Below are 40,698 nucleotides of genomic sequence, written 5' to 3' on the forward strand. Positions count from 1 at the left end.
CAGTGGCAGCAGTATAAGAGGTAGAAATAAGATTCATAAAATGGCCAACAAAGACCTAAAGAAATTATTGCACATGGGAGCGAGATCGGTTGCAACTAATAACGCTGAATTCCGTAACTATTACGAACGCAAAAAAGCCGAAGGCAAACACGATCTGACTATAATTAATGCAATCAGGAATAAAATGGTGCTAAGGGTCGTTGCTGTCATCAAGAATCAAAGAAAATATGTGAATAACTATCAAAAAGCAGCATAAAAAGTATTTCGTTAAGTCATAGCAATCATTGCGAGGACGACACAGGAGGACGTCGCAACCTGATTTCGCGCTGAGCAAATCCGCTTTAAGCATTCCAGCCGGAACATTCAAACTCAGATCACAAAAAATATAGTCCGCCGTGAAATCAGATCCCTACGTCGTCGCACCTCGGGACAACCATGGGATTCTTCGAGAAAAAATGACCAGCAACAGGAATCGCAGATTTAAGCGAAACTGTCCCGAATTTATGGGCGCTTCAATATTTTACGTATAGTTTTAAAGCAATTGCTTATTTTTTCGGCGTGAATCCCCGTAACTAAATGAACAATAACGATATTATCTACACCGTCGTCTTTGCAGCACTGGCAATTTTGCTACTGATTGCCGGCGTTATCATCACCATTTTTATTGCGCACCGGCAAAAAACGAAACAGGAAATTGAAATGGCTCAGATGCAACTGAGTTATGAAAAGGAGATCCGTACGGTAGAACAGGAGGTGCAGGAACAAGTACTGGCCAACTTTTCTTCGGAACTCCACGATAATATCGGGCAATTGCTCACGCTGCTGCGTTTGCAGATTGAACAGGAAAAACTGGATAATCCTAACGATACGAAATTTGCAGGTATGGACGATACGCTGGAAATGACGATCAACCAGGTGCGCATGATGAGTCGTTCGCTCAATAGTGATTTTATTATGCAGGCCGGTCTGGTGAAAGCGCTTGATATTGAGATCAACCGTCTCAAGCAAATCAACTCGATACAGATTCATTGGGACAGTGATCATTCGGAACCGCATTTATCCAAAGACCAGCGCCTGATGGCTTTCCGCATTTTCCAGGAAATGCTGAATAATACACTGAAACACGCTAAGGCGAAGAATATTTACATTACGATGAAGGGAGATAAACAGCAATTCATGCTCTCGGTAAAAGACGATGGAATTGGTTTTGATCTGAACAGCGTCATGAACAACGGCGCAAATGGCTTGAAAAATATCGTAAAACGTGCCGGTCTGGCGCAGCTCAACTGTGATATTCTCACACAAAAAGGTGGGGGTTGCCAGTATGTAATCAAGAATTTTTGATAATATTGCGACATGAGCAATCCCCTGAAACTATGTTTAATTGACGATCACGTAATTGTACGGAATGCGCTGAAAGGTCTGATTGAGAAATTGGGGAATTATAAGGTTTCACACCAATTCAATAATGGCAAAGAATTAACGGAAGCACTGCCATTTGCCGACGAACCTGATCTGCTGATTATGGATCTGAACATGCCTGAGATGGATGGCAAAACCACCATGCAATGGATGAAGACCAACAATGTAAAGTACCCGGTACTGATCCTTACTTTAGATACTACTGATAAAACAATTATTGAATTGTTTCGCCTCGGTGTGCGCGGTTATCTGCCCAAACACACGACTTCTGACCTGCTGAAAAAGGCGATTGACGATATTCTTACGTCTGGCTATCATCACAACGAACTGCTGACAAAAGCATTAATCACTGATCAGCAAAATGTAAATGATGATCAGAAGAAAGTGCTGGAAAAAATCACGGACCGCGAAATCCTTTTCCTGCAGCTGGTTTGCGATGAAGCGGAATACACGTATGATAAGATTGCAGAGAAGATGAATGTGCACCGCCGTACAGTAGATGGTTACCGTGAATCGTTGTTTGAAAAATTCAATCTGAAATCAAAAACCGGCCTGGTTCTTTTCGCGATTAAATATCAGATTCACACGATTTCCTAAGCGGTGATTTTTCAACTGAGCTATCGGTGTCATAGTGAGGCAAACTATATATCATTTCTAACGGTCCGACGGCTCCAAAGTCATCGGACCGTTTTCTTTTAGCAACAAAGGGAGATTCGAGCCACACACCATGCTTCGACTGCACTTGGCACAACAACGCTGTCGCAAATCAGACATCGGAAATCAGCCATCAGCGATTCAATAACGGGTCCGGATTTTTTACTGCCGTATACCAGGCGACGCTGCTGGCAAACCAGGTCCAGACGAGCAGTGGCGCGTAATTAGCTGCTAATTTTTTGTCTTTACGAATGGCAATAACGAAACTAGCCAAGGCTAAAAGCGCATCAGTCTGCGTCCAGACAGCGCCCAATACCGGACTGCGTTTTTTAAAGAACACATAACCGAAACTGAAAAAACAAACCCAGATAGCGGCCTGCATACCGAGCAGTTTTTTACGATCTTCTACATCGGCTTCTTTGTCCATCAACCTAAATAAGGCGCGGATCAGAAATAGATTATTAAACGTCCACGCAGGCCCGAAAAGCCAGCCCGGCGGTGCCCAAACGGGCGTCTTCAATTTTTTGTTGTAATATTTTTCTGTCTTTGTCCGCTTGCCGGAACTAAGCATTCCCAAAACGGAAACGGCTGCTGTAAGTAAGGAAATCTTCAGCCAAAGGAATTTTTCTTCTCGTCTCATGATATCAGATTTTCGGAATCGCCGTTATCAATCATCAACCAAAAGCAGGCGAAAACCAATCAGCGACATCTAGAGAACGTCAATATCATGCCAATGGAGGCTGTAACTTCGGGATTTGTATGTCCAACAAGTTGTAACTTGAAAAGTTTATCTATTTGACCTTTGACCTTTGACTATCAGCGATAAAAACGAACACCGGCTGTCCCCCAGAAAGACGAAAGACTACCAGCGAGAAAACGAATCTGCTCCGGGGCATTTACGATATTGTCATCGAGCATAGAAGAATACATCAATGAACCATAAACCGATACGCGTTTATTCAGCCTGCCCATCATGCCTAGTTCAAAGAATCCACGCAATTGCAGCCGCTTAAAATCAGAAGCATTGCTTCCCTGCGCTACATCTGTGGCATTGTATACATTTTGGCGATCAAATTGCGCAGCCACACAGTAATCAACAGCTATGCCAGCAGCTGCGAAAGGCGACAGCCATTTCTTTTTACCAAGCGAACAAATGGGATATTGCAGCCCGAAAGGCAGAGAAATATATTCTTGTTTCTGATGATTGAGTTGAAGGCCGTTTTTGCGATAGCACATATAATAGTCATAATACACCACCCGCAGCCCTGTTATTAGTTCAATCTTCTTATTAGTAATGTACCCGCCAGAAAAACCGCCATTGATGGCAAAACCCTTCCGGAGGTTGTTAATTTTACCGGTATTGTAGTTACCCGTAACGCCGTATGCACCCGAAACGCCCATATACCAGCGCCCCGACTGTGCAAAATCTGAGCAGGAAATAAGTAAACAAAAAATCAATAGAAGGATTCTAGGATAACTCATGAAACATCTGACGTTTTAATAACGGACGTCATGAAAATAATTCGACTTGGGTCGTCTTCTCTGATCACGTCCGATGCGAAGATCCGACAGATGATATTCATATCCAAGTTGCATGGCCATTGTAGTATGCGAATTACCCGATGGTGCGCTCATAACATGGTAAGTATCGCCCAGCATTGTAGATAATTGCCATCCGATAACAATTGCAGCATTTGCGCCGGCATTGATATGGAAACCCCAGCCCAAAGAAGGTTTTACATTAACAGCCGTACAATCTCCGCGGTTATCTTTGGTTGGATAGGCATAAGGAGACTGGGAATTACTGCTGAAATGAGCAGCAACAAGCACACAAACGGAAATCGCCGGTTCTATATAAAATTTAGCGCCACGTGCAGGGCCAGCCAACACTTTCATTCCAATTGGCAGTTCAAGAAAATCCAAAGACTGCGTGCCATCTTCACCATGATAACCCGCGCCATATTTAAAATGTGTGTATTGAATACCTGTAAACCCACCCACAATCCCGTTGGGACCGTAGTACCCTACTTTACATCCTGAAGTTGTAGAGAACTCCCCACCAGGGAAATATGCTTGCGGATTATACATTAATCCGGGATTTACATTAACGCCGAAATAAAGGCCATCGCTAAGCGACTGAGCAAAATTTAAGACAGGCAGCAATAAAAGAATCAGGGTTTGCAGCAGGTTACGATTCATAAGGAAGATTTATTACAATACGCAGGATCGTCATCAAACCCCTACGCAAAAAACATCTGATGTTTAATGTGGTCCGCGATAATGATTGGGTGGTGCGTCCTTTCCTCTTCGAATATCTTTCAGGTGGTATTCAAAAGCTAACTGCAATGCGCCTGTAAGATGCGAATTTTGTTCAGGCACATATTCACTCGGTTTGTAGGTATTGGTGACGGTTGCAGACACTTGCACACCAATATTGATCGCACAATGCGCACCCGCACTAAAATGGAAGCCTGCACCCAGTGATGGTTTCACAACAACAGGAGCACATTCGCTTTTATTATTTCCACTTGGGTAAAAGTCAGGCCGGTTAGAATAATTATCAAAACTTGCAGCGGTCACAAAACATAATGATACTGCCGGTTCAATATAGAATTTGGTTCGACGATATGGACCGGCTAAAATTTCCGCGCCAAAGGGAATTTCAAGATAACTTAACTTTTGAATGGCTCCATGCTCGGAGCCCATGTAATAATTGTAGCGTGTAGATTGAATTCCGGAAAAAAAGCCAATAATATGCGTTGGCGTAAAGTAACCTGCCTTCACGCCAGCGGTAAACGTTTTGGACCCAAATGGAGCCTCCGATGGGTTGAACATCCGGCCAGGATTTACATTAGCGCTAAAATAAAGTCCGCTACTAAAGGTCTGCGCGAAACTTAGGACAGATAGCAATAAAAGAACCAGGGTTTGTAGCAGGTTGCGAATCATAAGGGAGGTTTATTACAATACGCAGCATCGTCGTCAAACCCCTACATTTCAAACAAAACAAGAAAAACAATTTTACAAATTACCAGAAAACAACCCATCAGCAACGAAACATCTGATGTTTACCAATTAACATCATAATAGTCACTTGAACCCGAACCAGAACGCGATCTGTATTTTGATTTTGGAATAACGGTTTCATAAAGGCTGCCTAAATGATATTCGAAACCCAACTGCATCGTTACCGCCGACAAATGCGTGCTAGCCGGGCGAGGCAATGATTCTTTGTAAAGGCTACTGATATTAGTCGCCATCTGCCAGCCGAGATTAATTGCTAAATGTTCACTTGCTTTAAAATGAAAACCCCAGCCAAGAGACGGCCTCAATATCACCTGTTTGCAGTCCGCTTTGTTGTCTCCGGGCGCATACTTAAAAGCACCATCCTTATAGGCACCTTGAAATTCCGCATTCCCCAGAAAGCAAATAGATAATGCCGGTTCAAAATACATCTTGACTTTAGAAGCCCCACCACCGACGATTCTAAGACCTACAGGCACCTCCAGAAAATCTGCGATCTGCGTGCCGCCATATTCCCGATCGACACTATACTTGTAATGCGCATACTGAAGACCTGTAAATACCGAAACATTCGCACCCGGAATTGTATATCCCGCTTTAATTCCAGAAGTAGTGGTTAGTGCTGCATAAGGGAAATAACTACCCGGATCATACACCAGACCAGCGTTAAAATTTACGCCAAAGTAAAGGCCATCAGTGAAGGGTTTAGCAAAACCGGAAATAGAAACAATTAAAAGGAGAAGGGTCCGTAATAGGTGGCGGATCATAAATGATTGTTTATCTGAATACGCAAAATCAACAGCAAACCCCTACGCTGCTTTCGAAAAATATCGGAGAAGTAATATCAAACGGCAATCAGAAAAACAGAACAAAACATCTGACGTTTACTCACTGAATCCTTTATACTTTGATTACAGGAACACCGAAAAATCATTGTACGACGACCCGACAAAGCCCAAGGCTGGAAATAATAAAAACAATGGGGGCTTTAACACGAAACTTATCTGTTCGGCGAATGATTGAAATAAAACAACATGCCAATTTTCAGCGCAGCGACTGTCATCGTGCATTTATTTGTTCCTACCGGAACGGAATTTGTTTTGTGTACATCATTGAGCGCCGACGAAAGGTGCCAGCCGACTGAAAAGAAAGCATTATCACTAAGCCGGTGCAACCAACCTATATCGAGAAATGGCTTGGGGACGGTCAATACAAAATCCTGCGTGTTTGTTCCCGAAACATAGTAGCCATTGGGACCTTCGGCACTGGCAGAAAACTTGGCATAAGTACGGATTGAGAAAATAATGCCGGCATTGAAGAAAAGTGAACTCGGCTTGCTGAGCTTTAAAACATAACGAAAAGCAATTGGCAGCTCGAGATAGTAAAGCGTTTGCGTTCCGGGCAGATAACTTACTTTTTCATTGAGCCGATAAGCGTAGCCATGATATTGTAAACCGGTGTAGATTCCGTAACTGCTGTCGTTCATATACACCGCGTCCAGGCCTACATTCATCGTACCGCCAATGCGAGGACCATCGTATGCATTTTGATTGTCCATAATTCCGGGTGTAAGTTCAGCACCAAGGCAAAAACCCTTTTGCTGCGCTTTTACACAAAAATGCAGCAAACAAAAAGAAAAGAACAGGAGTAAAAAACGGGCCATAGAAATTGGTAAAATTGAAAAACGGAAATAGGGTAATTTTAGTATGTATGAGTTATAAGTTGTACGTTATAAGTTGTATTTTGGAAAGTTTATCTGTTTTGACCTTTGACGTTTGCCATTCGACTCCGCTCAGGCTGACAAAAGGAATTTTTGACTTTTGACTTTTGACCATTGACCCTAAGCCTCAACAATATAATTTTCCAGAATCTGATCGAGAACGGACTCCAACTCAGACAACTGATCGGTTGAAACAAGTTTGGTGCGATAATCTTTAATATGTGACAAACCTTTGAGATAATTAGAATAATGCCTTCTCATTTCCAGGATACCCAATTTTTCGCCTTTCCATTTTATAGAACCGTGCAAATGTTTGCGACAAGCATCGATTCGCTCTTCAATAGTTGGCGGCGGTAAAATTTCACCTGTAGCGAAATAATGTTTGATCTCACGGAAAATCCAGGGATACCCGATCGCCGCACGACCAATCATAATACCATCCACTCCGTAACGGTTGCGGTATTCCAAAGCTTTTTCGGGGCTATCGATATCTCCATTGCCAAAAATAGGAATCTGGATACGCGGATTATTGCGCACCTTAGAAATCAAAGTCCAGTCAGCATCACCTTTATACATTTGTGAGCGCGTACGTCCGTGAATGGTGAGCGCTTTAATGCCTACATCCTGCAAACGTTCCGCTACTTCTTCAATATTTTTAGAATCGTCATCCCAGCCAAGACGCGTTTTGACCGTCACGGGCAGTTTTGTATTGTCTACAACCGCTTTCGTAAGGCGAACCATCAGGTCGATATCCTTCAATACACCGGCACCAGCACCTTTACAAACCACTTTTTTCACCGGACAACCAAAGTTGATATCCAGCAGATCCGGGTTAGTTGCGTCCACAATCCGGGCAGAAAGTGCCATTGCTTCTTCATCACCACCAAAGATCTGGATACCCACAGGCCGTTCATATTCAAATATATCCAGCTTCTGACGGCTTTTGATCGCATCACGGATCAGTCCCTCAGAAGAGATAAATTCTGTATACATAAGATCTGCACCATGTTCTTTACACACTGCACGGAAAGGTGGATCGCTCACGTCTTCCATTGGAGCCAGCAGTAAAGGAAATTTTCCCAGTTCTATATTCCCGATTTTCACCATCGCGCGGCAAAGTTACGCTTCTTGGTCAATATGTTAATAGGTTAAAAAGTTAATGCGTCGACAGAAGTTATAAGTCGTAAGTTTTAAGTTATAGTAGTCATAGCAGTGAGAATCAATTTGACCGGTAACGCGAAAACTTAAAACTTTTCACTTATAACTTAAAAATGATAAATCTGCATTAACTTTGCGGCGCTAAAAGCAAGACAAACCTTGTCTGCAATTTTTTGAAAGGAGTTTTTTTATGGTGAAAGCACACATTTTCACACACAACCATCTGCTAGATTTTCCCCCACCCGCTATCATTATTTCTTCCTGATATTTTTAGGATAAGTAAGTTATTAAAATACCTTTGTATCGTTTTTCAAAAAAATAGTCCTCTTTCGTGGGAAAAAATCTGAATAAAGCATCCCTTGCGGGAATCATTATTGCTTTAGGAATTATTTACGGAGATATTGGTACATCTCCTCTTTACACAATGAATGCCATTTGCAGCGGAAAACAAATTACCGAACTGCTTGTAATTGGCGGCCTCTCCTGTGTCATCTGGACCCTGACTTTACAAACTACTATTAAATATGTATTGCTGACGCTAAAAGCGGACAACAAAGGAGAAGGAGGTATCTTCTCTTTATATGCGCTGGTGCGGCGGCACGGTAAATGGACCGTCTTTCCTGCCATGATTGGTGGCGCTGCGCTACTGGCCGATGGAATGATTACGCCTCCCATTACGGTAACCTCGGCCATTGAAGGGCTGAAAGGCATCCCGCAAGTAGGAGATGTAGGGACCTGGACCATTGTTTATATTGTTATTGCCATCCTTACAGGCTTATTTTTCTTCCAGCAGTTTGGTACCGCTTCGATCGGTAAGATCTTCGGGCCAATCATGTTGCTTTGGTTTCTGATGTTGGGAGTACTCGGCATTAATCATATCAGTGACGACTGGAGCATTTTCAAAGCGCTGAATCCATATTTCGCTATTAAATTATTGACCGTTTATCCAAAAGGTTTCTTCCTGCTCGGTGCAGTATTCCTTTGTACAACGGGTGCCGAAGCGCTGTATTCTGACCTCGGTCACTGCGGACGCGGCAATATCCGGGTATCCTGGATCTTTGTAAAAGCTTGTCTGATCCTGAACTATCTGGGCCAGGGTGCCTACTTGCTGACATTAAAAGGTCAGGTCTGGAATTCGGCAACCAAGAATCCGTTCTACGAATTAATGCCAAACTGGTTTGTACTTCCGGGTATCATCATTGCCACCATTGCCGCGATTATCGCGAGCCAGGCATTGATCTCCGGTGCGTTTACACTCATCAGTGAAGCGATCAAACTGAACCTCTGGCCAAAAATGAAAATCAACTATCCAACGGTAGAACGTGGTCAGTCTTTCATTCCGGGCATCAATCTCTTATTATTTATCGGCTGTAGCAGTATCGTTTTAATCCTGCAGCGTTCCTCTCAAATGGAAGCAGCTTACGGCCTGTCGATCACCGCTTGTATGATCATGACGTCGTGCCTGTTCGCATACTTCATGTTTACCAGACGTGTACCGCTGGTTTGGATCGCTGTCTATTTACTGGTTTATCTGACTATTGAATTCTCCTTCCTGTATGCCAACCTCGAAGAAAAATTCGAGCACGGTGGCTTCATTACAGTAATTGTAGGTGGTGGTTTGTTTATGGTGATGCTGACCTGGTTTAAGGCCCGCAAAATCAAAAACCGCTATGTGGAATTTGTACGGGTGGAAGATTATGTGCAGATTATTCAGGAACTGAGCAATGACCGCAGCATTCCGAAATATGCGACGCACCTGGTTTATCTGACCAGCGCCAATAATCCGAAGGAAATCGAACACAAGATCATTTATTCGATCCTGTATCGTAAACCAAAACGCGCCGATATCTATTGGTTCGTACACGTTGACGTATTGGATGATCCGTATACGATGGAATATGCAGTGCATACGATTATTCCGAACGAGATTATCCGCATTGAATTCCGTCTTGGTTTCCGTGTGGAACACCGTATACAGTCTATGTTCCGTAAGGTCGTGGAGGAAATGGTGCAGAATAAAGAAGTGAACGTAGTGAGCCGTTACGAATCGCTGAGCAAAAACAATGTAATGGGTGATTTCCGTTTCATCGTTATGGAGAAATTCCTTTCCCGCGACAACGCGCTGCCTTTGTGGGAACGCCTGATGATGCGCGGTTATTTTATCCTGAAACGGTTCAGTCTGTCTGAAGAACGCGGCTTCGGTCTCGACCCTTCAGACGTAACACTCGAAAAATATCCGATTATTGTTTCTACGGTTTCAGATTATCATTTGAAACGGATAGAAGAATAAATTAAATTCAAACAAGAAGAGACGCACTATTATGGTGCGTCTCTTCTTGCATTTGGAGACACCTGTTGCATGGAGACATTACAAGGAGTAACCCCGGTAATAAGAGTACCACATAACGCGGGATCCTTCCTTCGTGCCAATGACACATCGCGATTATTAAACGCGAAATCAGATCCCGACGTCGTTTCTCCTCGGGAAGGTCCGTATGCTGTGCTACACAGCGCGAGTGATAACCTCACGGGTCATCACGATGAGTTGGTAAACAGCAAAGCTGTGGAAACGAAGTGGTGATCTGATTTCGCGTCGGGAAAACTATTTTACAAAATTGATCTCGATATTCAGCAACCTGTCATTCCCTTTTGATTATGGGCACCATATAATTAGTCAGGACAAATGCGAGTGAAAATTGTATAACCACAGGCTCGCACAGAGATTCCCCTTCAGGGGTAAGGGGTTTACAGTTCCCCTAGCCCAATCGTCTGGTGTTGATAAGGAATTTCCACATCAGTAAAACCTTTACGGATCAGGCGATCGCGGAAATTGTTCTGTACATCATATTCGCCATGCACCAGGAATAGTTTACGCACTTGCTTTGCGTCCTGGCAAGCGAGCCATTGCGACATATCTTCGTAGTCACCGTGCGCACTCAGACTATTGATGATTTTTACCTCGGCCTTTACAGCATAATGCACCCCGAAGATGGTTACGCTCTCAGCGCCTGCACGCAAGCGTCCGCCCAATGATTCAGGCTCGCAGTAACCAACAATCAAAATCGTATTATTGGCACTATTGATGTTGTGCGCAATGTGATGCTTCACCCTACCGGCTTCTGCCATACCAGATGCAGAAATAATCACACATGGTTCGCGCATATCATTTAAACGAATGGAATCTTCCACATCCCGTAAATATTCCAATCCACGAAATGCAAACACGTCTTCATCTTTCTTCAGTACCTGCAGCACATTATTGTTAAAGCATTCCGGATGATGTTTAATAATCTGCGTGGCATCGATAGACAGCGGGCTATCCACAAAATAAGGCACTGCAGGTAAACGACGCTCAAGCTCCAGACGGTTCAGCAGATACAGAATTTCCTGTGTGCGGCCCACGCTGAATGCAGGAATGATCAGCTTACCACGCTTTTCGATGCAGGTACGTTCTATATGGCTCAGCAAAAGATCAGCTGCCGGAACGACCATATCGTGTAAACGATCACCGTAGGTTGATTCCATAATAATGTAATCTGCCTGCGGAAAAACATCGGGGGAACGTAACAGAATATCGCCATAACGGCCAATATCTCCGCTAAACGTCAGACGAATTTCTTTATCATGCTCACGCAGCTTCAGATTGACCGCAGCGCTACCGAGCAAATGGCCGCAATCAGTATACATTAATTCAATATCGTCATCGATGCGGAAAGGTTTGTTGTAGTTAACGGTTTCAAACAACGGAAATACTTCTTTAGCGTCATCTTCCGTATACAGCGGTTTTATAAAATCACGTCCGCTTTTTTCGCGCTGGCGATTGATGTATTGCGCATCCCCTTCCTGAATGCGGGCTGAATCGAGCAGCAGAATTTTCGCAAGATCAGCAGTGGGCGGTGTGCAATAAATTTTTCCCTTATAGCCTTCTTTTACCAGTTTCGGCAAAAGACCAATATGATCAATATGCGCATGGGAAATAATTACGTAATCTATTTCTTCGGGATCAAAACCAAACTCACTGTTCAGTCGCAAAGTATCCTTACCCATTCCCTGGAACATGCCACAGTCGAGCAGAATTCTTTTGTCTGGATTAATGTGTACGATATGCTTGGAACCCGTAACGGTACGGGCAGCGCCATGAAACGTTATCTTCATTCGAAAGGAGTGTAAATGACCAATAATAGCGAGGCCGAAACATCCAAAAAGCAATCAGCCTTCAGCTAACTAAAGATAACGGAAAGGAGTCGTAAATAAAATTAAAAATCAGGCCAATGCACCGATCTTTTCCATGGCTTTGTGTGCATTTGTATTTGCCGCGCGACGTTTGTAGTGATACCACCATTCCGGAAAAAAACGGATCAGCATATTGTTGAAGCCACGCATACCGAGCAAGTGATACAGACCGTTCAATTTAGGTACCACACCGGCCGGGAGTGCGCGTAGACTTAATGCGAACCCACTGTCAAGATACTGCATATGGTGCCAATAGCCGCTTGGCATGAACATAGTTTCACCGTGTTCTAAAACTGAGGTATAAGCGTGTGCATACCGCAACGCTGGAAAACGCTGCATATCGAGGCTTTCGTGCCAGTCTACAAAGCTGGCTGCGCTTTCTACCGTCGATGGCATTTTATAAATAAACTTAGATTGATTGTTGTGCAGCAGCAACACCCTTTTGCGACCGATAAACTGTGTATGAAAAATATGAGAGAGGTCGATATCGTAGTGCATATGCGCAATGGAACCGGCGCCGCCTACAAACAGCATAGGATATTTTTTTAGAAAACTTTTCGTCAGTTGCTCGGGGAAAATAACATCCTTAATAATTTCCGGGGCATATTTAAAAACATTGAAAAGAAAGATTCTTAATTCTACCGGCCCCTTGCGGATGAGATCAAGGTAGTCGCCAAATTTCATCACGCCGTCGTTGCCATTTACTGGCACATGAGCTCCGGCTCTGATATTGTTGTAGACACCCACATCTACATTTCCGACTATTTCTTTAAAGTAGTCCCAGTTCCATTTATTAAATGCAGGCCAGGTGTGCGATAGGTTGGTGATAATAACGGGGATCTGTGGGTCCAGATAGTTCTTCTTAAAGTCTTCAGGCGAAATCTGTTTTACTCGATCGATGGAAGTAAGTACCATAACGATTAGCTTTTGACCAATTAAATATAAGTAAAAAACTACACATATTTGACGCCTGATTTTCCTGTCGTACCATTAAGGTTCCTCGCAAAGATGCATCCTCCACAGTCCTTAAAACAAAAAGCCTTCCCGACGGGTGTCGGGAAGGCTTTCCATATCATTCAGGTGAAATTATTTCACCATTGTTTTGAAAACTGGTTCGTCCACTTTTACCGGATACTTAGTACGCAGTTGTGCGTTCCACTGTTTTTCGAGGTAATCCTGGTATTCTGCCACTACATAACCACGGGCGTCATCGAGTGACTTAGTAGTTTTTGTAGTGAATACATCATCGGCTTTCACTACCGTGTAGCTGCCATCAGCGTTTTTCACCGGAGCAGAGAGTTTACCTTTTACCACAGACGCTTCAGGTACATCTTTAAAACGAGAGAATTCAAAATGACCACGTTGTACAGAAACCGCATCAGGTTTAGCTTCCGTATTCAGTTGTTTCATTACATCTTCTTCTTTCACACCTTTTTTAGCCAGTGCTTTCAGACCTGCATTCATAGACGCTTCGTCTTTGAAATGATATACAGCACCTGTGAAGCCAGGATCCCATTGGTATTTAGTCTTATTAGTTTCGTAGAAATTTTTCAGACCTACTGTATCTCTTGAAGCTTTACCCCACACATTGCGGTCCATCAGTTCAAACAACAGGATACCGTTTGTGTATTCATCCATCAGGTTTTTGAAATCAGGATTTTCATCTACCAAGTGATGTTCTTCGAAATCATTTACCACACGGCTTACATACATGTTGTAAATATCATGCATTACCGCAGCTTTAGGACCGCGAAGCTGGCCACGGGTAAGTGTTTCAGCAAATTTCACGAAATCGATCTGAGAATAGTTTTTACCACCGAGTGTAAAAACAGGCTGTGTCATGTTGTTGAAATCAGTTGATTTGAACATACCTACTGCTTTACCTGTATCCGGCAGTGATTCCATTTTCTTTACCACTGCATCATAATTTGCAGGATATTCTTTGAAACCGTTTTTCTCTTTTACTTTCTGGAAGAAGATATCATGTGCTGATTGTGCACGGGAATCGTTTTCCACTTTACGTTTCAGCGTAGACGCAACGCTGTCGTATGGTTTGATTGGAATTTTCTGGATTAGTTTCAACAGGTGCAGACCATATTCCGTCTGTACTGGCTGAGAAAGATCTCCCGGATTTTTCAATGCAAATGCCGCATTTTCGAATGCAACCGGATAACGGCCGATACCGAATGGCGCCATTACACCACCTTCAGCATTACTGAATTTATCGTCTGAATATTTTTTAACCGCATCTTCGAAAGACATACCGCCTTTCAATGAAGTCTGCACTGAATCCATACGCTTGTGTGCTGCCGCAACACCAGCTTCGCCTTTTGCTTTCGCAATATCGATACGGATTTGTGCTACCTGCACTTCACCACGCGCCGGACGACGATCCAGCACTTTAATGATATGATAACCGAACTGTGTACGGAATGGAGTAGAAACCTTTCCTACCGGCGTACCGTAGGCCGCATTTTCAAACGGATAAATCGTCTGCAGCGCAGTGATATACCCTACATCGCCACCATTGTCTTTCGTGCCGCGATCTTCAGAGAATTGTTTCGCTAATGCAGCAAAATCCCCTTTCTTTTTCGCGATCAGATTGTAAAGGCTATCGATCTTGCGGTAAGCAATTAATGTATCTGCCGGAGCCATTGAAGGCGGTGCCATAATCAGAATGTGCGCAACATGAATTTCTTCTTTAGAACGGTCATATGCTTCACGAACGAGTTTGTTGGTCACTTCTTCGTCCGTCAGATAATTTTTCGCCAGCTGCTTGCGGTAATTATCCAGCTCACGCTGAATGTTCGGCAAAGTGTCCAGTTGTTGCAGCTCTGCCTCTTTCACCTTCATACGGAAGAGTGAATACAGATCCAGATATTCCCTTAATGCAGGCTCTGAATAATCTGTTTTTTTGTTGAGGCTGTTCTTTTCATAGACTCTTAAAAATTCCTGCTTGCTTACTGGATTACTGCCGTACGTAAACAACGTCTGAGCGAAACCAGAGCTGATCAGAAGGCCCGAAGCGAAACAAGTTAAAACCAGCTTACGCATGATTAATGTGTGTTTTTATTTTAGGATTTAGATTATTTCGAATTGTTTTTCTTTTCTTTTTGTTCCAGCATATCTACTACACTGAGGATGTTCGTATGATCCAGTCTTTTACCGCGAATGATTTTTTTCTCGTCGAGCAAATATATAACCGGTGTGCTGTAAACATCATATTTCGAACGAAAATCGGATTTTCTATCCCAATCTGCAACGTTCGTCCAGTCAGACATGTTATTCTTAACAATAAAATCTTTCCACTTGGTTTCGTCTTCTGTAGCCACGGCATATATCTTCATGCCTTTTGCTTTCAGCGATGCGCGATAAACAGAATCAAGCTTTGGAATTTCCTGCTGGCAATGACCGCAATCAGGAGAATAAAAAAGAAGCAGCGTATATTTAGCTTTCAGGTCTGAAAGACTTTGCGGCTTACCGTTGACGTCGTTCAATTTCAGTTCCGGTGCTACGTTGCCGATAATGTTCGGAGCAATGTTGCGTACACGGTCAAAATATTTCTGAAGTGCGTCATTGTCGAGCCAATATGCATCGCCGCGCATGTAGTAGGTTTCCACCAGATAAACAAACACCTGATCCATACCCATGATTTTGCTGGTTTCCGCGTTACGTGTCAGCCACCAGAGCGTGTATTTAAACAACTCTTTTTGTCCGCGTGTTTTTTCCAGCAGCATATCACCTTCTTTAATCACCGAGTCTGGCATTGGTAACACGAGTTTATTCATGTACTCTTCCAGTTTAGCATCATAGATCGGTGTATGAATAAGGCGGTCGTCTTTAAAGTCAAAACCATCCCAATAGTGACCTTTATAATAATCGTATGCAAAGTTTGAATCCACTTTACCATCCGCGAGATAATGCGTTCCTTCAGGCACCACCGGCACTTCCAGCGCATTAAAAATAGAGCTTAGCAAAGTGTTCGGATATTTCTTTACATAATCGTGGCGGTAGGCGGTCAACGTTTTTGATTCCTCTGTCGCTTTTTTACGAACGGCAGCAGTATCAGCAGCAGTTTTTGCAGCTTTCAGTTCGCCTTGCAATGCTTGTTGTTTCTTGCCGAAATCCTGGAGAAATGCAACATAACTCTGGAAGCGGTCATTTTCCGGGGAATTCTTAAACACCAGGCCTTCCGGAAGTTTTGCAGCAGTAGCGGTAATAGTCATATCATCACCGTTATTCAGCAAAAACTCAAAATAAGTTTGCTTGTCGGAAAGGAGGATCATATAGATACCACCGAGCGTTTTTTCTTTGCTTTCAATCGTGGCTACACCGTTTTTATCAAAACGTGCCGAGTCTGCTTTATAAATCGTAGGCAGTGATTTTCCGTAGTAATGCGCCAGATAAGCAACCGTGTCTTTTTTATCGGTAAGCTTGACCTGAATACGATAACCATCGCGGGCAAGAGTTTGCTGAGCTATTACTGTAAGTAACAGAAGTGCAAGTAATTTAATACGCTTCATAAGAATTGGTGAAGATAATTTTTTTATGCACAAAGAGACAGCCGTTCCATTTTTTTTGTTGGCCGGGCCAAAAATAAATTTTACAAACTGTGTTACACAGCGCACGAAGTGTAAATTTGCATTTTATTAACTGTTTACAGAAACATTTTGGCAAGAAAAAAGAGACAACCAGTTTATAATATTAAGATTGATGCATATGCGGCGGAAGGCAAGAGCGTTGCGCATCTGGATGACGGGAAAGTTTTATTTGTAGAAAACGCAGTACCAGGAGATATTGTAGATGTAAAGGTAACTAAGGATAAAAAAAGCTGGGCAGAAGGTAAGGCGTCAAAGCTGATTACCCCTTCTCCGGACCGCGTCACCCCGTTTTGCCAGCATTTCGGCGTATGTGGCGGCTGCAAATGGCAGATGCTTCCGTACGAACTGCAACTGAAATACAAACACCAGCAGGTGGAAGATCAGCTGAAACGTATCGGCCAGGTAGAACTGCCAGCGATCGATTATATTTCCGGAAGCCCACTCCAGCAATACTATCGCAACAAATTGGAGTTTACTTTCTGTACACATCGTTACCGCACGTTTGAAGAACTTGCGGAAGCCGGCGATGCCAAACTGGAACCAGAACCAGCATTGGGATTTCACGCACCCGGTTTGTTTGATAAAGTAGTTCCGATTGAAACCTGCTATCTGCAAGCTGAGCCAACTAATCTTTTACTGAAAGTGCTGCGCGAATATTCAGAAAAGCACAACCTGCCTTATTATGATTATCGTTCACACACGGGCTGGCTCCGCAATGTGGTATTACGTGTGGCAACCACAGGTGAAATACTGGTCAATCTGGTGATTCACCATGAAGATAAGGCGGCACGAATAGCTTTACTGGACCACTTGCTTACAGAAATCCCAAACATCACTTCGCTCAACTATACCATCAATCCAAAAGTAAACGACAGCATTCACGATCTGGATGTAATCTGCTACGCAGGTCAGTCTTATATCAAGGAAACGCTGGAAGAATTTACCTACAAGATTTCTCCGAAATCGTTTTTTCAGACGAACTCTTACCAGGCAGAAACGTTATATAAAATCACACGCGACTTTGCCGGGTTGACCGGCAATGAAACGCTGTATGATCTGTATTGCGGCACCGGTAGTATCGGTATTTTCTGTTCAAAAGGTGCAAAGCGTGTTATTGGTATTGAAGTGATCGAGCAAGCGATTGAAGATGCAAAGGAAAATGCGCGCATGAATGGCCTGGAACATTGTCAGTTTTATGCTGGCGATGTTTCGGATATCTGTACTGATGAATTTTTCGAGAGCCACGGCCGTCCGGATGTGATCATTACCGATCCGCCACGCGCCGGCATGCACGAGAAACTAGTAAAACAACTGCTGAAAATCCGTGCACCACGTGTGGTATATGTAAGCTGTAATCCAGCCACACAAGCTCGCGATCTTCAGTTGCTCGACGAAGCTTACCGTATTGTAAAGCTGCAGCCAGTAGATATGTTCCCGCATACACACCATATCGAAAATGTAGCGCTGCTGGAACTGAAATAGTCAATGGTGAGTGGTCAATGGTGAATACCCACCACGTTTGTCATGGTAAGCAGAGTCGAACCATTAAGCGTTGGCAAAAAATAGTTGTAGAGACGTAGCCTGCTACGTCTCTTTTTATTTCCAAATCGATATGTGCTTTGCATCTTTTGCTTCTTACGCATCTTGGCGGGAAACGCAACTGCACTGGGACTCCCCTTTAAGGGATGGGGCTTAAAAGAGGAAAGCCCCGCGTTGCGGGGCTTTATATTGTCCAGGATTTTGAAGATTGGGGAGAGATCCTGGGGAGAAAGAGACGTTCTTTTGGAAAACAATCTCAATTTCTCCCCCACTTTACAGAAAAAATAGCGGCGCCTTTCACATGGCATCGGGCTCACACGATATACATATATATAAATTCGGTGTGCACCGCTATCTTTTAAACTGTTCTAAAACAAACAGCCGACCTTTTTTTGCTTCGTTTCAATCGGGCTACAACTTGTTTCAGTTGTGGGGTAAAATTGCTTTCAGTCACAAATGTATATATTTATAAAGAATAGGCAAATTTAATTTGTAAACGACATGTTATTGCCACAGTTACGAATTTAAATACTATCTACAAAACTGAATACCAATACAATTTGACGCAAGAAAATAACATATTCAATGTTTATTTCTGAGTCAAATAATTGTAGTCGTGCAACAACTGATGTAAAAACTCATTAGGCGGTAAATCAGACTGAATGCCCAGTACATCTTTGATCCGGTAAGACACTTCAATCATATACTGATCGGTTTCCCGGGCGCTTTTTAAAGCCAGCAAATTGCGGATACCATTAATATCACGATCGCTCAGTCGCATTACCTCGGGATACTTAGCTTCATAATTCGTTTCCTCAATTTCCAGATAAATCGTTTCATTGATCGATGTTTCCGCTTTGGCATCAATCACCACGGTTCCTCCTGCCAGATCGCCGAGACGTTGGGATTTGCCCGTTGCGGCAACAGAAATGACATCAGGCAGGTAAATGGTCAACAAACTGAACAGTGCAAAAATGTAGGCACCGCCAGAAATGATCACCAGAAAGATAATGTAAGGCACCGTCATCATGGCGTAATTGCTTAAACCAAGAATCCAGCGCACCAAATATTGGCTCAGCGTCGGCTCATTACCCTCTTTGTCCATTACCTTAATACCAACCAGCTTTTTCCCGACACTTTGCCCGTTAAAGAAAATTTCCATCAGCAAATGATATAGAAATGCGGGAATGGAAACCAGCAATATGGCTAGTGTTTGCCCCATCGTTTCAGGAACATCGAGCGGAATCAGGATAAACTCAAAAACGACAAAAGCGTATACGCTCACCACCAGCATATCGAGCAAAGTTGCCCAGACACGCTTCATAAAAGGTGCAATCTTAAACTCAAGGTCTATATTAAAAGGCGTCGTAACAACCAGCGTGCTCATACGTCTGAAAGATAATGCAGGCAGTGAAGTTAAAGGAACATTGGCGGAAAAAAGAAAAAAGCAAAGCTGTTTTAAAAACTGATTTAGGAATCATCCATACTCATTATCTTTATCAATCACATCAGCTATGCGCGAAGGACAATTCATAAAGCAGAATATAGAACGATGGAAAGGTTACCAGGAGCCCACCAATGACCCCGATGAAGTAGCCAAACGGTTTACGTATCTCGTAGAAGATCTTTCGTATGCCAAGACCTTTTACCCGTTCAGCAATACGGTCCGTTATATCAATGGCATGGCCTCTTCGATCTATCTGTCCATTTACCGGAATAAGAAAGAGAAAAAGCACCGTGTTATTACATTCTGGACAACGGAAATGCCGCTGATTATGTACAAACACCGGCGCACGCTGTTGTTCTCGCTGTTATTTTTCATCGTATTTGTAGCTATCGGTGCACTTTCTGCTGCCAATGACCAGAATTTTATCCGCTCCGTGATGGGTGATGAATATGTGGACATGACGGAACGAAATATTCTCAACGGAGATCCGTTCGGCGTGTATAAAATGCACGAACCGATCATGATGTTTGTATACATAGCGCTCAATAATATCAAAGTGGCTATGATATCGATCGCGTTTGGCATGCTGGCAACCGTGGGCACTTTATACTTTATGTTTACCAACGGACTAATGCTCGGTTCGTTTGAATACATGTTCTACCATCATGGGCTCGGGAAAGGCTTTATCCTTACTGTTTTCATTCATGGTACGCTTGAAATTTCTGCGCTCGTCATTGCAGGCGCCGCAGGCATGGCTATTGGCAACGCCATTCTGTTTCCGAAAACATATACCCGCATGCAGTCTTTTATGATGGCGGCAAAAGATGCGGTGAAAATCATGGTAAGTCTGGTACCTGTTTTTATAGTGGCGGCTTTCTTCGAAAGCTTTGTCACCAGACATACCGAAATGCCCATATGGATTAATCTGATCATTCTCACAACATCAGGTGCCTTCATACTTTGGTACTACGTTTTATATCCTATTATTTGTGGCAAGAAACAGAAAGATGTACCAAAAGTTTAGTTTCATTTTTATACTGCTGTTCTCTGTTTGCTGTGCTTCCTTCAGGGTCACCGCACAATCTGCATTGGATACTTCCAACGAACAGAAAATTGAATACAATAGTCATACTCCGAACGCAGGACAATGGCAAACGGTGACGGAAGACAAAGCTTTCGGCTACCGCAATGCTACAGAAGAAGGAATTAAACCGCAAAATGACGACGATAATAAACCAGGATTATTTGGCAAAGCGCTGAGTGCAATTATTGAATTCCTTGCATCTACTGTTGGTCAATACATGATTTGGGGACTCGTTGTGCTCATAGTGCTTTATGGTGTGTACAAACTTGTTATCAGCAACGGCAGTTTCCTATTTGGTAAAAATTCCAAAAAGCTTTCAGGAACAGAAGAAACGGTATCTGAAGAAGAAGAGCTAATGTCTGCCAACTGGGAACATCGTTTACAGCAGGCTATTGCGGCGGGCGACTTTCGTATGGCCGTCCGATACAGCTATATGTATCTGCTCAAAATAATGCAGGACCGGCAGCTGATCGACTATCGCCAGGATAAAACGAACTATGAATACGCACATGAGCTGGAAGACACGAAATACAAACAGCCTTTCCGGAAACTGACCCGCCAGTACGAATATGCATGGTATGGGCAATATCCGCTTTCGCAGGCGAGCTTTACAGAATACCTCAAAGAATTTCAGGACTTGAAAAAGCAGATTGGCGCTTCGTGAAAAATCTACTGACATATCTCATACTCCCAGTTTTGCTGTTGGCTTCCGGCTGCAATTTCAAAAAGAAAACCAGCTGGAACGTTACACTGCGCAAGGAAGATAAAATTCCGTACGGCAGTTATATTGCTTATAATTCGCTACCCTATTATTTCCCGTCAGCGCGCATTGAAGCCGTGTCTAACGCCTTCCGTTACGAGAACATCGACGGCAAAATGGTTTATCATGACGATAGCGCCGCCATGGTTGTACTCAACGGACTTAGCTTTTATGCCACAGACAACGAAGTAGACAATCTGATTCATTTTGCCCGCGAGGGAAATGAGCTCTTCCTGATTTGCAGTACGCTGGATTCGAAGCTGGCAGAACGATTAGGTTGTGAAAAAGACGATGGTGAAAGCGATGAAGAAATGCCGCTGAGTCCTTTTAATCCCGGCAAGAAAAATATAGCTGCGCTCAAAATGATGGGCGATACGAATAAAACTTATGGTATGAACGGCCGTTCATTACAAGGTTTTTTTGTATTACCGCAAGAAGACACCAGCCATTCGAACACTAGCGAAATCACGGGTGCCGATACTGCTGTTGACTATATTGAAAGAAATCCGGTGGTAGTGAACAGTGACGAATCTGACGATGCTACAAAACCAGACATTCTGAGTCGCGGACCCAAGGGACCTAATTTGATCCGTTACCGCATTGGCCGCGGGCACATCACGCTGTTAGGAACACCGCTGGCGTTAAGCAATTATTTTTTATTGCAGAAAGATAACCGCATTTATGCCGATCAGATCTGGCATTCATTCCCGGCGAATATCTCCACAATTTACTGGAACGATTATTTTAAACGTAGAATACAGCCAGCCAGTTTTTGGGCTTTGTTCGACCATCCTGCCACTTCGGCGGCATTGTACATTGCTTTAATTACCCTGCTGCTTTATGTACTTTTTGAAGGAAAGCGCAGACAGGCGATTATTCCCATTGTTCCGAAATTGCAAAACAGTTCGGTAAGCTTTGTAGAAACGGTGGGCCGTCTCTATTACAACAAAGGCAATCACCGCAATCTGGCAGAGAAAATGGTGCAGCATTATCTGGAATGGGTGCGCACACATTATTACCTCAATACAAACCAGGTCAACGAAATTTTTATCCAGCAACTGACCATCAAATCCGGATTACCTGAAATGGTAGTACGTGAAATGATACGACTGGTGCATGAAGTACGCATTGATAACGTGGCCATCGATGAGGCTTATCTTTATCATTTACACAACACGATTCAACAATTTTATAAAAATAACGACTGATGGAAACGACCGAAACATCTGTGCCGCAACATATAGAAACCAACCCGCTGGTAGCTTTGACTGAACGCATTCAGGACGAGATCCAGAAGATCATCGTAGGTCAGCACCAGATGGTAAACCTGCTGCTTGCCGGTCTCCTGGCCGACGGGCATATTCTGATTGAAGGTGTGCCGGGTGTTGCAAAAACACTCACAGCGAAATTACTTTCCAGGCTGATTGATGCACAATTTTCCCGTATTCAGTTTACGCCTGATCTGATGCCGAGCGACGTGCTGGGAACGAATGTGTTTAATCCGCAGACCGCCAGCTTCCAATTCAAGCCCGGTCCGATCTTTGGCAATATGATATTGATCGATGAGATCAACCGTGCTCCTGCCAAAACACAGGCAGCGTTGTTTGAAGTAATGGAAGAACGCCAGATTACAGTTGATGGCACTACCTACCCGATGCACCCGCCGTTTATGGTGATCGCTACACAAAACCCGATTGAGCATGAAGGCACGTATCGCCTGCCAGAGGCTCAGCTCGACCGCTTCATGATGAAGATCAATGTGGGCTATCCTTCGTTGGAAGATGAAATAAAAATCTTGCATAAGCAAAACGAAACAGCGATTATACAACAACTGCAGGATGTAAAACCGGTGATCACAAAAGATCAGCTGGCAGCAGCACGTCAGCAGATCCGCGAGATTCACGTAGAGCCCAAACTGATCGAATTCATTGCAAAGATTATTTATGAAACCCGCAGCGACCGCTCTTTATACGTTGGTGCTTCACCTCGCGCATCAGTTGCATTGTTGCAGGTGTCAAAAGCTTTGGGAGTATTGAATGGCCGCAGTTTCGTTATTCCTGAGGATATATTAACAGCCGTAGCTCCGGTGCTTCGTCACCGCATCAGCCTTACGCCAGAAAAAGAGATGGAAGGCGTAACGACAGATGATGTGCTGAAGGATCTGGTAGCGAAGCTGGAGATACCGAGATAAAGGCCTCCTTCTTCGTCGGAGTGACGAACACGAGTAAGGGGCTTCGACTCCGCTCAGCCTCACAAAGTGCAAACACTGTCAACTGTCAACTATAAAAATCAGACATCAGCGATCTGAACATGTTTAAAAAATATATCGGCGATTTATTTCTGACCACTCGTTGGTACCTGCTTATGGCAAGTTGTGCGCTATTGTTTATAGTAGCCTACTTTGCGGAAGTTATGCTGCCGGCCGCACGTATCTATTTATTGGTGGTGGTTGCCCTGACGGTAGTCGACTACGTGTTGTTATTTTTTGTGCGAGGTTCGTTGAAAACCCGTCGGATAATGCCCGCCCGCTTTTCGTTGGGCGACGATACAGAAATACGCATTTCTATGTTCAATGGTTATCCGTATAAAATCAATGCAACCCTGATCGATCAATTGCCCGTTCAATTTCAAAAAAGAGATTTCACGTTAGATCTTTCGATTGCTCCGAATACAAGAAAACAAACCAGTTATCATTTACGCCCAGTAACCCGTGGTGAATACCATTTTGGAACGCTCTGGGCTTATTTACGAACACCATTTGCTTTGTTGCAAAAACGGGAAGCTGTAGAAGAAGAAACAAACGTAAAAGTTTATCCGTCTTTTCTTCAGCTAAAAAAATATCAGCTTATGGCTGTGAGCAATCAACAATATTTCGGCATTAAGAAAGTACGCAAGCTGGGCCACAGCATGGAATTTGAGAAGATCAAAGACTATATACAGGGAGATGATGTCCGCACTATCAACTGGAAAGCAACAGCCCGCCGCAATACCTTAATGGTAAACACCTACACTGATGCACGTCAGCAACAGGTATACTGTATCATCGATAAAGGCCGCTCAATGAAAATGCCTTTTGATGAGATGACGTTGCTCGATTATTCCATCAATGCGAGTCTGGCATTATTGAACATCGCATTACTGAAACAAGACCGAGCAGGCTTGATCACATTTTCTAATAAAGTAAACGACATTATTGCGGCAGACAGACGCAGCGGCCAGCTGAACCTGCTGCTGGAAGGACTTTACAAACAACAAACCGAATTCAAAGAAAGTGATTACCAAAGTTTGTGGACGCAAATCCATCAACGGGTAACCCAGCGCAGCTTTTTCCTGCTGTTCACCAATTTCGAAACCATGGCCGCGCTGGAAAGACAGTTGCCGTTCCTCCGGCACATGGCCCGCCGTCATTTGCTCTGCGTCGTTTTTTTTGAGAATACTCTACTGAAAGAAATTCACCAATCGCAGCCCGACAGTACGGAAGGCATCTACATTAAGACAATTGCGGACCAGTTTGATTTCGAGAAAAAACAAATTGTAAAAGAACTGCGCCGTCATGGCATTATTTCCATTCTTACCACACCACAGCAACTCAATGTGGATGTGATCAACAAATACCTGGAGCTTAAAGCAAGGCAAATGATTTAGCTTTTTGAGATTGGAGATTGTAAAACCAAAATCATGCGGTGTTCTAATCAAAAGTGAATAATAGGATGATTGGTGCTTAGTATTTATAAAGCATCGAATATTAAATGGCGATTCCGAAGTTTTACAGTTGATTGACAATAAGCGATACAAACTAAAAAATGATGTTTGTAACTTCACAGCGCTATTATTGTCTTCACCTAATCGAACTTCTATGAACAAGAAACTTTACCAATTATTCCTGCTGCCAATTGCGTCATTATCCATTTCTTCTGCCGGGGCGCAAGGGACGTACAACACCACCGCCAATCTTGACATCAACAACATTAAGGCTGCCGCGCTTGTGCACGGCGATCTTTGGTGGAATCCTGCTACACAAAATCCAGCTTGTGAATTTCCTAAAGGATCAGGCAAAAACATCGGGCAGGCAACGGGTATCTGGATGGGAGGTTATGATCATCAGGGCAACCTGCATATCGCCGCACAAACCTATCGCCAGAATGGAAATGATTACTGGCCGGGACCGTTGGATGCGAATGGACAAACCACCAGTGCCACCGTACAAAACTGGGCGCGTATCTGGAAAATCGACCAGACAACGATCGATTCATTTCGTGCAATGACTTCGCATACCACTACGAATACGCCGACAACCATTCTGGAATGGCCGGCGAAAGGCAATCCTTATGCCAAAGGAAACAATGGTGCGACGCTGACTATTTCGGATGAAATGGCGCCGTTTGTGGATGTAGACAGCAATGGCGACTACAACCCAATTAACGGCGACTACCCCGCTATTAAGGGCGACCAGATGCTCTGGTTCGTCTATAATGATGTGGCAGGTACGCACGGAACCAACACCGACCCTATTGGGATTGAAACACAAGTTTCTGCTTATGGATATAGCCGAGGTACGGCTATCGATAATATCCTGTACTACGATTTCAAACTGCTGAATAAATCGCAGGTAGACTATGATTCGTTCCGGATGGCGATGTGGTCTGATATGGATCTGGGCTTCGCTTTCGATGACTATATCGGTTATGATTCGGTACATAGAATGGGCATTGTATATAATGCAGATTCCAGCGACACCCAATACGGCCGTCAGCTCCCGATTGCAGGCGTCAGCATGATTAATCTGCCTGGCGATGCCTGGGGTGTGGCGAAACCGGCGGGCAGTTTTATGACTTTTGACAATTCAGCTACCGCAAACGGCAATCCCACAAGCGCTGTCGAATATTATAATCTGATGCATTCCCGCAATCGCGTCGGCACGCAAATCTCCAATCCACTGACCAGTCAACCGGCAACTTATATCTATCCCGATGATCCAAGTCTAGCGGGCGGATGGTCGGAATGTGCCATGGCAAATACTCCGGGCGATCGCAGATTTGTAATTGCTACCAATGATTTTGTATTGGAACACAGTTCTTCGCAACTCGTCACAATGGCTTTAGTAGTGCAACCGATGGATACCAGCAACTACTGTGGCTCTGCGAACTTTACAAAAATCAAAGATCTGGCAGATACTGCCTGGAATATTTACAACAATCCGTTGGCACCACTACCACCAATACCAAACGCCGTTGTAAACATTGCCAAACGCAATCTCAATATTTATCCAAACCCGGCAACCGAAACATTGTTTATTACCGGAGATAATGTAGTAGCAACCGGCGCAAGCATCATGATTTATGATGCTGTGGGCAGAAATATTCCGGCTATAATGACTAAAAAGAACAACAAAATTGAAGTAGATATTCATAGTTTGCCAAACGGTATTTACACCATCCTGTACCGGAACGGCGACCAAATGGCGTCTAATATTTTTGTAAAAAAATAAATTGATTTTCGTATCCCGAAGCAAAGACCTGCCCTACCCGGCGGGTCTTTTTTCATGAGCGAATATCTATTATATTGCAGCCTCCACCCCTTTTAACATGCGGTTACGGACTGTTTTTATCTGTATTATTTTGCTATTTGCTTCAGGATTAAGTTCCTGTAAAAAAGATCTTTTGCATTGGAAAAAAGATCAGCAGATCGACAGCCATACCACTCATACCATTGACCGTATTTTATTCCTCAATGATACCTTAGGGTTCGCTGTAGGCGGCTTAAGATTTCTTTACGCCGATATTCTTACCACGCACGACGGCGGGTATACCTGGTCGCTGGAAACGTACCCTGAAGCAGGTAAAGAGATTTACGATATAACGGCGTCGCCCGATGGCACTTTATACACCTGCAGTTATGACGCCAAGATGCTTTCCAGTGGCGATACGGGTAAAACCTGGCAATTCCGGCAGCTCTCGTCCTGGCAACCTTATAAAAGTGTGGCGTTTCCAACCAGCACGCATGGATTGATGGTAGGTGGTGTGAGTTTTGATTTCGGCTGCACTGGCCATGTTGGCAGTGACGGCAATGTAACGTCCTATGATTCGGTGGGTTACGAGCTTAATCAAATCAGAATGCTGGATTCCCAGGTAGGGTTTGTCTGCGGTTACGGGGTTATCAAAAAAACCACGGATGGCGGTAATAGCTGGCGTTTTCTCAATATCAATACCGATAATTTCACGGCAATGGACTGCCGGAACCCAGCCTGTATCTGGACTTGCGGTTATGCGGGAAGTATTTTCAAATCGACCGATGGCGGCGAAAGCTGGACGCGCATGCGCAATGGCAACGATCTGACGATTCCGCGCTATCACCTCTACGATATTTTGTTTACAGACGATATGAATGGTTATGCCGTTGGTGAAGATGGCCTGGTCACCTATACTGATGATGGTGGGCAACACTGGATGGAGTTTGACCGTTTCACTAAAGATCATCTCCGTTGTATTGCGCGTGCTCCGAACGGAGATCTGATCGTCGGCGGGGAAAATGGTGCGTTTTACAGACTGCAACGGTAAGCCTCCTCTAGCTCCTCCAAAAGAGGAGAACTTTCATCGCGCGGGGAAATTTCTCGCGGCGGCACTACCGCACGGCATAACTCATACTATCTACAACTCATGCACAGAACTCGATAAACTCCTGTACAAGACTTGGTAAACTCCTGTACAGGACTTGGTAAACTCATGTACAGGAATTTCTGCCACCACAGCGCCACTCCGGAAAACAGTCCCTGAGTAGTCTTAAGTTTTGAGCTTTAGGCCTTTAGCACTTCTGAATTTTGATCTTCCGCTTCGCTTAGGGCAACAAGTGTCGGACAAGCATTAAGCTTTGAGCGTTAAGCCTTTAAGCTCTTTTGAAAGTATCTAGATATAAAGTATTATTTTTGCATCCCGTTTTCTGCCAATCTGGTGAAAATGATTCTGAATTGACTTTTAATTTATTACATCTAAATGCAAGCAACACTTAGCGAACAGGAGATTGTGCGCCGGGAAAAGCTCAAAGAGCTGGAAGCACTGGGCATTGACCCGTACCCTGCCCCATTGTATGAAGTAACTCATACTGCAGCCGAAATAAAGGAAAACTACACTGAAGAGAAGAAGGAGGAATTTAAGTCTGTTTCTCTGGCTGGCCGTGTGATGACGAAACGCGATATGGGTAAAGCTAACTTCGCTCAATTGCAAGACAGCACCGGTCGTATTCAGGTGTACATCAAAGGCGATGATATTTGTCCTGGTGAGGATAAAACGCTGTACAACACCGTTTGGAAAAAACTCATTGACCTCGGTGATATCGTTGGCGTAACAGGTTATGTATTTACTACAAAAACCGGTGAAACGTCTATTCACGTACAATCGTTCACCCTGCTTACAAAATCACTGCGCCCACTGCCGGTAGTAAAAGAAAAAGACGGTGAAGTGTTTGATGCGGTAAGCGATGCGGAATTCAAATACCGTCAGCGCTATGCGGATCTGATCGTGAATCCTTCGGTTCGTGATACGTTCAGCAAGATCACCAAAATGAAAAATGCTATCCGCGACTTCCTCAACGAAAGAGGTGCGCTGGAAGTAGATACTCCTGTGTTGCAAACGATTCCGGGTGGCGCTATTGCCCGTCCGTTTACAACGCACCACAATGCACTGGACATTCCTTTGTATCTGCGTATTGCGAATGAACTGTACCTGAAACGCCTTGTAGTGGGTGGTTTTGACTGGGTATACGAATTCAGCCGCAACTTCCGCAATGAAGGTATGGACCGTACACACAATCCAGAGTTTACCATCCTTGAGTTTTACGTCGCTTATAAAGACTATCTCTGGATGATGGAAACAACGGAGCAAATGCTGGAGAAAACTGCGATTGCTACTAACGGTGTTACCGATGTAGAGATCGATGGTAAAACAATCAGCTTTAAAGCGCCGTTCAAGCGTATCAGCATCTTCGATTCTATCAAAGAATTTACAGGTTTTGATATCACGGGCATGGATGAAGATCAGCTGCGCGATGTTTGTAAACAACTGCGTCTGGAAACGGATGCGAGCATGGGCAAAGGCAAACTGATCGATACCATCTTCGGTGAAAAATGCGAAGGCAATTATATTCAGCCAACATTTATTATCGACTACCCGGTTGAAATGAGTCCGCTGACGAAAAAACACCGCAGCAAACCTGGTCTGGTAGAACGTTTCGAACTGATGATCAATGGTAAGGAAATTGCCAATGCTTACAGTGAGTTGAACGACCCGATCGATCAGCGCGAACGTTTTGAAGAACAAGTGCGCCTGATGGAACGCGGTGATGATGAAGCGATGTTTATTGACTACGACTTCCTGCGTGCACTGGAATATGGTATGCCACCAACAGCTGGTATCGGTATCGGCATTGAGCGTCTGGCTATGTTGCTGACTGGTAATGTTTCTATTCAGGATGTGTTGCTGTTTCCGCAGATGCGCCCGGAGCATAACACAGTCAATCAGAATGCAGAAGCTTAATTGCTGATTTAACCTTGAGATTAAATAATATTATAGAAGCAGCCTTCGGGCTGCTTTTTTATTGCACTGGCGCGAGAATTAGCGCAGCGCTCTCGTGCCTGAGCTGCTTGTCAGTCTCCTGACTGACGACAAGATTACATGTGCCAGTCAGGGACTGGGCTGTATGTCACACACGGTGGCCCTTCGGAACACCCGCGGCAGTGGAGCTGTGCTAACTCGCGCGCCATTGTTTTATTTCCGTTTTTACCTTATCAAGCTATCAACAATTTTCTCCTGCCCTTGGAATTTCCACAGAACTTTTACTATGTTTAGCCCACAATCAAGCTCCCATGAAAAACACACAAACATCACCCGCCACAGGCATGCATTTCCCCGTGCCAATCTTATCGTCAATTACCATCACAGACACTATATAGTTCACAGCAAAACATCTGATGTTTAGATTGTCGCACAAAGACCATCTATCAGCAGTTTTTGTGACACACCAACTCGTTTCCATTTACATTTCATAATCACCACTTTAAAACAAAAACGAAAACACCATGAGTCTTCTCTTTAAGGACGTGGCGAGCGACCGCGATCCGGGATTCAAAGAAACCGACAAATCTGCGCTGTACGCGATTGCACAGGCAGCAGTAAATGTGGAACTGTTCACGATTCCATTGTACATGACGTCGCTGTACTCGCTGTATGGCACACACCAGATCAATGGTAAAAACAATTTTTATCAAGGTCGTCTGTGGCCAGGAAAAGGCACTGTAGCCAATCCTGTTACACCAAACGATGAGGCATTCAACGCAATCTTCAGCGTATTCATCGCCGAAATGCTGCATTTGCAACTGGCTTCCAACATTTGTAAAGTAATCGGTAAAACGCCTACGTATGTCAGCCCTGCACTGCAGACACCAAACTTTGGCTGGAAATGCTATGGTCCGGACATTACCGTGTTACCACACATCCTGGATTTTAAAGACACCATTGCACCGTACAACGAAATCAAAGTAAAACTCGGTCCGGTAAATAAAGAACAGATGAACCTGTTCCTCGCGATTGAAGAAACGGAAGACAAAGCCGAATCCATCATTCGCGAAGAGGTAAAAAAAGCAAAAAAATATTTCCCTGATGTTCCGTTTAAAAACTGGACAGCAAACAGTACAGAAGCCGATTTACCGATGTTTGGTTCTATCGGATCTATGTATCTCTGCCTGTGGGAATATCTTTCCATAGAATACAAAGACAACACTACCCTTTGGGATTATGTGTTTGTAGCGGCAAACAACGATCAGCAGGATATCTTCAATGCGAATACAACAAATCACGCACCGGAATATCCGAAAATGCGCGCTACCGTTGATCAGACAGATCCTGAAAAAGCACAGCTGCAAGTACTGGATATGATCAACGGCATCACCGATCAGGGTGAAGGCGGCGGCGTGGTGAAAATGATCAAACAACGTGCGCATTATGTACAACCATTGATGGCCGTTAAAGATCAGTTCCAGCCAAATGCTGAAAATCTTGAAAAAGATTATCCTTCGTATACAGATACCGGCAAAGAAAAACCATCTGCAGACGCTGCAGCCCGTGTACATTTTGGTTCTAAAGACCACTATGAAACATTTGAGCGTGTTATGGAACTGGTGGAACAAGGCGGCATCAAAACATGGGATCAATGGCACGCGGCAGGCAATAAATGGAATGCTGACATGCTGAAAACAGATGGTTATGATCTGAATAAACATCCACTGCCAACTGCAGATGAGATTGCATCAGCGCTCAACAATCTGAAAGCAAATAACACTGCAGATAATTACGAGCAACTGAGCCGTGCATCCGCAGGCGCTATTGCCGGCGTTACAACTGTACTGGAAAAATTCTGGAATCAACCTCCTGGTCCGAATAATCTGTTCCCTTATCCGTCGATGTCTGGTTCTGGTGATAGAATGTCTATCTGCTGGGCAATCTTCGGACAAGCACCTGATCTGTCGATCGGTATTAAACCAAAAGCAGACGGTGTATTATACCACTCTTGCCAAGGTATGAATCTTGATCCTTCACAGCCGAACGATGCAAATGTTTGTGCCGCGATTGAAGTATATCATACTTGTAAAGGTTCGAACACTTGTCGCGCAGAAGGCGGCTGTGGCTTCGTACAAACGGTAACCGGTGGCAGCAACTGCAGTGCTTCTGCTATTTTACCAGTCAAGCAGAAAGTAACTGTAGCTCCCGATCCTGAAATGCTGAAAGCAGGCGCAGGTTGTGGCGCTCCAACATTCTTCAGTGCCCCGTCCGACAATAAATGCGGTGCATTAGGTGGTTGTGCCGTGCCTATTTCTGCTTCGCAGATGTATCCGGCTCCAAGTCCGCAGCTGGGCAATAGAATGGAATTGTTTGACTACACCAAAGACGCACAGGGCTGGCATGCAGTATCAATGCAGGATGCCATTACCTACGATGAAGGTGAACTGGTTTACGATGTAGCCTGGAAAGCATATGTAGAAGTATTGACCAAGCGCGGTACGAAAATTCCGGAGAAACCGAAACCAAGCGAATTGCGTATTGCATTCCCACCTTCTACCTAGTAAAAAAACATGAACCAATTTAATAACAACTCACGCCTTGGCCTACCCAATCTGGGCCTTGGCGTGGGTTTACGTAATAAGCACTTCAATCATCTGCTGGAAAATCCACCGGTTGTAGACTGGTTTGAAATCATCTCCGAAAACTTCATGGATGATTTTGGATTTGCACGACATGTATTGATGCACATCCGCAAACAGGTGCCAGTAGTGATGCATGGCGTTTCCCTTTCTATCGGCAGCACTGATCCATTGAACATGGATTATCTGAAAAAACTGAAAACACTTGCTGAAGTTGTAGAACCCGCATGGATTTCCGATCATCTTTGCTGGACCGGGGTCGCTTATGTGAACACACATGATCTGCTACCCATGCCGCTTACCGAAGAAAGCCTGGATCATGTTTGCAGTCGTGTAATGCAGGTACAGGATCATTTACAAAGACCATTAGTTCTGGAAAATCCATCGACCTATCTGCAATTCAAATCTTCTACAATGCAGGAATGGGAATTTCTTTCAGCGATGGCAAAACGCACCGGTTGCGGTTTGTTGCTCGATGTAAATAATGTTTTTGTATCTGCACACAATCATGGTTTTGATGCAAGACATTATATTGAAAACCTGCCGCATGAACACATTGTACAAATGCATCTGGCTGGCCCAACCGATTGCGGCAATCTCTTGATCGACACGCACGACCAGCCTGTTCCTTCTGAAGTATGGAAATTATACCAGCTGGCGCAAAACCTTACTGGTGGCGTCAGTACGTTATTAGAATGGGATGCGAATATTCCGGATTACCCTGAATTGGTCACTGAATTATTTAAAGCAAAAACGGTCATGCAAGGTTATTTGCCGGAGATAAAAGTACACACTACGGATGCTACGGTAATTTCTACGCCGGTGCATTTTCAATTGGAAACAAATCATGACTAACACTGCTCTTTTACAACATTGGATGAAGACGATCATCACGTCTGGCGGTGCATTGCCATATAAACTGCAGAAAGCGCAGCATCATTTTTCTTTAACGGAAGATGACGTAGTATTAGCAACGGACAAAGCATCCATTCATGAACGCCTGAATGTATACACCAGCGGATACGTATTACGCCTGCTCGACTGCATGTATGCTGACTTTCCAGTACTGCGAAAATTTCTTGGTGAAGATTTATTCGACCATTTTGCAAAAGCATATCTGGCATTTCATCCTTCTACTTCTTTTAGTTTATATGATCTCTGCGCGGGCTTTCCAGCATTTCTGGAACGCACCAAACCAACCGCACAAGTGGCGGAAGAACAGCAGGCATTTCTGGATTTACCAATTGCTTTAGCGATGCTGGAGCGCACAGTACATGAGGTTTTACGCATTGCCGGAACGGAAGAACGCATTTCTTTTCAAGAAGATCTTTCTGTTGAAATGATGTTGTTCCAACCACTCACTATTCAGGCAAATCCTTGCCTCCGTTTATTGGAATTAAGCTTTCCTGTCTTGCCTTTTTATCATGCTATTCAGCGGGAAGAGGAATATGATTTACCAGAGCCGAAGCAAAGTTTTGTAGCGGTTTGCAGGAAAAATTACCGACTTCATGCAGAACCAATCCAGGAATGGCAATTTCATTTTCTACGTACCTGCACAGCAGCAATCAGCCTTACAGAGGCTACGCAAATAGCAGCGTCTAAAACGGGATTGGATGCGTCTGCCCTACTTGCGGAGCTTTATATCTGGCTTCCGGTGCTGCTGCACAATGGATCTATATCGCTGATGGCGGATTAATTTAAAAGTCAAAATTCAAAACCTTCGCTAGAAATCTCTCACGGCGGTACGCTGCTACTACGTCTGCCTTTTATTACTCGTATTGGAGAACACACAACGCGGGTCATCGCGAGGAGCCGCTATGCAGTGCAACTGCGGTGGCAACGTGGCGATCTGATTTCGCTTTGCTCCGGGCGACACGCATGAGGAGCAAAGACGCAAAAATTTCTCTCACGGCGCCACAACGCTACTACGTCTGTTTTTGTTGCACGTTGGATACAATCCACAAATGACTAAGTGTAGCATATCATTTTTCCGTCCACGAAATCAGGTTGCCACTTCGTTTCCACAGCTTTGCTGTTTGCCAACTCATCGCAATGACCACGTTTTTATATAACTCATGTTATTATACTCGCGTTTGGCAATTCTCATGCACAGCAAACACATTTCCCACATTCATCACATTGCCCCACATTAATTCCAAATCAGCGATCGAAAAATCAGACATCAGCGATTCTCTTTACTTTTGATGAATGAAATTCATTCTCTCCTGCATAGTACTCCTTTTTTCTTTTCAGGTAAATGCTCAAAGCAATTACGCCGATAGCATCTATAAACATCGAGAAAAATATAAACAGGAATTCCTCGAAGACAACAGAAGTCCGCTGAAGGCGGCTGATACTGGTTATCTTCGTTTCTTTACTCCGGATAAAAACTACCGTATATCTGCTACATTTACGCGAACGCCGAAGGCGAAAACATTTGACATGCCCACACACAGTGGCAAGCTGAAAAAATATCGCCAATACGGTTTGCTGACGTTTAAGATTCATGATACCACGCAAACGCTGGAAATCTATCAGGGCATTGATCTGATGAAGCAAAAAGGATTGGAAGACTATCTTTTTATTCCATTCACGGATATGACCAATTATGTAACCACTTATGCCGGTGGCCGCTATATTGACCTACGTATCGGTGATATCAAAAACGGAAAATTGCTGCTTGATTTCAATAAATGCTACAATCCTTACTGCGCTTACGCAGATGGTTTTTCTTGTCCGATCCCACCAGATGCAAATAAACTGAAAGTGGCAGTCCCTGTGGGGGAAATGCTTTTTGGGCGAGTTGACAATTGACAGCTGACAGTTGACAATGGCTAGTTACCACGTTTGTCATCCTGATGAAGGAAGGATCTCGCACAATGTGTACACGTATTCTTGCGGGATGTCTCCTTCGTCGACATGACCATTTTGTTATATAATTTCACTCGCGTTGGTCATCCCGATGAAAGAGGGATCCCGCGTATTCTGCGTTTACATATTTAGCAGGATATCTCTTGTCGATATGACATGGTGGTTATACAATTTGCACCAAACACCACCACTCGCATTTGTCCTCCTGACGAAGGAAGGATCCCGCGCAATGTGTGCATGTATTCTCGCGGGATATCTCCTGCCGTCGATATGACATTGTAATAGCCACCCATTTTTTGAATTCCGAATTCGACTTAAAACAAAAAAGCCGCTCACGCGGCTTTTTCTATTTTGTCAGTACAAATTTCATTGATTTACCGGGAACTACTGCCCCATCTACCGTTCGGACCGCGACATGCTCAAAATAAGCAGTATCACCACGTTTAGAACGTTCGACGAGTGAGCTCTTCAAATAGGCAGGTAATGTATCACCTTTACAAACTTCGCTCAGCAGTTCTACTCTTTCAATCGGGTTGCCTACAGAATCTTCGAAGATACCACGTTCAGCATAGCTAAAAGTAAAACCACTTACTGTGCCTACACCCATGTCGGTTTTCAGACCTTGTGCTACCAGCGAGTCAAACTGATGTTTGGTAATTTCACCGCCGCTGAGCAAAGAATTACCGAGATAAACCTGTGTTTCTTTCATTGCCACCGGAGGTGTTACAGGTTTCTTCATTTCCTTCTTTGGCTTCTGTGCCCACACCGCCATACTGAAAAGGCATAGCGCCACCGATCCGATATAAAAACTAACGTGCTTCATTAGTAAAAGTTTAAAGCGAGCTCAGGCTTTCTTCAAGTACCTTAATTTTGGCCTGGGCGTCTGATTGTTTTTTACGCTCCGCTTCAATGATCTCCGGTTTTGCATTCGAAACAAAACGTTCGTTACTCAGTTTCTTATCTACACTGGCCAAAAATCCTTTCAGATATTCGAGGTCTTTTGCCAGCTGTTCTTTCTGCACACCGAAATCGATCACCTTACCGAAAGCTTCAATATACAACTTATCTGTGTTTACTACTACAGCGATCGAAGAAGCAGGTTGCTCCGAAGTAAATTTAATTTCTTCTGCATTTACCTGACGTTGTAAGATATCAAGCGTCGCGTTATAGAAATCTTTATGCTGCGTATCCACAGACAGAATGATCTGATCTTTTGGTTTGAACTGGTTTTTGTTGCGCGCATCACGAACGCTGGTGATCACATCCTGCAGCATCGCTCCCTGTTTCAGGATCGTAGCATTATCTGTATTGTAAGCAGGCATTGCCAGCGGCATCAGATCATCGCCCATTTTGCGGCCACGCAGTAAGTGATAAATTTCTTCCGTTACGAATGGCATATACGGATGCAGCAATTGCAACAGCTGTTCGAAGATCGAAATGGTTTTATCAAATACTTTCGCAGAAACCGGTTGCTCAAAACCAGGTTTTACCCATTCCAGATACCAGGAACAAAAATCATTCCAGATAAGGGTATAAATTGTTTTCAGCGCTTCGCTCAGACGGAAATCTTTGAACATCGCTTCCAGCTCAACGCCAGTCTCCGCTATGCGTTGCTCCATCCAATGAATGGCAAACTGTGCATATTCATCTGATGTTTCATCAGAAACGCGTTCTTCCCAGCCTTTTACAAGCTTCATCGCATTCCAGATCTTGTTGGAGAAATTACGGCCCTGTTCCAGCTGACTTTCATCAAACAGCAGATCATTACCCGCCGGAGAAGAAATCATTACAGAGAAACGAACCGCATCGGCGCCAAAATCATCAATCAACGCCAGCAAATCAGGAGAATTGCCCAAAGATTTACTCATTTTGCGGCCTTGCTTATCTCTTACGATACCGGTAAAATAAACCTTGTCAAAAGGCTTTTTACCCATGTATTCATAACCAGACATAATCATACGCGCTACCCAGAAAAAGATAATTTCAGGAGCCGTTACAAGTGTGCTGGTCGGATAATAATATTGCAGGTCTGCATTATTTGGATTTTCGTTCCAGCCAAATACTTCCATTGGCCATAACCAGCTGCTGAACCATGTATCCAGACAATCATCTTCCTGACGGATCTGATCGATGGTCAATGATGCATCGCTTTTAGATAATTCTGCAAACGCCTCTTCAAGTGTTGCAGCAACTGTCATTTTGTTATCTGGCGTGTACCATGCAGGAATTCGATGGCCCCACCAAAGCTGGCGACTGATACACCAATCTTTGATATTACCCATCCAGTGACGATACAGGTTTTTAAACTTCGCAGGATAGAACGCTATGTCATCTTCCATTACTGCTTCCAGTGCAGGCTTCGCGAGATCTTCCATTTTGCACCACCACTGCATAGACAAACGTGGCTCAATTACCGCATCTGTTCTTTCAGAGTGACCAACCTGGTTTGTGTATTCTTCTTCTTTAATCAGATTACCTGATTCTTTCAGCGCTACAACGATTTTTTTACGAACTGCAAAACGGTCTTCACCAATGTATAACGTAGCTGCTTCACTCATTGTACCGTCATCGTTCAGTGTATCGATTACCGGTAAATTATGTTTCAAGCCGAGGTTGTAGTCATTCAAATCGTGTGCTGGCGTTACTTTCAGCGCACCAGTACCAAATTCCATATCGATGTATTCGTCGAAAATGATCGGAATACGACGGTTGATCAATGGTACAAAAGCGAACTTGCCTTTCAAATGCGCGTAACGCGGATCGTTCGGATGTACACAGATTGCAGTATCACCCAAAATGGTTTCGGGACGTACAGTTGCAATCGTGATATATTCTTCCCGCTCGGTATCGAGACGATACTGAACATAGTACAGCTTAGAATTCGTTTGCTTGAAGATTACTTCTTCATCGCTGAGTGCCGTTTTTGCGCGCGGATCCCAGTTGATCATTTTTACGCCGCGATAGATCAGACCTTTGTTGTAGAGATCCAGAAATACGCGAATAACTGCTGCGTAATAATCTTTATCCATGGTGAAATGCGTACGGTCCCAATCCAATGCACAGCCGAGTTTTTTCAACTGTTGCAGGATGATGCCACCATATTTCTCTTTCCATTCCCATGCATATTTCAAAAACTCATCGCGCGACAAGTCTTTTTTATCAATTCCTTTTTCGCGAAGCATTGCTACTACTTTTGCTTCGGTAGCAATAGACGCGTGGTCGGTACCAGGAACCCAACAAGTGTTGAAGCCTTGCATTTTCGCACGGCGGATCAATACATCCTGAACGGTATTGTTCAAAGCGTGTCCCATATGCAGGACGCCTGTGACATTGGGTGGCGGCATGACTATCGTGTACGCCGGACGTTCGTCGGGTACAGAATGAAAATAACCTGCCTGGTTCCAATGTTCATACCATTGTAGTTCTGATTCGCGGTGCTGAAAATTTTTACTTAGTTCCATTGTACTAAAATACTTACAATAAGCTGTTTTTGAGTCTGCAAAGATAATAGTTTTGCGCGGCCAATCCACCCCGGCGCAGCTTTAAGAAATTGTACCCTCTTACTGCGTTTCTTCGAGTGAAATAATGTTTTGTCGATTACATATTTAGCGTATCTTCAAACAAATAAGAATTTATGCGTTACGTAATTTCTTTTGCCACATGCATCTTTCTAATGTCATGCAGTGCTTCTAAACACGAAGAATCCAGCTCAGGCATTTCCAAAGACGCACTCAGTCATCTCCAGAATACAAGATGGGAATTACATAATCTGCCAGACACCTCGTTACCCAAGATGCAAAAACCTGTTTTTATCATTTTTAGCAAAAACGGTTTGTCGCTGAACGGATATGCCGGATGCAACAGCTTTCACGGATCTTACAAAACAGATGAAAAAGGTTTGCACATCGGCAATCTGGCAATGACTAAAATGATGTGTGAGTACAGCGCCGTTGAGCAAAAATTTCTCCACGCTGTTGGTACCGCAGATAATTTTATCATTCATGGCCAGGAAATGGAATTACTCAGTAATGATAAACCAGTGGCATCATTTACGGCCGTACATCTTCAGTAAATCAAACTGAAAATGTGCTGATTTGAAAATGTGCAAATACGATCGTATTGTTGTAAACCGATCACAAATCGCAAATAGAAAATCTTAAATATCATGCGCTATCTCCTCCTCTTCATACTTTGTATTTCGCTTTGGTCTTGTAGCACCAGCAAAACAACTTCAAAGAAAGAACCAATCTCTAAGGATGCGCTGGCGCAGCTGCAGGATAAAAGATGGGTGCTGCAGAAACTACCGGATACAACTGTTCCTAAAATGACCAAGCAGATCTATATCCTGTTTGATAAAAATGGTGTAGAAGTAAAAGGCTTTGGCGGTTGCAACGGCTTTGGCGGCTCGTACAAAACGGACGATAAAGGTCTTCATCTCAGCAATATGATCTCTACGCAAATGTGGTGTGACTATGGTCCGGTCGAACAAAAATTTATGCACGCCATTCAGGATTGCGACAACTTTATTATCACTGGTGACGACATGCAATTGCTGAAAAACAATAAGCCCGTGGCGTATTTCACAGCTGTTTATTTGAATAACTAGATCACAGGCTTGTCCGCTGACGCGCAGCGTTCGCGTGTTTAAAAGTCGTGTCAGTTTGAAACTGAAGTCACCTGCCAGTTTCAAACTGGCAACCATATAGATACAGGTGGCCCTTCGGAACACCCGCGCCAGCAATAAAACAAAATCCCCAGGTCATTTATGCTTCGACTCCGCTCAGCATGACAAACTTCGAGTTCCGCTCAGAGGGTGTTTAAAAAGAAGTAGTTAATCTTTTAAGCATGATTTTGATAAAGACAATTTTTATCATAGCCTCAGAACAATCAACACGTCGCTCAAATTCCTTTGATAGTCGTCTATGTAATCCCATCCAGGCAAAGCTTCTTTCAACAACCCACCGTTTGGGCACAGGTTCAAATACCCTGGGAATACCTTT

34 protein-coding genes are annotated in these 40,698 nt (G+C 43.9%); 19 read left to right on the forward strand and 15 right to left on the reverse strand.

What is annotated here, in order from left to right:
- The 3 genes from DN068_RS15620 to DN068_RS15630 all read left to right on the forward strand — a co-directional run.
- Positions 1-256 (forward strand): transposase (locus tag DN068_RS15620; RefSeq protein WP_165836420.1); only part of this gene is annotated, 256 nt, incomplete at its 5' end.
- Between the two features lie 320 nt (positions 257-576).
- Positions 577-1,344 (forward strand): sensor histidine kinase, encoded by a 768-nt coding sequence (locus DN068_RS15625; protein WP_110999877.1) that lies wholly within the window; start codon positions 577-579, stop codon positions 1,342-1,344.
- Positions 1,345-1,356: 12 nt separating this feature from the next.
- Positions 1,357-2,019, forward strand: coding sequence for a response regulator transcription factor (locus DN068_RS15630; RefSeq protein WP_110999878.1), 663 nt, complete (start codon positions 1,357-1,359; stop codon positions 2,017-2,019).
- Positions 2,020-2,209: 190 nt separating this feature from the next.
- Here DN068_RS15630 and DN068_RS15635 read toward each other — a convergent pair whose 3' ends face one another.
- The 7 genes from DN068_RS15635 to dusB form a co-directional block, all read right to left on the reverse strand.
- The gene (locus DN068_RS15635; RefSeq protein ID WP_110999879.1) at positions 2,210-2,716 is read right to left on the reverse strand and encodes a TspO/MBR family protein; all 507 of its coding nucleotides are present in this window, start codon (positions 2,714-2,716) and stop codon (positions 2,210-2,212) included.
- A 176-nt stretch (positions 2,717-2,892) separates the two neighbouring features.
- A complete protein-coding gene (locus DN068_RS15640; RefSeq protein WP_110999880.1) occupies positions 2,893-3,558 on the reverse strand; it encodes a porin family protein in 666 nt (221 codons plus the stop codon).
- Positions 3,559-3,573: 15 nt separating this feature from the next.
- The gene (locus DN068_RS15645; RefSeq protein WP_110999881.1) at positions 3,574-4,275 is read right to left on the reverse strand and encodes a hypothetical protein; all 702 of its coding nucleotides are present in this window, start codon (positions 4,273-4,275) and stop codon (positions 3,574-3,576) included.
- 63 nt (positions 4,276-4,338) lie between these two features.
- Positions 4,339-5,022, reverse strand: coding sequence for a hypothetical protein (locus DN068_RS15650; protein ID WP_123985372.1), 684 nt, complete (start codon positions 5,020-5,022; stop codon positions 4,339-4,341).
- A 119-nt stretch (positions 5,023-5,141) separates the two neighbouring features.
- Entirely contained in the window at positions 5,142-5,864 is a 723-nt protein-coding gene (locus DN068_RS15655) for a hypothetical protein (RefSeq protein WP_110999883.1), read from the reverse strand.
- A gap of 233 nt (positions 5,865-6,097) precedes the next feature.
- Complete coding sequence (locus DN068_RS15660) at positions 6,098-6,760, reverse strand: outer membrane beta-barrel protein (protein ID WP_110999884.1); 663 nt, start codon at positions 6,758-6,760, stop codon at positions 6,098-6,100.
- A gap of 177 nt (positions 6,761-6,937) precedes the next feature.
- On the reverse strand, positions 6,938-7,924 hold the full coding sequence (gene dusB / locus DN068_RS15665; protein ID WP_110999885.1) for a tRNA dihydrouridine synthase DusB: 987 nt from the start codon (positions 7,922-7,924) through the stop codon (positions 6,938-6,940).
- A gap of 382 nt (positions 7,925-8,306) precedes the next feature.
- On the opposite strand from dusB, the gene DN068_RS15670 reads away from it, so the two are divergent.
- Positions 8,307-10,265, forward strand: coding sequence for a KUP/HAK/KT family potassium transporter (locus tag DN068_RS15670; RefSeq protein ID WP_110999886.1), 1,959 nt, complete (start codon positions 8,307-8,309; stop codon positions 10,263-10,265).
- 455 nt (positions 10,266-10,720) lie between these two features.
- On the opposite strand, the gene DN068_RS15675 is transcribed toward DN068_RS15670, so the two are convergent.
- The 4 genes from DN068_RS15675 to DN068_RS15690 all read right to left on the reverse strand — a co-directional run bounded on the left by DN068_RS15675 (position 10,721) and on the right by DN068_RS15690 (position 16,731).
- On the reverse strand, positions 10,721-12,130 hold the full coding sequence (locus tag DN068_RS15675) for an MBL fold metallo-hydrolase (RefSeq protein ID WP_110999887.1): 1,410 nt from the start codon (positions 12,128-12,130) through the stop codon (positions 10,721-10,723).
- 108 nt (positions 12,131-12,238) lie between these two features.
- Positions 12,239-13,123 carry a cupin-like domain-containing protein gene (locus tag DN068_RS15680; protein WP_110999888.1) on the reverse strand — a complete coding sequence of 295 codons (885 nt, stop codon included), beginning with the start codon at positions 13,121-13,123 and terminating at the stop codon, positions 12,239-12,241.
- 171 nt (positions 13,124-13,294) lie between these two features.
- The gene (locus DN068_RS15685) at positions 13,295-15,262 is read right to left on the reverse strand and encodes a peptidylprolyl isomerase (RefSeq protein ID WP_110999889.1); all 1,968 of its coding nucleotides are present in this window, start codon (positions 15,260-15,262) and stop codon (positions 13,295-13,297) included.
- 32 nt (positions 15,263-15,294) lie between these two features.
- Positions 15,295-16,731, reverse strand: coding sequence for a TlpA family protein disulfide reductase (locus DN068_RS15690; protein WP_123985373.1), 1,437 nt, complete (start codon positions 16,729-16,731; stop codon positions 15,295-15,297).
- Positions 16,732-16,878: 147 nt separating this feature from the next.
- On the opposite strand from DN068_RS15690, the gene rlmD reads away from it, so the two are divergent.
- Positions 16,879-18,291, forward strand: a complete 1,413-nt coding sequence (gene rlmD / locus DN068_RS15695) for a 23S rRNA (uracil(1939)-C(5))-methyltransferase RlmD (RefSeq protein WP_110999891.1) — start codon at positions 16,879-16,881, stop codon at positions 18,289-18,291.
- Between the two features lie 646 nt (positions 18,292-18,937).
- Here the strand turns inward: rlmD and DN068_RS15705 are convergent.
- A complete protein-coding gene (locus tag DN068_RS15705) occupies positions 18,938-19,735 on the reverse strand; it encodes an RDD family protein (RefSeq protein ID WP_110999893.1) in 798 nt (265 codons plus the stop codon).
- Between the two features lie 127 nt (positions 19,736-19,862).
- Between DN068_RS15705 and DN068_RS15710 the strand changes: the two genes are divergently transcribed.
- The 12 genes from DN068_RS15710 (at position 19,863) to DN068_RS15770 (ending at position 35,641) form a co-directional block, all read left to right on the forward strand.
- On the forward strand, positions 19,863-20,819 hold the full coding sequence (locus DN068_RS15710) for a stage II sporulation protein M (RefSeq protein ID WP_110999894.1): 957 nt from the start codon (positions 19,863-19,865) through the stop codon (positions 20,817-20,819).
- Complete coding sequence (locus DN068_RS15715) at positions 20,785-21,543, forward strand: DUF4129 domain-containing protein (RefSeq protein ID WP_123985374.1); 759 nt, start codon at positions 20,785-20,787, stop codon at positions 21,541-21,543. The genes DN068_RS15710 and DN068_RS15715 overlap by 35 nt, the downstream gene beginning before the upstream one ends.
- On the forward strand, positions 21,540-22,847 hold the full coding sequence (locus DN068_RS15720; RefSeq protein WP_110999896.1) for a DUF4350 domain-containing protein: 1,308 nt from the start codon (positions 21,540-21,542) through the stop codon (positions 22,845-22,847). The genes DN068_RS15715 and DN068_RS15720 overlap by 4 nt, the downstream gene beginning before the upstream one ends.
- Positions 22,847-23,830 carry an AAA family ATPase gene (locus tag DN068_RS15725; RefSeq protein ID WP_110999897.1) on the forward strand — a complete coding sequence of 328 codons (984 nt, stop codon included), beginning with the start codon at positions 22,847-22,849 and terminating at the stop codon, positions 23,828-23,830. Before DN068_RS15720 ends, DN068_RS15725 begins: the two co-directional genes overlap by 1 nt.
- Positions 23,831-24,156: 326 nt before the next feature.
- Positions 24,157-25,284 carry a DUF58 domain-containing protein gene (locus tag DN068_RS15730; RefSeq protein ID WP_207798977.1) on the forward strand — a complete coding sequence of 376 codons (1,128 nt, stop codon included), beginning with the start codon at positions 24,157-24,159 and terminating at the stop codon, positions 25,282-25,284.
- 211 nt (positions 25,285-25,495) lie between these two features.
- A complete protein-coding gene (locus DN068_RS15735; protein ID WP_110999899.1) occupies positions 25,496-27,127 on the forward strand; it encodes a T9SS type A sorting domain-containing protein in 1,632 nt (543 codons plus the stop codon).
- Between the two features lie 172 nt (positions 27,128-27,299).
- The gene (locus DN068_RS15740) at positions 27,300-28,196 is read left to right on the forward strand and encodes a WD40/YVTN/BNR-like repeat-containing protein (protein ID WP_165836421.1); all 897 of its coding nucleotides are present in this window, start codon (positions 27,300-27,302) and stop codon (positions 28,194-28,196) included.
- A 432-nt stretch (positions 28,197-28,628) separates the two neighbouring features.
- A complete protein-coding gene (gene lysS / locus DN068_RS15745; RefSeq protein WP_110999901.1) occupies positions 28,629-30,167 on the forward strand; it encodes a lysine--tRNA ligase in 1,539 nt (512 codons plus the stop codon).
- Positions 30,168-30,709: 542 nt separating this feature from the next.
- Positions 30,710-32,749 (forward strand): ferritin-like domain-containing protein, encoded by a 2,040-nt coding sequence (locus DN068_RS15755; RefSeq protein WP_110999903.1) that lies wholly within the window; start codon positions 30,710-30,712, stop codon positions 32,747-32,749.
- Between the two features lie 9 nt (positions 32,750-32,758).
- Positions 32,759-33,682, forward strand: coding sequence for an MNIO family bufferin maturase (bufB, locus tag DN068_RS15760; RefSeq protein WP_110999904.1), 924 nt, complete (start codon positions 32,759-32,761; stop codon positions 33,680-33,682).
- Positions 33,675-34,523 carry an HvfC/BufC N-terminal domain-containing protein gene (locus DN068_RS15765; RefSeq protein ID WP_110999905.1) on the forward strand — a complete coding sequence of 283 codons (849 nt, stop codon included), beginning with the start codon at positions 33,675-33,677 and terminating at the stop codon, positions 34,521-34,523. Before bufB ends, DN068_RS15765 begins: the two co-directional genes overlap by 8 nt.
- Before the next feature lie 512 nt (positions 34,524-35,035).
- The gene (locus tag DN068_RS15770) at positions 35,036-35,641 is read left to right on the forward strand and encodes a DUF1684 domain-containing protein (protein ID WP_110999906.1); all 606 of its coding nucleotides are present in this window, start codon (positions 35,036-35,038) and stop codon (positions 35,639-35,641) included.
- A 403-nt stretch (positions 35,642-36,044) separates the two neighbouring features.
- Here DN068_RS15770 and DN068_RS15775 read toward each other — a convergent pair whose 3' ends face one another.
- Both DN068_RS15775 and DN068_RS15780 read right to left on the reverse strand, forming a co-directional pair.
- The gene (locus DN068_RS15775; RefSeq protein ID WP_123985375.1) at positions 36,045-36,521 is read right to left on the reverse strand and encodes a hypothetical protein; all 477 of its coding nucleotides are present in this window, start codon (positions 36,519-36,521) and stop codon (positions 36,045-36,047) included.
- 10 nt (positions 36,522-36,531) lie between these two features.
- Positions 36,532-39,159 (reverse strand): valine--tRNA ligase, encoded by a 2,628-nt coding sequence (locus tag DN068_RS15780; RefSeq protein WP_110999908.1) that lies wholly within the window; start codon positions 39,157-39,159, stop codon positions 36,532-36,534.
- Positions 39,160-39,332: 173 nt separating this feature from the next.
- Here DN068_RS15780 and DN068_RS15785 point away from each other — a divergent pair, with 173 nt between their 5' ends.
- Positions 39,333-39,770, forward strand: coding sequence for an META domain-containing protein (locus tag DN068_RS15785; RefSeq protein ID WP_110999909.1), 438 nt, complete (start codon positions 39,333-39,335; stop codon positions 39,768-39,770).
- A 93-nt stretch (positions 39,771-39,863) separates the two neighbouring features.
- Positions 39,864-40,304 carry an META domain-containing protein gene (locus DN068_RS15790; RefSeq protein ID WP_110999910.1) on the forward strand — a complete coding sequence of 147 codons (441 nt, stop codon included), beginning with the start codon at positions 39,864-39,866 and terminating at the stop codon, positions 40,302-40,304.
- Between the two features lie 211 nt (positions 40,305-40,515).
- Here the strand turns inward: DN068_RS15790 and DN068_RS15795 are convergent.
- Positions 40,516-40,698: transposase (locus DN068_RS15795; RefSeq protein WP_165836422.1), on the reverse strand; the 183-nt coding region annotated here is incomplete at its 5' end.

Origin of the sequence: Taibaiella soli (assembly GCF_003236175.1) — a bacterium.
In the GTDB taxonomy this organism is placed as follows: domain Bacteria; phylum Bacteroidota; class Bacteroidia; order Chitinophagales; family Chitinophagaceae; genus QKTW01.

Coding starts and splice junctions, on each gene's coding strand:
- DN068_RS15680 (WP_110999888.1), bottom strand. CDS start 13,123: ATGGTACTTACTTCCATCGATCGAGTAAAACAGATTTCGCCTGAAGAC.
- lysS (WP_110999901.1), top strand. CDS start 28,629: ATGCAAGCAACACTTAGCGAACAGGAGATTGTGCGCCGGGAAAAGCTC.
- DN068_RS15735 (WP_110999899.1), top strand. CDS start 25,496: ATGAACAAGAAACTTTACCAATTATTCCTGCTGCCAATTGCGTCATTA.
- DN068_RS15790 (WP_110999910.1), top strand. CDS start 39,864: ATGCGCTATCTCCTCCTCTTCATACTTTGTATTTCGCTTTGGTCTTGT.
- dusB (WP_110999885.1), bottom strand. CDS start 7,924: ATGGTGAAAATCGGGAATATAGAACTGGGAAAATTTCCTTTACTGCTG.
- DN068_RS15780 (WP_110999908.1), bottom strand. CDS start 39,159: ATGGAACTAAGTAAAAATTTTCAGCACCGCGAATCAGAACTACAATGG.
- DN068_RS15705 (WP_110999893.1), bottom strand. CDS start 19,735: ATGAGCACGCTGGTTGTTACGACGCCTTTTAATATAGACCTTGAGTTT.
- DN068_RS15785 (WP_110999909.1), top strand. CDS start 39,333: ATGCGTTACGTAATTTCTTTTGCCACATGCATCTTTCTAATGTCATGC.
- DN068_RS15630 (WP_110999878.1), top strand. CDS start 1,357: ATGAGCAATCCCCTGAAACTATGTTTAATTGACGATCACGTAATTGTA.
- DN068_RS15765 (WP_110999905.1), top strand. CDS start 33,675: ATGACTAACACTGCTCTTTTACAACATTGGATGAAGACGATCATCACG.
- bufB (WP_110999904.1), top strand. CDS start 32,759: ATGAACCAATTTAATAACAACTCACGCCTTGGCCTACCCAATCTGGGC.
- DN068_RS15645 (WP_110999881.1), bottom strand. CDS start 4,275: ATGAATCGTAACCTGCTGCAAACCCTGATTCTTTTATTGCTGCCTGTC.
- DN068_RS15660 (WP_110999884.1), bottom strand. CDS start 6,760: ATGGCCCGTTTTTTACTCCTGTTCTTTTCTTTTTGTTTGCTGCATTTT.
- DN068_RS15755 (WP_110999903.1), top strand. CDS start 30,710: ATGAGTCTTCTCTTTAAGGACGTGGCGAGCGACCGCGATCCGGGATTC.
- DN068_RS15675 (WP_110999887.1), bottom strand. CDS start 12,130: ATGAAGATAACGTTTCATGGCGCTGCCCGTACCGTTACGGGTTCCAAG.
- DN068_RS15770 (WP_110999906.1), top strand. CDS start 35,036: ATGAAATTCATTCTCTCCTGCATAGTACTCCTTTTTTCTTTTCAGGTA.
- DN068_RS15685 (WP_110999889.1), bottom strand. CDS start 15,262: ATGCGTAAGCTGGTTTTAACTTGTTTCGCTTCGGGCCTTCTGATCAGC.
- DN068_RS15710 (WP_110999894.1), top strand. CDS start 19,863: ATGCGCGAAGGACAATTCATAAAGCAGAATATAGAACGATGGAAAGGT.
- DN068_RS15730 (WP_207798977.1), top strand. CDS start 24,157: ATGCCCGCCCGCTTTTCGTTGGGCGACGATACAGAAATACGCATTTCT.
- DN068_RS15625 (WP_110999877.1), top strand. CDS start 577: ATGAACAATAACGATATTATCTACACCGTCGTCTTTGCAGCACTGGCA.
- DN068_RS15650 (WP_123985372.1), bottom strand. CDS start 5,022: ATGATTCGCAACCTGCTACAAACCCTGGTTCTTTTATTGCTATCTGTC.
- DN068_RS15690 (WP_123985373.1), bottom strand. CDS start 16,731: ATGAAGCGTATTAAATTACTTGCACTTCTGTTACTTACAGTAATAGCT.
- DN068_RS15655 (WP_110999883.1), bottom strand. CDS start 5,864: ATGATCCGCCACCTATTACGGACCCTTCTCCTTTTAATTGTTTCTATT.
- DN068_RS15725 (WP_110999897.1), top strand. CDS start 22,847: ATGGAAACGACCGAAACATCTGTGCCGCAACATATAGAAACCAACCCG.
- DN068_RS15635 (WP_110999879.1), bottom strand. CDS start 2,716: ATGAGACGAGAAGAAAAATTCCTTTGGCTGAAGATTTCCTTACTTACA.
- DN068_RS15775 (WP_123985375.1), bottom strand. CDS start 36,521: ATGAAGCACGTTAGTTTTTATATCGGATCGGTGGCGCTATGCCTTTTC.
- DN068_RS15640 (WP_110999880.1), bottom strand. CDS start 3,558: ATGAGTTATCCTAGAATCCTTCTATTGATTTTTTGTTTACTTATTTCC.